The organism is Rhodothermus marinus (genome assembly GCF_009936275.1).
Taxonomy (GTDB): domain Bacteria; phylum Bacteroidota; class Rhodothermia; order Rhodothermales; family Rhodothermaceae; genus Rhodothermus; species Rhodothermus marinus_A.
Genome location: NZ_AP019797.1, coordinates 3,315,707 through 3,371,730, shown reverse-complemented (window position 1 = coordinate 3,371,730; position 56,024 = coordinate 3,315,707). Strand labels below are relative to the sequence as shown.

Here is a 56,024-nt window from a genome sequence, read left to right as displayed (position 1 = left end):
TGCTGCTGACGTAGGTGTCCGGAATGAACGCATCGGCCTCGACGTCCACGCTCGTTTCGGGCGGCTTCGGGGGCGGCGCGCCCAGCACGTCCGCAAACTCTTCCTCGCGCAGTTCGCGGATCGCCTCGTCGAGAATCTGCTGGTAGGTTTCGAAGCCGATCTCTTCGATGAAGCCGCTCTGCTCGGCACCCAGCAGGTTGCCCGCGCCGCGGATGTCCAGGTCGCGCATCGCGATGGAAAAGCCGCTCCCCAGCTCGCTGAACTCCTCGATGGCCTGCAGGCGCTGGCGCGCCTCGCGCGTGAGCCCGTGAATGGAGGGCACGAGCAGGTAGCAGAAGGCCTTGCGGTCGGAGCGCCCGACGCGGCCGCGGAGCTGGTGCAGGTCGGCCAGGCCGAACTGCTCGGCGTGGTTGATAATGATCGTGTTCGCGTTGGGGATGTCCAGGCCGCTTTCGATGATGTTCGTCGAGACGAGCACGTCGTACTTGCGCGCCATGAAGTCGTGCATGACGCGCTCCAGTTCGCGGGGCTTCATCTGGCCGTGTGCCACGGCGATGCGTACGTCCGGCACGATGGCCTGCAGGCGGGCGGCCATCTCGTAGATGGACTGCACGCGGTTGTGGATGAAGAAGACCTGGCCGCCGCGGCTGATCTCGTAGCGGATGGCGTCGCGGATGAGCGTTTCGTCGAACGTGTGGATTTCGGTAACGATGGGCTGTCGGTTGGGCGGCGGCGTGGAGATGATCGACAGATCGCGGGCGCCCATCAGGGCGAACTGGAGCGTACGGGGGATGGGTGTGGCCGTCAGCGTGAGCGTGTCCACCTCGACGCGGAGCTGGCGCAGGCGTTCTTTGGCGGCCACGCCGAAGCGCTGCTCTTCGTCGATGATGAGCAGGCCCAGGTCCTTGAACTGCACGTCTTTCGAGAGCAGCCGGTGCGTGCCGATGATGATGTCCACCTTGCCGGCGGCCAGGTCGCGCAGGACGGCTCGTTGCTGGGCGGGCGAGCGGAAGCGCGAGAGCACCTCGATGCGGACCGGGTAGGGGGCCAGCCGACGCGTGAACGTCTCATAGTGCTGGTCGGCCAGGATCGTGGTGGGTACGAGCACGGCCACCTGCTTGCCGTCCTGCACGGCCTTGAAGGCGGCACGGATGGCGATCTCGGTCTTGCCGAAGCCCACGTCGCCGCACACGAGCCGGTCCATGGGCACGGGCTGCTCCATGTCGCGCTTGACGGCCTCGGCCGCGGCGGCCTGATCGGGAGTGTCTTCGTACTCGAAGGCCGCCTCCATCTCGCGTTGCCAGACCGTGTCGGGTGAGAAAGCGAAGCCGCGGGAGGCCTTGCGTTTCGCGTAGAGCCGGATCAGGTCGCGCGCGATGTCCTTGACCCGCTTTTTCGTGCGGGCCTTGACCTTTTCCCACTGGCCCGAGCCCAGCTTGGTCAGGCGCGGCCGGTGGCCTTCTTTGCCCGTGTAGCGGTGCAGCTTGTGGAGTGCGTTGACGCTCACGTAGAGCACGTCGCCGTCGGCATAATGCAGGCGGACGACTTCCTGCTGCTTGCCCCGGATGGTGATGCGCTGCAGGCCGGCGAACTGACCGATGCCGAAATCGACGTGCACCACGTAGTCGCCGGGCTGGAGGTTCTGCAGGGCGCGGAGCGAGAGGCCGCCCAGCAGGCGACGCCGCCGCCGGGTGGTGGGGCGGTGGTAGCGGCCGAAGATCTGGTGGTCCGTGTAGACGGCCAGACGGGCTTCGGGCACCTCGAAGCCTTCGTGGAGCGATTCGACGAGCAGGCGCACGCCGCCCGCCTCGATTTCTTCCTGAAGCAGATCGTGCAGACGGGCCTCCTGGCTCCGGCTGTCGCACAGGATGACGGTTTCCCAGCCGCGCCGTGCGTTTTCGTGCAGGCGCTCGCGTAGCAGGTTCAGGTTGCCATGGAAGGCAGGCTGGGGGTGGGTGTCCCAGCTCAGCGTCAGCTCGGCCTCGGCCAGCGTGCCGAAAAGCAACGCGGGGTAGCGGTGCAGGTGCGTGGCCAGTTCGGCAGGTGGCAGGTAGCGGGTTTCCGGCCGGGGGTGTTCGTCGGGCGTGCTCAGCCGGGCGTAGGCCTGCTCGGCCTCGGCAAAGCGGGCCTGCACGGCGTCGAAGAGGGCGCCTTCCTCGAAAAGAACGAGCAGCGCGCCGTCGGGCAGGTGTTCAAAGATGGAGCGGGCTGTTTCTTCGGAATCGGCCGCCGACAGGTTCGGAACGATCCGGGCCGAGGTCAGGCGGCTGATGGAGCGTTGCGTGCGCGGATCGAATTCCCGGATCGTGTCGATCTCGTCGCCGAAGAATTCGACGCGGATCGGGTGCGTCCCGGTGAAGGGGTACACGTCGAGGATGCCGCCGCGGAGGGCCACTTCGCCGGGTGCTTCGACGAACTCCACGCGCTCGAAGCCCCGGGCGATGAGGTGGGCCAGGAGTTGGGCGGGATCGATCACCATGCCCGGGGTGAGCACGAGCGTTTCCTGGCGGACCCGGTCGGGTGGGGGGACGCGTTCGGCGATCGCCTCGGCGCTGGCGACGAGCAGGCCGTCGAAGCCTTCCGCCAGGCGGCGCAGCACGTCGGTGCGTTCGATGAGCGGGGCGGAGTCGGGAATCTGCTCCGGATCGTAGGGTTTCTGTCCGGTAGCCGGAAAGCGCAGCAGGCGGTCCGAGACGCCCAGCAGCTGTTCCAGGTCGCTGAAGAGATAGGCGGCCTGCTCTTCGTCGGGCGTCAGGCAGAGGACGGGGCGGCGAAAGTGTCGGCTCAGGTCGTAGAGCACGAACGCGGGCAGCGATCCCGCCAGTCCGCGCAGGTGCAGGCGGGTCGATGCCGACAGGGATTCCAGGTGAGCATGTAGCGGCTCAAAGAAGGCCGCCGATTCCAGGCGGTGCTGCAGATCGGTCAGTTTCACGGAAGGCAGGTGTGCCTCTGGCTCGGTTCCCGTTGTAGCGTTGCGCGCGGTAGAACGAGCAAGCAGGCACAGGGTTCACGCAGCGTTTCACGTGAAACGCTCGGCGCAGGCGACGCTACTGTTTCACGTGAAACATGTCGGGCGCTCGGCTTCTCCGCAGCGTTTCACGTGAAACATCCGGTCGGAGCGGAGGTGCGGCCGTGTTGCAGTGTTTCACGTGAAACATTCAGGCGGGCGGAGGGCCCTCGTTGGCGATGGCGGCGCGCACGAAGCCGTCGGCCCGGGCCAACCGCCGCCGGGCCTCCTCGGCCGAAACGCCGGCCAGCGCCATCACAATGGCCGTCTTGACGTGTCCGCCGGCCGCCTCGAGCAGGCGTGAGGCGGCCTCGTAATCCAGCCCGGTCACGATCATGACGGTGCGCCTGGCACGCTCGCGCAGTTTCTGGTTCGTCATCTGCAGGTCCACCATCATGTTTTCGTAGACCTTGCCGAGCCGGATCATGGCGGCCGTCGAGAGCATGTTGAGCACGAGCTTCTGGGCCGTGCCGCTTTTCATGCGCGTGGAGCCCATGATCACTTCGGGACCGACGACCGGGCAGATCGCCACATCCACCTCCAGGGGAAATTCCTCGCGGGGCGTGCAGGTGATGAAGATCGTGCGACAGCCGAGCTGGCGGGCGTAGCGAATGGCCCCCACCACGTACGGCGTGCGACGGCTGGCGGCCAGCCCGCAGACCACATCGCGCGGCGTGACGCCGGCCCGCTGAAGATCGCGCGCACCGTCCTCCTCCCGGTCTTCGGCGCCTTCCTGGGCCCGGAAGACGGCCTCCGGGCCGCCGGCAATCAGGCCCTGGACCATCTCGGGCGGGGTGCCGAACGTGGGCGGACATTCGGCCGCGTCCAGAATGCCCAGTCGGCCGCTGGTGCCGGCTCCCACGTAAAAGAGACGCCCTCCCTGCTTGAAGGCGTCCACGATCAGATGCACCGCCTGCTCGATGTAGGGAATTTCGCGGCGTACGGCGATGGGTACCAGGTGGTCTTCCGTGTTGATGATTTCCAGGATCTCCCGCACCGGGGCCGTGTCGATGTGCATGGAGTGCGGGTTCCGCTGCTCGGTGGCCAGGGCTTTTAGTTCTTCAAACAGCGAGGGACGCTCCATGGGCACGACGGTGTTTGCGGTAACGAAGCAGTACGCCCAGGCCAACCCCGAGCAGGAGCAGCAGGATCCAGCCCCACGGAAGTAGCGGGTAGGACTTCGGGGTCAGCGGCAGCACCCGAGGCGCGCCGAAGAACGCGGGAGCCGCCCAGTAGAAGGGGCTCTGGAGTTCGAGGGGAGCGTTTTTCAGGAAGTCCAGTCGTGCCTGCTGAAGCGCTCGATCCAGCGGTAGCCCGGCCGCCAAGTATCCGTAAAACCGGTCCATCAATTCGGCCATCGAGCGGTCTTCGACCAGCCAGCGCGTGGCGACCACGCCGCGGGCCCCGGCCGCCAAGATGGCGTACTGCAGCCCTTCGAGGCCCTCGCCGGGCAGCACCGCGCCGTCGGCCGTGTTGCAGCCGCTGAGCACTACCAGGTCGGCCGAGAGCGGATTACGAAGCAGCTCGTGCAGGAATAGCACGCCATCGTCGCCGGGTGACGGGGAGAGCACGATGGCATGAAATGCCGAGCTGGTCGGATGCAGCAGCACGTGCGAGGCCAGATGAAGCACGCGGCTTTCGGTGGCCGCCTGACGAAAGCGCGGCTCGGTGGCCCGGTAGTCCTCCCAGCGCTGCGCGCGGACAAAGCGTCGGGTGATCCGCTCCAGCTCTTCGTGCACGCCGGGCAGGTCTGGCAGCGGGTTCCGGCGAAAGACCACAGGCAGCACCTCGCGCAGGCGTGGGTCGTCGGCAAAGCGCGCGCGCCCCAGGCCACTGACGTCCAGCAGGGCGTCGGTTGCCTGAAGGCTGTCCAGCAGCAATCCCAGCGCGGGCAGGATGCTGATCGGGTAGCGCTCGGTCAGATAGGTGGCGTGATCGTAGGCGTAAGGGCGCTGAAAGTCGAGCACCAGTGCGGCGAACGGCAGTCGGAAGAGCGGCCCGTCGGGGACGATAAAAAGCGGGCTGTCGGGTGGCAGGAACGGGAGCGCCGGAGCGACAAGCAGTTCAAAAAGCCGGTGCAGTGCGCGCAGGTTGAAATGGCGGGCGCCACGTACCGAGCCGGATCCTTCTGAGTCGAAAACCGGACTGACCTGGCGCAAGAGTTGCTCCAGGCTGTCGGGCGTGAGCGTCAGCGGGAAAAAGCGCAGCGTGTCGGCCGTCAGCAGAAAAAGGCCGCTTACCGAGTCAATGAAGTATACCAGTGCAGCGGCCCCGAGTCGAGCCAGACGTTGCTGCAGCGTAGCAGGAGGTGCTTCCGGTTGCTCCGGAGGCAGCGCCAGCAGATTGCGCAACTGAAGTTCGAGCGTTGCCTCCTGGCTTTTCAGCCTCAGGGCTTCGTCGGCGGGTAGGTTTGGGTTGCTCAGACGTGCACGAATCTGGTTGAGCGCATGGACCAGACTGTCTCGGCGCTGCTGTTGCGCAAGTGGCATCTGGCGGGTCCAGGCGTGGTAGCGGCGGAAGGCCTGCAGATTGCGAGCCCGACCGCGCTCCAGCCACTGAAGTGCTTCGGCGTAGTGCTGCTGACGCAGAAGAACGCGGACCAGTCCCCGGTAGGGGTCATACCAGCTGGCGGTCGGCAGGGTCGCCCATTGCGTGGTCTGCAGGCGGATCAGATAGGTCTCGACGTAGGGGATAGCTTGCCGAAAGAACTTTTCGGCCTTGGCCGGCCGACCTTGTTCCTCGTACAATTGAGCCAGTCTGGTCAGAATCAGACGCCGTGTATCATCGTTCAGCGCTTCATTGGCATGGGCCTGGGCCTCCAGGAAAGACCGCTCGGCCTCCTGCAGGCGTCCGGCATACCAAAAGGCCAGCCCCTGCCGGTAAAGAATCTCCACGCGCCAGTGCGGCTCGTTAAGTTGCCGGGCCCGTTGAAGAAGTTCTTCTAGGACTTGGAGTGCCTGCTCCGGACGGCCGGACAGGTAGCGCTGCATGGCTTCTGTAAGGCCCAGTTCTAATTGCATTTGCAGGCGAAGACGACGGGCGATGTTCGCGCGGGGAAGAAGCTGTCTGGCTTCGACAAGCAACCGGCCGGCTTCTGCAAGTCCTGCTTCCCGAGAGCGACCCCCCGCCGTTGGATGGACTACCAGTAAGCTGGCCAGACCATGCAATACGTCCAGACGCGCCCAGAGACGCAATGAGTCGTCGGGAGGAATCTGGTTCCACAGGTAGTAGGCCTGCAGGTAATACTGATAGGCTGTTTCATAATCCTGAATGCGAGAGTAGATGGCCCCGAGATCGCTCAACCGACTGACCCGCGCTCGGATTTCTCGGGCCGGCAGATAACGAAGCGCCTGGTTATAGGCTACGACGGCAGCCGGAAGGTCGCCGAGCAGATAATACTCGTAGCCCCGCCAGCGGTACATCTGGTAAAACATCAGAGAGTCGGGCTGACGGGCGAAGCGGGTCAGGAAGGTATCCACCAGTGCCAGCACGTCCGCGTAGCGATGGAGCGCATGAAGGTAACTGGCTTCCCGGCGGTAGAGCTGCATGAGTTGCTGCCGTGTCAGCCCCGGACACTGGCGGTATCGGCGCAGAGATTGCACGGCCAGCGGATAGAGCTCGGCGGAGGCTTCCCGCGCGTCACGTGGCAACTGGGCCACGACCTGACGCAGGGAATCACAGGGATTCCCTGAAGACAGTAAGGGCTGTAAGTACAGCCACAGGACTAAAAGCCACATGGATGACTCAGTGTGGGGCATTCAGATGAGAAAAAATGTAGCGCTTCTCTTGGAAGATGCAAGAGCAATTTGTAACTTTAGGTAGCAACACATTTCTCAAACCAGTCCATTCGGTCATGATGAGCGTGTGGAACCCTGCACGTCGTTGGATGCAGGAACAAGAGAAGGATCCTCCAGGAGGAGACGGGGGAGATAATCCAACGCATCCAGACGATCCGGAATCAAGGGAAGAACAACAGCAGCAGTAAAGAACGAAACGGCAGGGCAGGCGTACAGGCAACACGTTGAGTTGTTCTGTGCGCCTATGCTGTTGCGATCGCTTCGGGTGCGCAACTTCCGCGCGCACGAAGACACGCGGGTTGCGTTTGCCCCGCGCATCAACCTGATCGGGGGACCCAACGGCGCCGGAAAGACAAACCTGCTGGAGGCCATCCATTACCTGTGCCTCTCGAAAAGCTTTCTGGCGGCGCAGGATACCTATGCGCTCCGGGAGGGGGCGCCTTTTTTTGAGCTGGAGGGTGTCTTTGTCGGGACGCATCGGCCGGAACTGGTGGTGCGGCTCGTCTATGTGCCCGGCGAGGGCAAACGGGTCTTTTTCAACGGGGCGCCGCTGGAACGGCTGGCCGACCTGGTGGGCGAGCTTCCGGTCGTGGTGCTCTCGCCGGCCGATCAGGCGCTGACAGGCGGACCGCCCGAAGAACGTCGGCGCTTTCTCGACAACCTGCTCAGTCAGGCCTATCCGGCCTACCTCCAGGACCTGCTGCAATACCGGCGGGCGCTGCGTCAGCGCAATGAACTCCTGGCCCGGTGGCGCCGCCATCCGGCCTCCGTGCAACCCTCGCTGCTGGAGTCCTGGCAGGAAGAGCTGGTTACGCTCGGCGGTCGTCTGATTCACCGGCGGCTGCGCTTCGTGCAGGAATTCGCCGCCTATCTGGCCGAAGCACATGCCTGCCTGGGACTGACCGCCGAAGTCCCGCGCATCGAATATGTCACGGTGGCACCGCTCGATCCGGAGGCCGATCCGGAGACGATCGCGGCGGCCTTTCGGGCACGTCTGCACCGGCTGGCCACGCGCGAACGCGAACAGGGACGCACGCTCGCCGGACCCCACCGCGATGAACTCATCCTGCGGCTGAACGGCCTCGAAGTGCGGCGCTACGCCTCGCAGGGACAGCACCGCATCATGGGCCTGGCGCTCAAACTGGCCAAGTTTTTCTACCTGCGGGCCCGCCGTGACGAGACGCCGCTGCTACTGCTCGACGATGTGTTCGATGGGCTGGATCGCTACCGCACGCAACGCATTCTGGAACTGCTCCAGCACGGCGAGCAGATCGAACAGAGCTTCGTTACGTCGGCCCGGCTGGATCTGTTGCAGGAACTGCAGACGCTGGCCGCGCCGGAAAATCGTCTCTTCTGGGTAGAAGCCGGTCGGGTGCGTGAGCCTGACCCGTCCCTATCTTTGTCGTAATCAAACGGTACCCATACTTGGAGCAGGTGCCATGCGTGTAAGGACTTATCTTCTTGTATTTTTGATTCTTATCTTCTTCGTGGAAGGATGTGCCGTTTCGACGAACCCGGTCAGCGGACGCCGACGGCTTTACGGCTACTCCTGGGCCGAAGAGCGCCGGATCGGTCAGGAAGCCGACCGCCAGATCGTGGCACAGTACGGCCTTTATGACGATCCAGAACTGGCCGCCTACGTGGACAGTCTGGGGCAGGTCATCCTGGCCCACAGCCACCTGCGCCGCCCGAATACGCCGAAAGAGTTTCGGGAGACGCCCTTCGTTTTTCGGGTGCTTGACAGTCCGGTGGTGAATGCCTTCGCGTTGCCGGGCGGGTACGTGTACGTGACGCGCGGGCTGCTGGCGCACCTGAACAATGAGGCACAACTGGCCGTCGTGCTGGGCCACGAGATCGGCCACGTGGCTGCCCGGCACGCTTCGCAGCGGGCCTTCGAGCTACAGCTCGGACAGGTGGCCCTGCTGGGCGGAGCCGTACTCGGGCAGGAGGTGCTGGGACTTCCCGGCGGCGATGTGCTGCAACTGGGCGGGGCCGTCGCGCAGCTCCTGTTCCTGAAATACAGCCGGGACGACGAGCGCGAGTCGGACCGGCTGGGCGTCGAATATGCCGTCCGGGCCGGTTACGACGCGGCCGAGGCCGCCGCCTTCTTCCGGTCGCTGAAGCGGCTCAGTGAGCAGAGCGGCGCCAGCCTGCCGTCGTTTCTCTCGACGCATCCCGACCCGGGTGAGCGTGAGCAGACCATCCGCGAACTGGCCGCCCGCTGGGCGCAGGAGGTAGGCCCTGCTACGCGGGTGAATCAGGCCGCCTACTACGCCCGCATCGAGGGCATCGTGCTGGGCGAGGATCCGCGGCAGGGCTACGTGGCCGATGGTGCCTTCTATCATCCGACGCTGCGGTTCTGGTTTCCCGTACCGGCCGCCTTCCAGGTGATCAACCAGCCGAGTCAGGTATTGCTGGTCGAAGCGGAGCAGCAGGCCGTGGTGGTGCTGACGCTGGCTTCCGAGTCGTCGGCCGAGGAGGCTGCCCGGGCGTGGGCAGCCCGGGAGGGGCTGACCGTGCTGGATCGGGGCAGCGAACGTGTGAACGGCCTGCCCGCCGTCTACGTGGTGGCCGAGGGGCAGACGTCCGAGGGACAGACCGTGCGCGTGCTCCGGTATTTCATCGAGCACGAAGGGCGGGTCTACAGTCTGGCCGGCTACACATTGGCCGCGCAGTATGCACGTTACCGGCCCGTGTTTCTGCAGGTGATGCGCGGCTTTGCGCCGCTTCGGGATCCGGCGCGGTTGAACGTGCAGCCGGTCGTGCTGGCGATCCGTCCGGCCGAACGCACGGCCCCGTTCCGCGCGCTGCTACCCGCCTTGCCCGAAGCGTTCACGCCGGAGGCGGTCGCGATCATGAATCAGGTGGAGCTGGACGCCGTCGTGCAGGCCGGCACGCCGTTGAAGCTCCCGCAGCGGTAAAACCGGCTTACGGAGCCGTCTCGGGCGAGGGGGGGATCAGCGTAGCCTCGCCGCCCACGGCAATCTTACCGTCCAGGTAGATGTACACCTTCGCCCGGATGTGCCGGTGCTTTTCGATTTTTTCGGCGATTTTGACCTCGACGGTGATTTCCGAATCGACGGGCACCGGGCGCAGAAAACGGCACGAGAGCGCCACGGCGATGCTTCCGTGGCCGGGAAAGTCGCGGCCCAGCACCTTGGAGATAATGCCCAGTAGCAGCACGCCATGCACGATGGGCCGGCCAAATCGGGTACGTTTGGCGTATTCCGGATCGAGATGAATGGGGTTGTCGTCGCCGGTCAGTTCGGCAAACTTGCGCACGTCTTCGGCCGTAATGCGGCGTGTGGCCGTAAAGCGATCGCCTACCTGTAACGTCTCGTAGGTGTACATGGTGCGTTTTGGGCTTTTTGGCGGGAAGAGACTCTGAATAAACGAAGCGGCGGCCAAAAACGAAATGCCTGAAGGCTGCTTCATGCGTTTCACAAGGAACGTGAACATGGGGGGCAGCGTGGGAGAGGTTGTGTAAACGGAAAATGCGATGGCGCAGGAGCTTCAGGAAAAGCAGCGCTGGCCGAAGGTCAGTTGCCTGATGGTGACGGCCGATCGGCCGCATCTGGTGCGGCGGGCCATCCGGTCCTATCTGCAGCAGACCTATCCCAACCGCGAGCTGGTGGTGCTCGACAACGGACGGCAGCCGCTCGACGAGGCGCTGCTCGCCGAAGTCCCTGCCGACGAGTTGGTCTATGCGCGCGTCGAACCCCGGCCCGATCTGGTGATCGGTACGCTCCGCAATCAGGCGCTGGAGCTGGCACGGGGCGACTACGTTGCGCCTCAGTGGGACGACGACGACTGGTCGCATCCCGAGCGGCTGATGCGCCAGATGCAGGTGCTGCTCTCCGGCGACTACGACGCCTGCACGCTGGCCGGTACGCTCATGCACGTCAACCACCCGGCCTACTTTTTCCATCCCTTCATCGGGCTGCTCCGCCATGGCGTGCCACCCACCATCGTGCACCGGCGCAACGCGACGATTCGCTACCCCGACCTGCGGCGCACCAGCGACACGCACTACGTCGAGGCCTGGCGTCGCACCGGCCGCTACGTGATTTTGCCGCCGTCCGAATCCTACCTGTATCTGCGTTATTTCCACGGCGGCAACCTGTGGGAGCAGGAACACTTTCTGCGCCGCATGCGCAACACGCCCCGGGATTTTCTGGCCTATCTCTGGTACCGGTACGTTCGCGGAAACGAGTTTGATCATCCGCGATTCCGGCTGACACCGGCTATGCAGGCAGCCTTCGAGCGCTATCTGCAGGATTCGATCGAGACCGGGGTCTTCGATCTGGAGCGACTTCAGGCGTTGCACCATTGAGCCAGCCGAAGGAGCGGCCGGCCGATCCGAGCGGCCCATTGCACCTGAAGCAGGCGGTCCAGCCATCTGCTCCAGGGAAGTGCCAGAAGCAGCAATTCAATGGCGGCAAAGTGGAAGGAGATCTGCATGGCGGCATAGATGCCGGCATGCATGCCCACCAGTGCCAGCAGTACCGGAAGGCGGAACGGCCGCCACCAGACCGTGAAGGCCAGCAGCTCCAGCAGGAGTGCGCCGGCAAGCAGGACCGTGCTCAGCTCGGGATGCGCCAGAAGCAGTTGCTGCACCGGGTTGGGTGTCCAGGCGCCTGTTCGGGCCATCATGTCGGTGCCCTTTTCCAGAATCCAGAGCGTCAGATGCATGCCGTCGGCCCAGCCCGGACCGGTAGCCACCAGTTTGCTGAGGGCAGCGAGCGTGTAGCTCAGCCCCACGAAGAAGAACGTAAACCCCATAGCCGCGCGACGGCGGTGCAGCGGCGTCCGAAACAGCAATGAGCCCAGCGCCAGGCTCAATAGTGTCAGCCCCAGCAGATGAACGCCGTGAGGCGTCTTGCCCAGCGAAAACCGGCTCACGTACAGCAGATGCAGGCCCAGCAGGGCCAGTAGATAGGCCAGCGGCCAGCGATGCGTCAGGCCCAGCAGCAACAGCACCGTGACGACGGCTGCCACGGCGAGGGCAACGCCGGGCGCCATGAGCAGCGACACGTCCAGGTAGCGCGCCAGCCCGGTCGGGTACAGCGGCGCTTCCAGCCGACCCAGATAAACGGCCCAGTTCCAGGCGTGTCCGCTCAGGGCGAGGACCACGAACAGCTCGAACAGCCAGAAAAACAGCCGCTCGCCTAGCGTTTCCGGGCGCTCGAAGTCGAACAGGTCGCGCAGGGGAGATCTCATGGCTGCTGCAGCGCAGGATGAACCTGAACGGTGTCGGCGGTCAGTACCAGGATCGGGAGGTAGCGAAGCTGCACCCCTTCGCCGCTCGGCATGCCTTGCACCTGCAGCACGAGCAGGCGGCGGCCTTCCAGTTCCGGGCCGAAGAGCCGCTGCAGCGTCTGGCGCCTTCGGGCGTCCCAGGGCTCCGGGCGCGTGACGAAGTTGATCAGGTCGACCGGATCCAGTGCAGTCTGGTTCAGCGGAAACGGCCGACCAGGCAGGGACGCCGGCGCCTGCAGCGTGTCCCAGTGTACGGGCTCGGTGGCTTCAAGCTCGCGCACCACGGCCCGCGTCCAGGGCTGGCCAGCGCGCGAGAACATGGGAAACACGCTCATCGGCCAGAACTCGCCGGCGTGCGTGCCCACCAGGGCGGCATAGAGTACGAGTACGATCGCCAGGGTCCAGCGAGCCCGGCGGTAGGCACCGGCCGCCGCCGGCGTCAGCGGAAGCGGACGGCGGAGCAGGTCTCGGGCGCGGGAAAGAGCGAGGCCGAGCACGACCAGCGCGGCCGCGATGTTGGCCAGCAACTCGGTCAGCGACAGGTCGGACGAAAACGTGACAAGGACGTCGAGGCGACGCAGCGGCGAGCCGAAGAGGTAGAAGGCAAGGCCCAGCAGCGGAATCAGGAGCAGGGCCAGACGAGGCGACAGGCGAAGGCGTGGGGCACGGGCAGCGATACGGTCCCAGTTCAGAAAAGCGGCATAAACGATCAGGTTCTGCACGAAGGTGATGTTGAAAAACAGGGCGGTGCCCAGGTGAAACAGCACCATCAGGCTCAGAAACACACGAAACAGACCGGGCACGAAGGCGGCCGGCAGGAAGCCGATCTCCAGCAGCACGGTGCCCCAGTCCATCAGCTCCCAGAGGCCGGCAGGGAGCGGCGCGGTGGCCAGATCGGCCAGCAGGTCCTGGCGACCGACCACGAAGTACTGCTTGAGCCAGTGGCCGCGCGTGGCCTGTGTGGCGGGATCGAGCCAGCCGCCCAGCAGCTTCGTGAAGCCGGCCGTGAACATGGCAAAGCCGGTCAGCAGGGCCAGCAGCGCCAGCGGCCAGCCCTCGACGGTGGGGCGGGCGCGACCCAGGCGGGCGTCCAGCGACCAGGCGGCGCCCCAGTTGCTGAAGCTCATCACCCAGGGCAGCAGCACGAACAGGATCACGTGGTTGATCTTACCCGCCGAAAACAGAAACCCGAAGCCGATCAGAAACAGCAGACCGGTCATCCAGGAGGCCAGCCGGGTCCGGTAGCCGAAAAGCAGCGCCACCAGACTCAGATCGAGCAGCAGGTGCAGTCCGGCGAAGAACCAGCGCGGCGGGAAGCCCGAGAAAAGCTGCATTGGACCGGGCAGCGGCAGGAAGAAGCTGTCGGGCAGTTCGGCGAGCGGGTGGAAGTTGAAGTACGGGCTGTGGCCCGGATCGATCAGGAGCAGCACGAACAGCGCGTAGGCGATCCGGTAGGCGGCCAGTCCGCGGGCCGTCGGGCGGAACGAATCGAACAGCCAGCGATCGAGGCGGTCGGCGTTCATGGCCGTTGCAGGGTGAGCGTGTCGAGCGGTTGCGCCTGTAGGGTGCCCGTTTTCGGATCGATACGGAGCGCTTCCCAGACGATGTCCACCTGCACGGGCGTGCTTCTCGTCAGCGTCTGAAGCCGATCCCACAGCCAGCGCCTGGCGTCCGGCCGGCGGATGCGTTCGGTCTCCGGCGTACCGCTGAGCGAGGCTGGCCGGAAGAATGCCTCGAGCATGGCGCGGTGGTGGGAGTAGGGCAGCACGGCCAGCACCGTGTCGGCCGGAAGGTGCCGGATCGAGCCGTCGGGCCGGTGGACGACGAACGTCACCCGCTGCGAAAGCAGCGGCATACCTTCGTGCCAGGTGGCCTTGAAGCCCGGCATGACCAGCAGGGGCCAGGGCTCGCGGCCGCCACCGAGCTGCACAAGTCCCACCAGCGCGTACTGCAGTGGGAGCAGCACGGCCAGCGCCCGGAAAAGCCGGCGAATGCGGGTGCGATTCATCGGGATCGGCGTGCCGCGTCGTACACGGCTTCGGTGTCGCGCACCATGCGCGTCAGGCTATACAGTTGTTCGACGGCCGCCCGTCCGGTCCGGCTCAGCCGCTCCACCAGCGCCGGCGTTTCGATCAGCCGTGTCACGGTGGCGGCCAGCGCTTTGGCGTCCCGCTCCGGCACCAGCAGGCCGGTTTTTTCATGGACGACCAGTTCCGGAATACCGGCGTGCCGGGTGGCCACCACGGGGATACCGGCGGCCAGCCCTTCGATGATCACGTTGGGCAGGCCTTCCTGGTCGCCGTCGGCCGCCGTCTGGCTCGGTACGAGCAGCACGTCGTGTGTGTAGTACGTCTGGCAGGCCACCTCGTTTGTTACAGCCCCGTGAAAAGCCACGCAGGCGGCAATGCCCAGCCGGTGCGCTTCGGCCTGAAGCGCACCGCGGAGCGGGCCGTCGCCGTAGCAGTGCAGTTCGACGGCGTAGCCGGCCGCCCGCAGACGCGCCACCGCTTCGAGCGCCGTACGATGGCCCTTTTTTTCCACCAATCGCCCGATCATAAGCAGGCGCAGGCCGGCCCGCGTGCGTGGCTGAAAGGGAAAGGCGCTCAGGTCGAGGCCGAAGCGAACCACATCAATTTTTTCCTCCGGAAAGCCCAGCGCGATGAGTTGTCGCTTCATGAAGTCGGTGGCCGCGATGAAGCGCGTGCCCCCGCGGGCCAGGTGCCGGTAGCGTCGGCGCCAGCCCGGCTCGTCCGGCAGCCGCGACACGTCGTGCCCGTAAAAGCTGACCACGAGCGGCCGGCGGGTGCGACGGGTCAGGCCCAGCAGCCGGTAGCCGTCCAGGCCGAAATGGGCGTGCAGCACAGCAGGCTGTTCCCGACGGCATACCGCGAAAAGAAACCGGGGCGTTCGGTTGAGCTGCTGCAGCAGGCGGTCGCGCCAGGCCGCCGGGCCGCGCGGCGCGTAAACCGGCAGGCCGTCCAGATAGTGGCGGGGGTGCAGGGTGCCCACCACCGGCCGGTAGCGCTCGTGGTGCCGCACGAGCCGATCGATGAAGGTTTCGGAAAGGTTGAGATAGACCGATTTGAAATGCAACACAACCGGCTGCATGTGTATTTTCCCGCAATTGTCTGAACCGTTCACGGCTGTTTTCGAGCATCAACCTGCTTGTTTATGCGGAAGGTCCTGATCGTTCTGTTGCTGGCTGGTCTGAGCGCATCGTTGGGTAAGGCTCAGGCGCCTTCATCTCTCCAGCTGGAAAGCGAACTGGGCGTGCGGGCGGCGACGGCGGGTCGGTTGCCGTTCTGGCTGGCCGCCAACCAGTGGGGGCGGTTCGATCCGAAGTCGGCCAACGGCTATGTCCTGCTGAATGGCCGATGGGAGCGACGGCCGCGCTCCTGGCTTTCCTACGGCGTGGGCGGTGAGCTGCTGCTGCGGCAGGCGCACGATCCGTCCGCGCATTTTGTCGAAGCCTACGGCCGGGTGCGGGTGGGTTTTCTGGAAGCCTATGTGGGACGCCGACGCGAGACGATCGGCACGGTTGATACGCTGCTTTCGTCCGGCTCGCCAGACGTCAGCCCGAACGCCACGCCCATTCCGAAAATCGTGGTGCGCACGCCTCGCTACACGTCGGTGCCCGGCACACGCGGCTGGGTGCAATTTCACGGCTACTGGGCGCACGGCTGGATGAAGGACGTGCGGCAGGTCGAAGACACCTACCTGCACCAGAAGTATCTCTACCTCCGCTTCGGGCCGGGCAGCTGGCGCATCTATGCCGGGCTCGTGCATCAGGCCTTCTGGGGCGGCATCTCGCGCAATCCCTCTATCGGTCGCCTACCGCAGGGGTTGGATGATTATTTCAGAACATTTTTCGCGCTCAATGCCGGAGAAGGTGCGCCCCGGGGCGAGCAGATCTACATCCAGGGAGATCACTTCGGGACGTACGATTTCGGCTTTTCGCTGGAAGGGCGGCGCTTCGGGCTGCTGGTCTACCGACACTTCTTCTACGAAGATCGGGACGGGCTCAAGTTCAAAAATCCTCAGGATGGGCTGCTGGGGCTGTCGCTTCGAGATCGGGAAGGCCGGCTGATTGAACGCGTCGTTTACGAGTTTCTCTACACGAAGCGTCAGAGCGGACCGATCGGCCCCGGACCGGGACGCGGGGGGCCGGGCGGCCGCGACAACTACTACAACCACTACATCTACCGCACGGGCTGGACGCACTACGGCCGCACGGTCGGCTCGCCGCTGATGTTCGCCTTCGAGGATCGGGCAAAGCGGTTGACCGGCGGCGTGGAAAACAACCGCGTCATGGCGCATCATCTGGGACTGGCCGGGCGTCTGGCGGCGGCGCTGCGCTACCGATTGCTGGCCACCTACTCGCGCAACTACGGCACCTACAACGGACGCGACGTGCTCCAGCAGCCGGGCGCCACCTACCGCTTCGAGCCGCCGCCCGAGCAGCTTTCGGTGCTGGTGGCGCTGGACTGGCAGCCCGAAGGACGACCGCTGGCCGTGCAGGTGGCCCTGGCCGGAGACGTCGGCCAGCTCTACCCCGACAACCTGGGCGTAGCGCTGGGCGTACGCTATCGTCCGATGCCATAAAGGCTTCCGCGAAAAGTTCGCGGGCCGGTCGGCAACACGAGCCCGGCCGCCGCCGTTAGCACGTGCGATTCGAACAGCCAGAGCCGACGCGCGGCATGTCGCTCAAAATCAGGGTGCAGCAGGTGCGATCGTGGTTGCAGACGCCCGTCGGGCGCCGGATCCAGCGCTACGGGCGGCTGCTGTTTGTGGGCGGCGTGGTGGGGTGGCTGCTGTACCGCCTGACGCAGATCGGCTGGCGGGAAGTGTACGAGGGGCTGCCGCGTACGCCCTGGTTCTATGTGCTCTGGCTGGGCCTGTACTTTCTGCTGCCGGCCACCGAGGCGTTCATCTACCGGGCACTCTGGAAGATTCGCTGGCGGCGCGTGTTTCCGGTGCTCGTGCGCAAGCGCGTACTGAACACCGACGTGCTGGGCTATTCGGGCGAGGTGTACCTGTACCTGTGGGCGCGCCGCCACACCGACCGGCCGGATGGGCACCTGCTGCGCACGATCAAGGACAACACGATCCTGTCGTCGGTGGCCTCGACGGTGGCCGTGGTGCTGCTGGTGGCCGGGGCCGTGCTGAGCGGCCAGTTTGCGCTGGTGGATCTGCTGGGCCAGGCGGCCGATCCGGTCTATGTTGCGGCAGGTGGGCTGGCGCTTAGCGTGCTGGGTGCGCTGGCCGTGCGGTTCCGCAAAGCCATTTTTTACGTGCCGGGGCGGACGGCCGCGGTGCTACTGGGCGTGCACGTGCTCCGGTTCTTTGCCATGTATGCGCTGCAGGTGCTCCAGTGGTGGGTGGTGCTGCCCGAAGCGCCGCTGCGCGTGTGGGCCACGATTCTGGTGGTGGGCACCGTCACGAACCGGATTCCGTTCCTGCCCGCCACCGATCTGCTGGCGCTGGGGGCCGTGCTGGGTATGACGCACCTGCTGGAGGCCTCGGCGGCCGTGCTGGCCGGCATGCTTGTTGTCCGAAGCGTGCTGGATCGCACAGCCAACGCCGTGCTCTTTGTGGTGACGAGCTGGCTGGAGCGTCGGCAGCCTGCCGCTTCGGTAGCCCCGGTCCCCTCGGCCGACGCCGAACAGCCCCTGACAACCCCGACCGAATGACATGCTACGCCGTCTGACTTTACTGCTGTGCATCGGCCTGCTGTTGCAGGGGCTGGCGCCCGGATCGGCGCCGGACCCGCAACGCGTGCGCGTCGAGGACTTCGAGGCCTATCCGGCTGGCTCCTATCCGTCGCGCTGGAAGTTTCTTACCAGCAAGCGGGAGTTCCGGCCGCTGGAGGAGTTCATGAACGAGCGCGAGGAGTGCCGGGTGCAGGTCGAGGCGGGCAACAAGTTTCTGCGCTGCATCACGCGGGCCGAAGCCCAGCGCATCACGCTGGCCAACCGGGAAGACTTCGGGCTGGACTGGGATCTGCGCGCGCATCCCCGCCTCGGCTGGCGCTGGCGGGCCATCCACCTGCCGGCCGGTGCCCGTGAGGACAACCGCCGCTGGAACGACAGCGGGGGGGCCGTTTACGTGACGTTCGGTACGGACTGGCTGGGCCGTCCGATCAGCATCAAGTACACCTACAGCTCGTTGTTGCCCCGTGAGACCGTGGTGGACTACGGGCCCTTGAAGGTGATCGTGGTTTCGTCCGGCCGGGAAGGTTTCGGTCGCTGGGTCACGGTCGAACGCGACGTGGTGGCCGACTATCGGCGCGTGTTCGGCAAGGAGCCGCCCGCGCGTCCGCTATCGATTACGATCTGGAGCGACTCGGACAACACGAAAGACTACGCCGTGGTCGATTTCGACGACTTTGAACTCTTACCCGCCGCCGCTGCGGTTCGATAATCATGATGGAGCAGGTGTTTCAACGATTGCGTCCGATCATTCGCTGGGCCGTTCGTCGGCCCGGAACGGTCCTGGCGCTGGCGCTGACGCTTTCGGTGCTCGGCGTCGCGCTTGCCATGCGGCTGCGCATCGACACGGATTTCTCCAAGCTGATCCCGAAATCTTACCCCAGCGTGCAGGCGCTTGAGCGGCTGCGCGAGATGGTCGGCGGCGAGAGCACGGTCGACGTGGCCATCGTCAGCCCGTCGTTCGAGGCCAACCGGCGCTTTGCCGAGGACCTGATTCCGAAAGCGCTGGCGCTCAAAGGAGAAGGCTACGACGAACCCTACCTGGGGCGCGTCGAGTACCGCCGCGAAACGGAGTTCCTGCGCAAAAATGCGCTCTACTTTGCCACCGACGAGGAGCTGGATCGCCTGGAGCAGTTTCTGCAGGAAAAAATCGAAGAGGCGCGTCTGAAGGCCAATCCGTTCTTCTTCGAGCTGGAGGAAGAAGAGGAGGCCGAAGAGGACACGACGGTCGAGGCGCTGCAGGTCGTCTACGAGGAGCTGATCGGCAAGGAGTATCCGATCTCGGACGACAGCACGACGCTGGTCGTGCGCTTCTATCCGACGAACTCTCAGACGAACATCGGCTACATCGCGGACCTGTACCGGGACCTGCAGCGGCTGGTGGACGAGATGCAGCCGCACCGCTATCATCCGGAGATGCAGGTGATTCTGGCCGGACGGCTGTTGCGCCAGCTCGTCGAGGTGCGGGCCATTACCGACGACGTGTTCAGCTCGTTCGGGGCAGGCGTGACGGCCGTACTGCTGCTGGTGGTGCTCTACTTCACCTACAAGTCGTACCGGGCGCGGGCCGGACGCCGCTTCGACCGACGCGTGTTGTTGGCCGAGCTGGGCCGCATGCCCGTGATGGCCGTGCTGATCGGGGTGCCGCTGCTGATGAGCCTGTCGTGGTCGTTCGGGCTGGCCTACGTGGCTTTCAAGACGCTGAACCTGATGACCTCGACGCTCGGGCTGGTGCTTTTCGGCCTGGGCATCGACTACGGCATTCACTTCTACGCGCGCTATGCCGAGGAGCGGGCCGAGGGACGCGACGTGGCCGAAGCGGCCGAGATCACGTTTCTGAGCACGGGCCAGGCCATCACGATCGGGGCGCTGACGACGGCCGTCTCGCTCTACGTGCTGATGATCGCGGACTTCAGGGGGTTCAGCGAGTTCGGCTTTATCGCGGGGAGCGGGATTCTGTTCGCGCTGGTGGCCATGCTCGTGGTGATGCCGGCGTTGCTTTCGCTGGCCGAGCGCTTCCGGCTGCTGAACCTGGAGGCCGGCCATGCGGCCCCCGTGCACCAGGTGGGGCGTGGACGCTTTCCGGCGGCGCGTGGCGTGGTGCTCGCCAGCGTGGCGGCCGTCGTGCTGGCGTTACTGTTCCTGCCGCGCGTGTCGTTCGAGTGGGATTTCGGCAAACTGGAGCCCCGTTACGAAGACTACGAAGCGCGTCAGGATTACGTGGAGCGGGTCTATCAGACGCACGGCCGGCGCAATCCGGCCTACATCGTGGTGGACGACCCCGCGGAGGTGCCGGCCGTGGTGGCCGCCCTGAAGGAACGCGCGGCAAAAGACACGCTCTCGCCCACGATCCTCGACGTGGAAAGCCTGCAGGATCGCTTTCCGATGACGCCCGAGGCCCAGCAGGCCAAACTGGCCCGCATCGAACGCATCCGAGAACTGCTCAACGATCCGTTCCTGCGGGCCGATACGTCGGTCTGGATGCAGCGCCTGCGCGAGGCGGCCCAGACCAGGCGACCGATCTCGATCGACGAAGTACCGGACTTTCTGAAAGCCCGCTTCACGTCAAAGACCGGCGAGATCGGTAACTTCGTGCTGATCTATCCCTCGGTGCGTCTGGCCGACGGCCGCAACTCGATGGCCTTTGCCGAGGACGTCGGGCGTGTAGAGGTGAATGGCAAGGTATACTACGCGGGCTCCACGTCGCTGGTGGCGGCCGACATGCTCCGGCTCATGCTCAAAGAGGCGCCCTGGATGGTGCTGCTGACGTTCGTGGCCGTCACGCTGCTCATGTGGCTGAACTTCCGCACGCCGCGCTGGACGATGCTGGCGCTGCTTCCACTGGTGGTGGGCGTGCTCTGGATGCTGCTGGTGATGGAGCTGCTCGGCATGAAGCTCAACTTCTACAACATGGTGGTCCTGCCGGCCGTGCTGGGCATCGGCAACGATGCAGGCGCGCACCTGGTGCACCGCTACCGCGAGCGAGGGCCGGGGAGCATTCTGCAGGTGCTGCGCTCGACGGGCGAGCACGTGACGATAGCCTCGCTGACTACCATGATGGGCTTTGCAGGGCTGCTGCTCAGCTTTCATCCGGGCTTGCGCTCGATCGGCGAGCTGGCCGTCGTGGGAATCGGGACCACGCTGCTGGCCGCGCTGGTCTTTCTGCCCGCGCTCATTCAGTGGCTGGAGGATCGGGAGAAGCGTCCGGCGCCCGAGCCGGAGGCGGCGCCGACTACGTCGCTGAGCAAATAACCCGGAGCGTCTGCACGTAGCGGTCGGCCACCACCTCCCAGCTGAAGTGCGCGCGCACGTAGGCGGCGGCACGCTCCGAGAGCGTCTGAAGCGCCGTGCGGTCCCGATCGTAGTGCAGGATCCAGCGCACGAAGCCGTCCGCGTCGCCGCTTTCGATGAGGTGGCCGTTTTCGCCTTCGGCCACCACGTCCTGAATGCCTTCCAGGCGGGCGGCAAGCACGGGTGCGCCGCACAGAGCCGCTTCGAGCATGACCACGCCGAAGCCTTCCATGTCGCCGGGCACGGGACGGTTGGGCATGATGAACAGATCGGCGGCCCGGTAGAGCTGGTGCAGCACGTCGTCGGGCACGCGGCCCAGTCGGCGCACGCGTTCCTGAAGCCGGTGACGTTTGATGGCGGCTTCGATGGCGGAAGCGTCGGGTCCGTCGCCGGCCAGCCAGTAGTGGACGTGGGCGGGCAGGCGGGGCATGACGGCGTCCACGAACCAGGCGAAGCCTTTGCGGGGGACCTGTCGGCCCACGCTGCAGAGCAGCAGGGCGTCGTCGGGAAGCGGCAGGCCGAGCGTCCGGCTCAGCTCGTGACGGGCGGCCCGGCGGTCGAGCGGCCGGGCAAAACGGGCCGGATCGATCCCGTTCGGGATCACATGCAGGCGTTCCGGGGGAAGACCGCGCTGCAGGCAGGCTTCGCCGGTGGCCCGACTGACGGCCAGCACGGCGTCGAGGTGCGCAAATACGTGAGGCAGGAAACGCTGGTAGGGGGCCACCGGCAGCGTCACGTCGCGTCCGTGCGCAATGGCTACCAGACGCGTGCCGTTCAGTTTGCGGCGCAGCAGCGGAGCCAGCGGAGCCGTCACCATGGACGAAAACAGCACCACGTTGATTCCGTGGCGGGCCACCACACGGGGAATCTGAAGCACCAGCCGGAGGAGGAAAGGCACCACGCGCACGTGCGTCCAGCGCCAGGAGGTCCGCAGTACCAGATGGTGATAGGCGAGGTCCGAGTGGCGGGCCAGCGCGGCGTCAAGCTCGGTCGCTACGCGCTGCATGCCGCCGATGTTGGCCAGCGGGCGGCCGGGCGGTGGAAACGAGTGCGAGACGAACAGGAGCCGGAGCGGCGAGGCCATGCCGGGACGTTCAGGCAGCCGTGGCCGTCAGTTCGGGCAGTTCGGTGGCGACGCCGTCGCCCGTCGGCAGCAGGGCCGGGGCGAGCACGTCCAGATAGTAGCCGTAGAGGCGGTTCAGTACGGCCTCCCAGTCGAAATGCCGGGCGCGCTCCAGTGCGTGGCGGCTCATGGTGCGGCGCAGTTCGGCGTCGAGAATCAGCCGCCGGAGGTAGCCGGCGAATTCTTCGACGCGGCCCGGTGTGGCCAGAAAGCCCGTGCGGCCATGTTCGATGAGCATGTTGCTGCCCGGCGCGTCGGCGCAGACGGCCGGCAGGCCCGAAGCCATCGCTTCGAGCGTGACGTTGCCGAACGTTTCCGTCTCGCTCGGGAAGAAAAACACGTCGGCCGAGGCGTAGGCCCGGGCCAGCTCGCGTCCTTCCAGATAGCCGGTGAAGATCGCTTCCGGAAGCCGCGCTTCCAGTTCACGCCGGGCCGGCCCTTCGCCCACGATCAGGCAACGATGGGGCACCTGCTCCTGCTTGAGCCGGTTGATCGTGGCGGCCAGCACGTCCAGCCCTTTTTCCCAGACCAGCCGTCCCACGTAGGCCACCACCACTTCGTCGTCGGCCACGCCCAGCACGTTGCGCCGCCAGACGGACGAGCGCTGCGCCGGATTGAACAGGCCGGTATCGACACCCCGTTCCCAGAGATAGAGGTTCTGATCGATGCCGTGCGCCTGCAGAATCTCGATCATGGAGGTGGAGGGCACGTAGATCTGCCGGCACTGCCGGTAGAACCAGCGCAGGTAGGCCCAGAGCATGCGCTCGGACCACTGCAGGTGGTAGTATTTCAGATAGGCGCTGAAGTGCGTGTGGTAAGAGGCCACCACGGGAATGCCCCGGCGGCGGGCCAGAAGGAGTGCCTGCAGCCCCAGAAAGTCCGGCGTGGCGATGTGGATCAGGTCGGGCTCGAAAGCAGCCAGCAGCTTGCGATGGCGGCGTGTGAGCCCCAGGCTGATGCGGTATTCCGAACGTCCGGGCACCGGGATCGACGGCACCGGCACCAGCGTGCCTTCGTGCCGAACGGGCGGATTGGGAATCGTGGGCGCAAAGACGAGCACCGAGGCCCCGCGTCGCTCCAGGTAGCCCACCAGACGGTTCAACGTGCGCGAGACGCCGTCGGCAATGTGATTGTAGGCGCCGGTGAACAGCGCGATGCGCGGCGCCCGTGGCAGGGCATGGATCGGGGCCTCCTTGCGTTCGGTCGTTACGGGTGTATACATGCCGGGCGTCCGGCTTTGGTTTGCGGGGGCATCGGGCCCGGACGAATCGCACAACGCCGGCACAAACGGATCCGCCCGTCCCTTAGATTCGCCGGCGGCGGCATTCCTTTCAGAAACCCCGATAAATTCACCGGAACGTCACGGGGCTCTTCCGCCTCCGGCCTGTAAAAAGCCGCCGCAGCCGGGCGGAAAGTAACAGGCTATGGAAGCTTCCCGAGATATTCAGGCAACACGCCGGCCAACTGAAGCAAGGTGCACTGCTGCATTAGCAATGCATACTGCAAGGAATGGAGCTGAAGCCGAGCCTGGGCCAGCCGGACTTCCGCCTCTAACAACTCCATGATGGTTGCCGTACCATTTCGGTAATGCGTGCGAGCAAAATCGACGGCCAACTGCGCGTGTTCCAGTTGCAGGCGGGCTTCCTGAAGCTGGGCGTTGAGAGCCTGTAGTTCGGTGTACTGCTGGCGTAGTCTGGTTGCCAGCGTCTGGCGGGTCTCCTGCTGGCGCGTCCGGATCTGGTTCAGCCGGGTGCGTGCTTCTTCCAGGCGCAGCGCACGGGCGCCGCCATCGAAGAGGGGCAGCTGCAGCTGTAGCTGCAGGGCTGTGTTGAAATGCGGCTTATTCAGATCCAGCGGATAGCCATTTCGAATGCCCGCCGTAGCGCCTACATGCAGCAGAGGGCGATACTGGGCCTGAAGGTACTGAATCTGAAATTGTACGCCTGCCTCCGCCGCGGCTAATTCCTGAAGGGCAGGGTGGCGCTGATACGTCCAGCTTAGAAGTTGCTCCAGCGACGGGAAGGTATCGAGGGGCACAATGGTGGCCTGCAGTGCCAGCGTAGTGTCTGGCACAAGCTGGAGCAGCTGGCGGATAGCCAGGATTTGTTGGTGTTTTTCGCTGCGCAGCTGAATATACCGGCTGGTGGCCTCGGCCAGGCGCGTTTCGGCCAGGCGCACGTCCAGTTCCGTGGCGGTGCCGGCCGCCTGACGCGCTTGCGCCATCCGCCGGGCTGTTTGTAGCGCAGCGATAGTCTGCTCCTGTACCTGCAGCTGTTCGTCCAACAATCGGATGCGGTACAGATGGGCAAGTGTCTGCAGCATCAGAGTCTGACGCTGCGTTTCGAGCGCGGCCTCCTGCTGCTGGACCTGCGTCTGGGCCAGGTGTTCCTGGGCCGCACGCCGGCCAAAATCGAGCAGCACGTAGCTGGCTTCCAGTCCCCCGTTGTAGAGATTGTGAGGCTGAACGGCAAAGCGCTCGGTACCCAGCGGGAATTCAGGCACAGGGTCCTGACGCACATACGTGCCGCTTAATTGCAGGCTGGGCCAGTAGCCTGTACGCGCTTCTTCTACCTGCAGCCAGGCAATCTGCAATGCCTGTCGGCTTGCCTCCAGCGAAGGATATACCTGCAACACCCGTTGAACAGCCAGCTGAGGCGTCCACAAGGTGTCGGCCGCTCCATGCAGCAGACAACTCAGAAGTATTACAAGCATCATGGCCTTGGTAATTATTCAAGAATCAAATGGGATTCCGATACACTCGGGCGCAAACGAGGCAGCAGGAGTAAAAGCGGAATGCATAGCAGAAAGAACAATCCTGCGTAGAAGAATGCATCGTTATAAGTCATAACCAGGGCCTGGCGGATAAGTGTTTGGTTGAGCAGCCCATAGGCGCTCTGCTGGGCCGTGGTCAGGTCCATCCCCTGTTGCACCAGCCCGTGCTGTACTGTTTGCAGAAATTGCCGAGTAGATGCTGAAAAGGGGGTCAGATGCATGCTGAGTTCATGGCGATGGAAGGCCAGGTCTCGTTCGATGAACGTGGAGATGGCCGCCAGGCCAAAGGAGCCGCCCAGCTGTCGCAACATGTTGGTCAGACCGGTCGCCTGCGCCACCTCGGCGCCCTGCAAACCCGATAGCGCTACGGTGGTCAGGGGAACAAAGAGAAAGCCCATGGCAAAGCCGCGGATGATGAGCGGCCAGAAGAAATCTTCCGGGCCCGATTGGAGCGTCTCGTTCGATAGCTCCCATGCGAACACGAAAAAGCTGACAAAGCCAATCAGCGTCAGCAGTTTGGGAGAGACGCCGCGTCGCAGCGCCAGCCCGGTAAGAGGCAGCACGGCCATCGTGGTCAGACCGCCCGGTAGCAGCGAAAGCCCGGTTTGATAGGCCGAAAAACCCAGCAAATTCTGCACAAAGACCGGGTAGATGAAAACCGAGGCGTAGAGTCCAAAGCCCAGGATGAAGATGAATAGCGTACCAATGGCCGTATTGCGATGCCGTAGAACCCGCAGGTTGACGACCGGCGTGTCGGTATGCAATTCCCACCAGACAAAAAGCAGCAGGCCTAAGACGGCAACGACGGTCAGGGTAACGATCAGCGAGCTTTCAAACCAGTCTTCATCCTGGCCGCGTTCGAGCAGCGTCTGCAGCGCGCCCACACCGATGGTAAGGAGCAAAATGCCGGGCCAGTCGACGCGACGAGAACGCGTTGGGCTTTGTTCATCTTCGATAAAGAGCAGCGTTAACAAGATGGCAACGATCCCCACCGGAATATTGACATAAAAAATCCAGGGCCAGGAATAATTGTCCGTAAGCCAGCCGCCCAGCAACGGCCCGATGGTAGGACCTACAACCGCGCCGATGCCAAACAAAGCGTTGGCCAATCCCAACTGCTCCGGCGGATAGGCCTCGACCAGAATCGCCTGCGAGGTGGCCAGCAGGGCTCCGCCACCAACGCCCTGAATGATTCGAAAGAAGATCAACTCCCAGATTGTGCTGGCCTGTCCGCACAGGGCCGAGGCCAGCGTAAACAGCGCGATCGACCCCAGGTAGTAATTGCGCCGGCCCAGGGTGGCGCTGAGCCAGCCGGTCATGGGCACCACGATTGCATTGGCAACGGCGTACCCGGCAACAATCCAGGTGGCTTCGCTCAGCGTGGCGCCCAGATTGCCCTGGATAACCGGGATGGCTACGTTGACAATGGTGGTATCGATCAATTGCAGGAGCGCCACGCTGACCACCGTGATGGTGATCATAATGCGTCGAAACAAAGGAGCCGCCATGATCTTCAGCGGGTTTGGATATGCACTACTACATTCATCCCGGGTCGTAGCGGATAGGCCGGATCCAGCGGCGTTTCAAATCGGATTTTAACCGGCACCTTCTGGGTGACTTTAACAAAGTTCCCCACAGCGTTGTCTGGCGGTATCAGGGCGAATTTGACTCCGGCCGCCCCGGCAATCGACGCGACCACCCCTCGGAAGGGATGGTCCGGATACGCATCGACCTCAATATCGACAGGTTGACCGGGCCGGACCTCGGCCAGGTCGGTTTCTTTCAGATTGGCCACTACCCATACTTCGGCATCACCAACCACGGTCATCAACGGCTGGCCGGGTTGCACGAACTGGCCGGGCTCTACCGATTTTTTGGCGACCTGGCCGCTGATAGGGGCTCGCACCTGGGTATAGCTGAGTTGTTGTTGAGCCTGGGCCAGTGCAGCTTCCATTTGATGGACGTGCGCTTCGGCCTGAGCAATCTGTGCCTGCGCGTTGTGCAGCTGCGCTTCGGCCAACTGGTAGCGCGCCCGCGCTTCCTCTAAAGCGGCCAGCGTGCGATCGACCTGCTGCTGCGTGACAGCCCCATCGGCCTGCAAACGTCGGACACGCGCCGCTTCCTGCTCGGCCAGATGGAGCGCAACCGCCGCCTGGTCACGTTGCGCACGGGCGACCGCCAGTGCCGTCCGTGCGCTTTCCAGGCCGGCGCGCGCGACCGCCAGTGCAGCTTCGGCCTGGCGGACCTGCAGCACGTAGTCGGTCGAGTCGATCACGACCAGCAACTGACCGGCTGTTACCGGCTGGTCGTCTTCGACCAGTACCGCCTGCACGTATCCCCCCACTCGCGGGGCAACCCGTACCAGATGTCCTTCGATCTGCGCATTATCTGTGCTGACATGACTGCGGTTGTACTGGTACCAGCGAATGCCCCAGAAGAGCAACACACCCAGTATCAGCAGGCCCGTCAGGCTTAGCAACACAAGCCGAAGCTGCAAGCGACGAGGCCGGGCTGCCTGCGCATTGGGGCGCACATCCACCTCCTGAAGTGTCTCCATCATGGTCGCGATTGGCTGGTTGGGCAAGACGGAGCGTTCTAACGAATATTCAGTCTATAAGATTTTCAGTCGATGTGATGATTTGGTGAGAAAAAAATCAGACCAGCCGTTCCAGCAGTGCGCGAAGGGTTACGCGTTCTTCCGGCGAAAGACGACGCAGGAAGTGGTTTTCGGCGGCTTCAAGAAGCGGACGGGCCTGCTGAAGGAGGCGGAGTCCCTCGGACGTGATCGTCACGGCATGCGCGCGGCGATCTTCAGGATCCGGGGCGCGTCGCACCAGGCCGCGTTGTTCCAGATCATCTACCAAACGCATGATGGTGGTGCGATCCAGACGCATGGCTTCGCTCAGCGCCACCTGCCGCATGGGGCCTCGCGCGCGCAACAACCAGAGTACTCCCAGATGCCGGGGTTCAACCCCAAGAGGTGACAGATACTGATTGAAGATATCCAGAAGCTCCTGCAGGGCTTTTTTAAGCATAAAGCCAATCCAGCCCTTCAATTCATCCGGTAAAGGCGGGCGTGGGGTACTGGTTGTTGTGGGTTTTTCTGGAAACTCCATCGCCGATTTTACGAAGTTGGCGTGGGGATGCGCAGCCGATCGGTAAACTGCTGGCGGAGTTTGGCCAGCTTGGGGGCGATGACCACCCGGCAGTAGGGCTGCCAGGGATGGCGCTGGTAGTAGCGGTGATGGTAGGGTTCGGCCGGGTAGAAAGCTTTCAAAGGCACCACTTCCGTCACGATGGGCGCATCGTACACGCCGGACGCCTCCAGCTCGCGGATGACGGCTTCGGCCGTCCGTTGCTGCTGCTCGTCGTGATACAGGATGATCGAGCGGTACTGCGGCCCCACGTCGTTGCCCTGGCGGTCAGGCGTGGTGGGATCGTGAATGGCAAAGAAGACCTCGAGCAGATCCCGATACGAAATGACGGAGGGGTCAAAGGTGATCTGCACCGCCTCGGCATGGCCGGTCGTGCCCGTGCAAACCTGCTCGTAGGTAGGATCGGGCACATGCCCGCCGGCATATCCGGGCACGACGTCGGTCACGCCGCGCAGCTCGAGGAAAGCCGCCTCCAGGCACCAGAAGCAGCCGCCGCCGAGGGTTGCCTTTTCCCGAAAAGGAGCCATCGTTGAATATGCTCTGACTTTTTCTTTTTATACCTGGTAGGAATCCAGGGGCTCCTGTACAACGATGAACTGGCTGGAAGATCTGGACGCGGCACTGGCCGAAGCGCGACGGACGCGCCGCCCCGTGTGGCTGATGTTCGTGCGCGAAGGGTGCGCCGGATGTGCCCGAATGGAAGCGGTCACCTATCGCGATCCACGGGTGCAGGTTGAGTTGCGCGAGGCTTTTGTACTGCTTCGTCAGGATATCCGGCGCGACCGGATCGTGCGTGCCCGCTACGCGGCGGTATGGACGCCCTCGTTCTACGTGCTTGATGCGCGCGGCATGGCGCATCACGTCGAGCTGGGCTACCTACCGCCCGACGATCTGCGCCTGGTGCTCCGACTGGGACGCGCCAAGGAACTGGTGCCGCGCGGGCAGTACACCGAGGCCATTGCCCTGCTGGAAGAAGCGCTGGCGCTGTTTCCAGATCATCCAATGGCGGCACAGGTCATGCTCTGGTGGGCCATGGCCCGTTACCTGAAGTCCGGGGGCGACAGCCGTCAGTTTCGGGAAGACATGATCGAGCTGCTTCGCCGCTACCCGGACAGCCCCGAAGCGCGCCGTTGGCCCTGGAGCGAACCGCCGCCGATCGCGTAAGAGCGGCACAGACCGCCCGGTGGAAAAATGGTCGGTACCGACGCCCTGACGCTCGAGCAGCTCCGCACCCGCCTGCAACAGATCGGCCCGTGTTTTCCGGCACTTCAGGCCGTTTATCTGTTCGGGTCCGTCGCCGAAGGGCGGGCACGGCCCGACAGCGACATCGACCTGGCGCTGGTCGGACCGGCCGGGGCGCTTCGCGCGCAGTACCTTGCGCTGCTGCAAGCCCTGGTGGAAGCCGGTCTGGAACGCGCCGATCCGGTGTTGCTCGAAGAAGCCGACATGGTGCTGACGCTCGAAGCCCTGCGGCCCAACTGTCTGCTCTACGCCCGTCCGGACTTCGACGCCGGGAGCTATTTTTCCCGCACAATCCGCCGCTGCTGGGACGAATTGAAGTATTTGAAGCCGTTTCGCCGCAATTTACAGCAATATTTTCTGAGATCCGGGTCGGATGGTACGCCCTGAGCGTGCCGGTTGCGGCGTGCGGCGCGGCGGTCGATTGTTCAGAGCACTTCGCGCAGGAAGCGGCCCGTGTGGCTTTCCGGGTGGGCGGCGATCTCTTCGGGCGTGCCCTCGGCCACGATGAAGCCGCCGCGGTGGCCGCCCTCGGGGCCCAGGTCGATCACCCAGTCGGCGCACTTGATCACGTCCAGGTTGTGCTCGACGACGATCACCGAGTGGCCGGCATCGACCAGTCGGTTGAGCGCGTCGATGAGTTTGCGCACGTCGTCGAAGTGCAGTCCGGTGGTGGGCTCGTCCAGAATGTAGAGCACGCGCTCGCGGTTGTTGCTGTTCAGGTGGGCCGCCAGCTTGATGCGCTGCGCCTCGCCGCCTGAGAGCGTGGTGGATGGCTGGCCCAGCTTCAGGTAGCCGAGGCCGATCTCCTGCAGCACGCGCAGCCGGTCGACGATGGCGGGCACGTCCGCGAAGAATTCCAGCGCCTCGTCCACCGTCATGTTCAGGATCTCGTGCACGTTCTTGCCGCGGTAGCGGATCTCCAGCACGTCCTGCTTGTAGCGCGTGCCGTGGCAGGCCTCGCACTCCAGGTACAGATCGGCCAGAAACTGCATCTCCACGCGCACGAACCCCTCGCCCTGGCAGACCTCGCAGCGGCCGCCGGGCACGTTGAACGAGAAGTAGCCAGGCTTGAGACCGCGCACGCGGGCCTGGGGCGTCGCGGCCAGCAGCTCCCGGATCGGGTCGAAGACCTTCGTGTAAGTGGCAGGGTTAGAGCGCGGCGAGCGGCCGATCGGACTCTGATCGACCATTTCCACGCGATCGATCAGGTGGTGGCCATGAATGGCATCGTGCGCGCCGACCTTCGCCTCGCCGTCGTAGGTGCCCTTGAGGCGGGCCAGCCCCAGGTACAGCGTGTCGTGCACGAGCGTCGACTTGCCCGAGCCGGAAACGCCCGTCACGCACACCAGCACACCCAGCGGGAAGCGCACGGTCAGCCACTTCAGGTTGTGCTGGCGGGCGTTTTCCACCACGATCATGTCTTCTTCGTTGATGGGGCGGCGACGGCGGGGCACCTCGATCCGTCGGCGGCCGCTCAGGTAGGCGCCCGTCAGCGAGCGCTCGTCCCGGAGCAGTTCTTCGTAGGTGCCCTGGAAGACGACCTCGCCGCCATGCTGGCCGCTACCCGGTCCGAGGTCCACGATGTGGTCGGCGCGGCGGATCGTCTCGGCGTCGTGCTCGACGACGATCACCGTGTTGCCCAGATCGCGCAGCCGCTCCAGAATGCGGATCAGCCGGTCCGTGTCGCGCGGATGCAGGCCGATCGACGGCTCGTCGAGCACATAGAGCGCGCCCACCAGCGCCGAGCCCAGCGACGTGGCCAGATGGATGCGTTGCGCCTCGCCGCCCGAGAGCGTGTGGCTGAGCCGGTCGAGCGTCAGGTAGTCGAGTCCGACTTCGTCCAGGTAGCGCAGCCGGCGCCGGATTTCCTCCAGCAGTTCGCCCGCCACCTGCTGCTCGTAAGGAGTGAGTTCCAGCGTGTCGAAAAACTCACGGGCGGCCCGAATGGTCAGTTCGCACACTTCGCCGATATGCAGGCCGCCCACCTTCACGTAAAGCGCCTCTTTGCGGAGCCGGTAGCCGTCGCAATCCGGGCACCGCGTGTAGCCGCGGAAGCGGGCGTGGAAGATCCGGTAGTGGGGCTTGTAGCTATGCTTTTCCAGAAAGCGGAAGAAGCCGTAGATGCCGATATAGTCGCCCTTACCTTCCCAGATCAGGCGCTTTTCGCGTTCGGAAAGCAGGCGATAGGGTTTGTCGATGTCGATGCGCTCTTCGAGGGCGAGCCGCAGGAGCTGGCGGTAGTGCTGGCTCCACTTCTCGGTGCGGAACGGCGCGATGGCACCCTGGCGGATCGACAGGTCCGGGTTCGGGATGATCAGGTCCGGGTCGAGGCCGGGCACGCGACCGAAGCCCTGGCAGGTGGGGCAGGCGCCGACCGGGCTGTTGAACGAGAACAGCAGCGGCGTGGGCTCCTCGAAGACCATCCCGTCGCGCTCGAAGTGCTCGCTGAAGAAGAGCAGGTCGGCCTTCGGGTCGAAGCGTTCGTCGCGGCGTGGCACGCGCACGACCACGCAGCGACCGCCCCCTTCCCGGAAAGCCTGCTCCACCGAATCGGCGATGCGGGAACGGTTGGCCTCGTCGCCCGGACGCACCACCAGGCGATCGACCAGCACCAGCAGTCGGTCGCGGGCCACCCGGACCGAAGCCGGATCGCGCTCGCTCAGGTCCAGCACCTCGGGAGCAGCCCCGTTGGCGGCCTGTTTTTCGGTGGGGAGCACCACCAATCGCGAAAAACCGCGCTGGCGCAGCGCGGCCAGTTCGTCCTGCAGCGTGCGCTTTTTGTGGGAAGGGCAGAAAAAGCACAGGTAGCAGCGCGTGCCGTCCGGCAGGCGTTCGTGCAGCGCCTGGGCCACGGTGGTGGGCGAGTCGCGCCGCACCTCTTCGCCGCTGATGGGCGAGTAGGTGCGACCGATGCGGGCATAGAGCAGCCGCAGGTAGTCGTAGATCTCGGTCTGGGTGGCGACCGTCGAACGCGGGTTGCGGGAGCCAGACTTCTGCTCGATGGCGATGGCGGGCGCCAGCCCCGTGATCAGATCGGCATCGGGCCGGTCCATGCGCTCCAGAAACTGGCGGGCGTAGGCCGAAAGACTCTCCACGTAGCGCCGCTGGCCTTCGGCATAGATCGTGTCGAAGGCCAGGCTCGACTTGCCCGATCCACTTGGCCCCGTGATGACGATCAGCTTTCGCTTGGGCAGGTCCAGGTCGATGTTTTTCAGGTTGTGCTGGCGCACGCCGCGCAGCACGATGTGCGTGCGCGCCTTCCGGCGCAATTCGTCGGATACGGCCAGTGCGGCTACCGGGGTAACGGACTCCATGAACCCTTCAGCACGTTTGCGATGCGTTTTCCGTTAACGCGCAGCCGGCCCGATAGATGCGTTGCGTCGGCGGTCGGTGCATCCGATCTTGGACGCAAAAACACGGGAGGCGACGATGGACGACGTTCAGGTAAGCACCTGGAAGGCGTTGCCGGTTGCCGAGCCGGCGCCCGGCATGACGCGTCGGCTGATGAGCGGCGCGCAGGCGATGCTGGCCTGGTTCGAGTTCGAGCCGGGCGCCCGCGTGCCCTGGCACCGGCATGAGAATGAGCAGTTCACCTATGTGCTGCAGGGCCGCCTGCGGCTCCGGATCGGTGAAGCGCCTGCGCGCGAGATAGTGCTGACCGCGGGCGACGTGGTCTGCATTCCCGCCAACGTTCCGCACGAAGCCGAAGCGCTCGAAGCGACCATCTCGCTCGACGTTTTCAGTCCACCACGGCAGGACTGGTTGCCATAAAAAAGCCGGCTCATTGGAGCCGGCTTTTTTGTGAAACGGATGCGCCTGTCTCAGGCCGCTTCCGCCTGCTTGGGTTGTTCGGCATAGGTTTCGGCGATGACCCAGGCGGCGCCGCCCAGCGCCGTGTCTTTCAGGAAGTTCGTCAGCCCGGCCATGACGCCCTGGTTGATCATGGCCGGCAGGTGGATGGTCAGCGCAAAGATGAACAGCAGAATACCGAGCAGTTGGCAGGCCAGCCGCGCCTGCTTGCCCGTCAGGATGGCGATGGCCGCCGCCAGCATGGCCAGCCCCGTCAGGTACACCCAGAATACCCCGCCGGGAATCGGCACGATGCCGCTCAACATGGAGGCGTTGATAAAATGATTCAGGCCGAAAATGATGAACGTGAGCCCGTAGAGAATCCGGCCGATTTTGAGCGTCGAGAATTTCATGGCGCTTAAGGGGTTTGGTGGGGGAGGTTGCGAACTGTTTAAACATAAATTCGTTAATTTTTTAAATCAAGAGTTGGTGAAACAAAAAGCAAATTGCGCTCGCGATCCGATATGCTGAAGCGTGGACGCTGGCTGCTGATGCTCCTGGCGCTGGCCGGATGTCAGCTGGTAGGTTCGGAAAGAGGGACGGTGCTCATCGAGTCCGGACCTGCGCAGATCGTGGTGGAAAACCGGATGGGTGTGGCGCTCTGTGTGTGGATGATCGATGAGCGCACACTGGTTCTGGCCGACATTGCCCTTGAACCCTGTCTGGAGCCCAATCTGGAGGCCGGTCAGACGAAGATCTTCCCGGTGCAGGTACCTCAAGGCGAAGTGGGTATCACCATGGTGGTTTTCTGGGCCACATTTCTGCAGAACGACTGGCGCTGGCAGCGCGTCTGGGTGCCGGCGAGCACGACCGCGTCAGTGCGACGTTTCGGAAAGTAGCACGTCGGCCAGGACGGGCAGGTGGTCCGAGGCGAAGCGGCCCTGTTCGTCGAGGTCCACCAGGATGGCATGTCGCAGCACGCGCACGTCGGGTGTGACGAAGATGAAGTCGATGCGGCGGCCGGGTACGAGGCGCTCGAAGCCGTTCCAGGTGGTGCGGGGCCCGTAGTGTCCGTTTTCGGCCTGACAGAGCGCATCGCGTAGCAGGCCGTCGGCGGTTAGGGCCCGGTAGGGGGGCGTGTCTTCGGTCGTGTTGAAGTCCCCGGTGAGGAGGACCGGCGCTGTGCGGGCGCGTTCGGCGATCACGCGATGCAGGAGTCGGGCGCTTTCGAGGCGGGCCTGTGCGCCTTCGTGGTCGAAGTGCGTGTTGAAGACGAAGAATGTTCGGCCGGTGCGGCGGTCGCGGAAGCGGGCCCAGGTGCAGATGCGTTCATGGGCGGCGTCCCAGCCGCGGCTGCCGGGCACCTCCGGCGTGGGCGAAAGCCAGAACGTGTGGCTTTCCAGCAGAACCGATCCGTGCGGTAAAAGATGGCACTGAACTCGCCGCCGTCGCGGCCGTCGGTGCGTCCGACACCCACCCAGCGGTAGTCCGGCAGGCGGGCCTGCAGGCTGTCGAGCATGGCGCGGAGGGCTTCCTGCACGCCGAGCACGTCGGGCTCGAAGAAGCGCACGAAGGCCGCGATGCGGTCGATGCGGTGTGGCCAGGCGTTGGGTCCGTCGGCCGGATTGTCGAAGCGCAGGTTGTAGCTGACCACGCGCAGCGCGGCGGTGTCGGGCGCTTCCGGTCGGGCATCGGTCGGCTCGGCCGCCGTCGTCTGCCAGGTGTCGAGCAGAAAGGCTTCGAGCCGGTTGGTCGCCGCGTTGAACCCCTGGCCTACGATGTAGCGGCCGTTTGGCGAGATGGCCTGCGCCGTGCGCAGGTAAGATCCGACCGGCGTGAGCAGATCGGCATAGACCGCGCTCAGATCTTCCAGGCCGACTCCGTCGGTCCAGCGAAAAGCCCGACGCTCACCGTTTTCGTTGAACATCACGCCGACCACCATCGAGCCGTCGGCCGTCACGTCGTAGGCCTGCGTCTGCGGGTATGCGGTCGGCCCGGCCAGCTCGCTGAGCACCCCGTTGTCCACGCGAAAGGCAACCAGCACGTCGTTGCCGGGCACGTGGGCCCAGCCAACGACCACGCTACCATCGTCCGAGACGGCTGTGGCGGTGCTGGAGTCATAGAGCACGTACATCAGCGTTCCGAGCGGCTGCATGCCATCGGCCGCCGTCCAGCGAAACGCGTGGTATTTCCCGAACTGGTTCTGCGCGCTGCCCACGACGATCGCTCCGTCGGCCGAGACGTTTTCGGCCAGACTTGCCTCGCCGCCCAGCGTGCCGAGCAGTTGCAGGCCGTCGGTCTCCGTCCAGCGAAAGGCTTCGCGGGGAGAAGGGCCTTCCAGGAGCGACCAGTTGTAAACGACGCCCACGATAACGCCACCGTCGGCCGAGACGGCCCAGGCCTCGCCGGAATTGTAGCCGGGCGTCTCCAGCGGAAGCACGTCCGGCTGGCCGTTCTGATCCTGGTCCGGATTGTCCGGGTGCCACCGGAACGCCTGCGTGAGCGTCAGGAAGGCCGATCCCACGAACGTAGCGCCGTCGTGCGAGAGTCCCCGGCACGACCGGTGCGATCGGGCAGGATGGCGGTCTCCATGCCGTCGCTTTTCGTCCACCGGAACAGCCGGGTGTTTTGCACCGTGAGCCCTTCGACCTGCTGATAGTAGCCGACCACGATGTGGCCGAAGGCCGAGACGTCGTAGGCAATGCTCCAGTTGCCGTCGGCCGTGCCGAGCCAGGTCAGGCGCGGACCGGGCGTGCCGATCTGTGCCCGTGCATCGGGCATGCCACTGATCAGCAGGAGGCTCAGCAGGATGGACCAGAAGGCGGGGCGGCCATGCATGCTCATGACAGGTCGTTTTGGTGAAAGAAAACCCGGCGCGGAGGGGCGCAAAAGGAAAAAGGTTCCGTTTCGAAAACGTTATCCGGCTATGGACGACTTATATCGGGAGGGTAGGTTTTTCCGCACAGAAAAGCAAGGCCGCATCATCAGTGGGGTGTTGGTCGTGGGGTGGCATGGAATTAGAAAGCAAGAAAACCTGCATGCAGGGAGGTTGTGTGACAGGGAGTTTTTAAGTTTCACCGGGATTAAGCGATACTTTCTGGCGCGAAACCGTTTACAGTCTGGCACCCCGATGACTCCGACCGCACTCACTCCTTCAGAGCATATCCCGACGCTGACCGACCTGGAGCTGGAGTGTCCCCCGCTTCCGCAGACGCTGCTGGAAGCCATTCTGCTCATGGAACGACCGGAGCCGCCCGAGCCTGAGGAGGTCGAAGCCATGCTGCAGCACGATCCGGCAGCGGTAGCCCGCCTGCTGCGCGTGGCCAACTCGGCCTATTACGGACTCCGGGGACGCATCGGCGACGTGCGCCATGCGATCGTCGTGCTGGGGCCGCCCGCCGTAGTCGGGATGGTCATGAGCATGGGCATGCTCTCGATGAAGAGCGCCTTCGATGCCCGGACGGCCGCGCCGTTTCTGAATCTGGTGCGCCATTGCGCGGCCACCGCCTACCTGGCCCGTTTGCTCATTCAGCGCGCACCCCGGCCGGGCGACTGGCGGCCGGAGTCGGCCTACACGGCCGGACTGCTGCACGACTTTGCCAAACTTCTGCTGCTTTACAACAAGCCCGACGCGGCACTGGCCGCCTTCCAGCCGGGCGCCGGTCCACGTACGCCCGAAGAACAGGAGGCCGTCTTTGGCTACAGCCTGGAGGTGATCACCCAGGCGCTGGCACTGCACATGAAACTACCCGAGCCGCTCTTCCGGGCGCTGATGGACCTGTACGGCGAAGGACGCGGCGACGGCGTGGCCGCCACCCCGGGCGCACTGCTGCGGGTGGCCAGCCTGGGCGCTACCTGGCTGGACTATGGCTTCGACGAACCGCTCCGCAGGGAAGAAGAACCGCTGGACGCCGACTGAGAACTGACCGCACAGCTCTTCGGCTATCCGGATGCCGATTCCGTCTGGCAGACCGTAGAAGCGGCCCGCGAAATCCTGCAGAACTACGTCGACGCGCACTTCTGAGCGATAACCGGCACGTCCTATCTTTCGACTCCGGACGGAAAGGCCTGGCGTCGAAACGATGGATATTCTCAACGTCCTGCCCGAAGCGACGTTTGCCGCGCTGGACGATCTGCTGACGTTCATCAGCATCTACGACGATCGAGCGCGCACGCGCGCCTACCTGCGACTGCTGCGGGCGCACCGCCGCGCCATCGCCGGGGCCGTATGCGTCGATGCGGGCTGTGGAATGGGATACTTTAGCGAGGAACTGGTGCGCCTGGGCGCCCGACGAGTCTATGCGGTCGAGGCCAACCCCCACCTGTACGCGCTGGCTTCGGAACGACTGGCCGCCTACTCGGAGGTGGTCTGCGTTCATCAGGAAATCCAGCAGTTCGAGCCGGACGAGCCCGTCGATGTGCTCGTCCACGAATTCTTCGGGCCGCTGCTCTACGACGAAGACCTGCACGTGCTCGAAGCGCTCCGTTTTCGTCCCCGCCTCGTGTTGCCGGATCGAGCCGTGCTGATGGGCGGGTTGACCTGGATCGAGCAGGTGGCCGACGAAACCGTTACGCCGGCTGTCGTGCGCCGCCTCGAAGGAGCGCTGGTGTCGGGGCTTTTCGACGAAGGGGATCTGCCGCTGCAGTTTCCGGTCGCCCGCTGGGCGTTCGGACAGGCCGAGCGCGAGGTCGTGTGTGATCTGAGCGGCCGAGAGGGCGACCTGCTGTACCTGGGGCTTCAGATCTACCACGGCGACCGGCTGATCTGCCAGGCCGGGCGTTGTCCGAACTGGCCCTATGTGTGGACGCCGCGCATGGGCAATCGCTTCCGGCTGCGCTTCGTGCCTGCCGAGCGCGGCGCCGAGGTGCATTTCGCCTGGCTGTAAGCGGAACGTAAGCCGCAGGCTGCGGTTCGGTGCCTCGAGGTACGACGTGGCAGGGTAGCCCATGACGTTTTTGAACCCGCTGGCGCTGCTGGCCCTGGCGGCGGCCGCCATTCCGATTCTGGTGCATCTGTTTCACTTTCGGCGGCCGCAGCGTGTGGCCTTCAGTTCGCTGGCTTTTCTGAAGGAACTGCAGCAGACGGCCCTGCAGCGGCTGCGCATTCGCCAGTGGCTCCTGTTGCTGCTGCGCACGCTGGCGCTGGTGTGCCTGGTGCTGGCGTTTGCCCGACCGGTCGTTCGTGGACCGCTGGCGTCCTGGGCCGGAGGCGGAACGCCCCCGGTCGTGGGACTGGTGGTGGACAATTCGCCCTCGATGGCCGTGCGGGATGCCGGCGGCGCCTATTTTGCGCAGGCCCGGACCATTGCCGCCGGCATTCTGGCGCAGCTCGATCCCGACGCCCGCGTCTGTCTGGTGCCGGTGGCCGGTGCGGCGATGACGCCGGAGCCGGTGCCGCGCGACGTGGCCGAAGAACAGCTGCGTCTGCTGACGGTTCAGCACGGTGCCCGGACGTTTGCGGCCGCGTTGCGCGAGGCCTACGCTTGCGTGCAACAGGTGCAGGCGCCGGCCGTGTTGTATGCGATCGGCGACCTGCAGGCTTCAACGCTGGTCGATTCGCTGGCCCAACCCGTTGCGGAGCCGCTGCCCGCGCTGCTGATTCCCGTCGGTGGCCAGACGCCCGCCAACCTGGCCATCACGGCCGTTCGAATCGTCAGCCGCATCATCGAACAGGGGCAGCCTGTCCGAATTGAAGTCACACTGGCGAATTTCGGAACGGCCGCCGCCGAGGGCGTAGTGGCGACGCTTTCGCTGGAGGAGCAGCGGGTGGCGCAGGCTTCGGTCGATCTACCGCCCGGCGGCACTGCCCGCGTCACGTTGACCACCACGCCGGCCCGTCGGGGCTGGCTGCCCGGCGTGGTGGAACTGCTCCAGCCCGATGCCCTGCTCGAAGACAACACGCGTTACCTGGTGCTGCACGTACCGGAAGTGCGGCGGCTGTTGCTGGTGGCCGGTGCGCAGGCCCGCACCGACTATCTGGAGCTGGCGCTTTCGCCGGAGATTCGTCAGGAGCGCGTGCGCTTCGAGATCACCCGGATCCCGGAGGAGGCGCTGCCGGCCACCGCGCTCGATGGCTACGATGTGGTGGGGCTGGTCGGCCTGCACGACCTTTCGAGTGGCGAGGTGGCGACGCTGGCCCGCTATGTGGCCGAGGGCGGCGGGCTGCTGTTTTTCCCGGGCGCCGACGGGCGACTGGAAGACTACCGGCGGCTGTTGGAGGCGCTGGAGGCCGGACAGGTGCGCGGGTTTGTTGGCAACTGGAACGGCACGATGCCGATCGCGACGTTCGATCGCATGGACCTGGCCCATCCGCTTTTTGAAGGGCTGTTCGTGCGACTGCCCGGCCAGCGCGCGATCCGGACCGAGCGCCCGGCCGTGTACTTCGCGTTGAACTATGCGCCCGGTAGCGGCCTGGAGCAGACGCTGATCCGGCTCAGCAACGGACTCCCTCTGCTGCAGGAGGTGCGGCACGTCGCAGGACGCGTGCTGCTCTGGACGACGGCCCCCGATCCGGCCTGGAGCGAGCTTCCGCTGCGCGGGCTGTTCGTGCCGTTGCTTTACCGATCGGTGTTCTACCTGGCGGGGAGCGAAGAAGAGGCGCAGGACGCGCTGACGGCCGGCATGCCCGCCCGCATCCGGCTCCAGACGTTTCCGACCGACGCCGTCCCGGAGCTGGTCGGGCCGGACGGACAGGTGTATCGGGCCGAGCCGGAGCGGCAGGGTGGGGCACGCTGGGCGCGCTTCGAGCCGGGTCCGGCGCAGCCGGGTATCTACGAGCTGCGGGCGGGCAACCAGGTGGTGCGACGTGTGGCGGTCAACCCGGCGGTGGCCGAATCGGACCTGCGGCCGGAAGCGCCCGAGGCGGCCGTGCGTCGCCTGCAGGAGCAGACTGGCCTGTCGGTGACGCTGCTGGAGGTGCCGGAGGCTTCGCCGCAGGCCGTCGCGGCGGCGCTTCGCCAGGCGCAGGTCGGCGTGGAACTCTGGAACGTCTTGCTGGGGCTGGCGTTGGGCCTTCTGGTACTGGAAATGCTGGTGGCACTCCGCACGCGAATCGAAACCGTAACTGCCGGCAACGCGTAGTTTTCCCTACCTGCGCGTGCCCCGATTGCAGGCAGCACCATGAATGCGATGGCCGAATTTCTTCGCACGCTGCACGGCGTCCTGCCGGTCTGCTTTTTCGGGGTCACGCTGCTTTTTTTCGTCGTTACGCTCTTTCATTACTGGCAGATACGGGAGGTGCACCTGCGCTGGCTTCGCCGGTGGCCGCTGTTGCCTACCGGCTTTCTGCTGCTCGTCGTTGCGCTGGGTGCCTATGCCGCGCTGAGCGAGCAGCCTGTTCCGATTTTGCGCCTGAGCCTCTACTTTGCCGGCGGACTTTTCTGGCTGGGTGCAGCGCTGGTGTCGGAGCAGGTGTTGATCACGAATTGCGGCATCATCGACGGGCTGAGCCGGCACGATCGCTACGTGGGCTGGGGGCAGATCCTGGACTATTTTCCCTGGCAGGATCCAAACGGCCGCGTGCGCGGCTTTGCGTTTCTGTTTGTCGATGCGCGAAACAGACGGCGGCGGCTCAACCTGGCCGTTCCGCCCGCACGGCAACCGGCCTTCCGGCGCGTATTGGCTCGTTATCTGGATACCCGCTTCGAAATGACCGTGCAGCAGTGCTACGGGAAAACGCTCGAAGGATAGGCCGGCACTTTGCCGTCCGGGCAACGTTGAACTTTCCGGAAGTGAAAAGAAAACAGTAACCAGACCGATTCTGCATACGGCGTTGTACACGGCCACAGCACCTCGTCCGGAAACCGCGATTCTGGTGGGCGTCGTAACGCCCGAGACGACGCGCTGGGATGTCGAGGATTCGCTGGAAGAACTGGCGCAGCTGGCCCGCACGGCGGGCGCCGAAGTGACCGATCGCGTGCTGCAGGTGCTCCGGCGCGTCCATGCCGCCACCTACGTCGGCCGCGGGAAGGTCGAAGAACTCAAACGCCTGGTGGCCGCGCGCAAGAGCGATCTGGTCATCTTCGACGACGACCTCTCGCCCGCGCAGATGCGCAACCTGGAACGGGCGCTGGGCTGTAAGCTGCTCGACCGCACCGGTCTGATCCTGGACATTTTCGCCCGGCGGGCCCGTACGGCCGTGGCCAAAACGCAGGTCGAGCTGGCCCAGCTCGAGTACATGCGCACGCGCCTGACGCGCCAGTGGACGCACCTGTCGCGCCAGAAAGGCGGGATCGGCACGAAAGGGCCGGGCGAAACCCAGATCGAAACGGACCGGCGGCTGATCGCCCGGCGTATCGCCGTGCTCCGGGAGCGTCTGGAACGGATCGACCGGCAGCGGACCACCCAGCGCAAAAAGCGCCAGCGCTATACCCGCGTGTCGCTGGTCGGCTACACAAACGCCGGAAAATCGACGCTGATGAACGTGCTGGCCGGCACCAATGTGCTGGCTGAGGACCGGCTCTTTGCCACGCTGGATGCCACTACCCGGCTGGTTCATCTGGAGCCGGGCAAGCCGGTGCTTCTGTCCGACACGGTCGGGTTCATTCGCAAGTTGCCGCACCGGCTCATCGAAAGCTTCAAGAGCACGCTCGACGAGGTGCGCGAAAGCGATGTGCTGCTCCACCTGGTGGATGCCACCCATCCGCGCTTCGAGGATCACATCCAGGTGGTGCACGAGACGCTGGCCGAGCTGGGCGCTGCCGACAAACCGATGCTTCTTGTGTTCAACAAAATAGACAGACTGGCCGATCTGGGGTTGCTGCAGGCGTTGCGGGCAGAATATCCCGAGGCCGTCTTCATCTCGGCGCTGCGCGGGATCGGCCTCGAAGAACTCAAGCGGCGGCTGCAGGAGCGCATCGAAGCCGAAGCGCTGGAGCTGGACGTCTGCGTGCCGCTGACCGAGGGGCGCACGCTTTCCTATCTCTACCAGGTGGCCGATGTGCTGGAAGAAACCTATCTCTACGCCCGCAACGGCCACGATGAGACGCCGCTACCGGCCGCACGGCTCCGGTTGCGCGTGCCGGTGCACCGACAGGCGGCCGTCGAACGCCTGCTGATGCGCTTCCGTTCGTTGCAACCGCTGCCGGATATGGCGTCGTAGGCGTCGAAGGCATGCGCCAGAAGTGGCTGCTATGGGGACTAAAAAATCCCTTGCATTCAACCGATGCTTACTGTAAATCTTGGGTGAAGCGCCGGCCTGCAACGAAGCGGTAAGTTGTGGCTCGGGGCGGCCAGCGCGGGGAAACGGTACAGGGGTTGCCCGGTATTCCGGAAGAGGAGCCGGGCCCTACGAAGTGGGAGGTACTGCCATGCGGATTGCGCAACTGATTCAAGAAGGGTTGCAGCCCCTGAGCCCCGGTGACACCGTGCATCGGGCCCGGGAGCAGATGGCCGCGCAGCGGATACGGCACCTGCCGGTGGTCGACGAGGCGGGCGAACTGCTGGGCGTGGTCTCGGACGAACAGCTGCGTCTGGTGGACGACCCGAACCTGCCGGTGGCGATGCTGGTACGTGGTACGCCCGTTAGCGTTACGCCCGACCTGCACGTGTTCGACGCCGCCCGGGTGGTGCTGCAGCACGGGCTGACCGTACTCCCGGTCGCGGAGTCGAATCACCACTACCGGGGCGCCGTGCCGGCTCAGCATCTGCTGGAGCAGCTCATCCGGATGCTCTCGCTGCACGAGCCCGGGGCCATCCTGGAGCTGGAGATCGACGCCCGCGACTATGCACTCTCCAACCTGCTCTACTGCGTGGAGCAGTGCGATGCGCGCGTGCGGGCGCTGGTCGTCGAGCCGCTCGACGCTTCCGAGAGCCGCTTCCGCGTCACGCTCAAACTGAACGTGCAGGACACGGCCCGCATCCGCCATGTGCTGGAGCACCGCGGCTTCCACGTGGCGGCCGCCTACAACGAAGAGGACGACGAAGAACTCCGCCAGCGCATCGAAGCCTTCATGCGCTACCTGGAGGTCTGAACGATCCCGGGCTGTGAATAAGAAAAGGAAGGGGCCGAAAGGCCCCTTTTTGCGTTGAAAACGGGCGATGCCGTTATCGTACGGGCTGTGGGACGGGCTGGCCGTTCTGCTTGTAGATGACGCCCGCCTTCATCACGAACGACACGTTCTGCAACGCCGCAATGTCTTCCAGCGGATTGCGCGTGACAGCGATCACGTCGGCCCATTTGCCGGGCTCGAGCGTGCCGAGGTTGTCGAGCTGGCCCAGCAGGTCGGCGGCATTGTAGGTGGCCGCCTTGATGGCCTCGATGGGCGGCATCCCGGCCTCGACCATGTAGACGAACTCCAGCGCGTTGCGGCCGTGGCGGAAGACGCCCGCGTCGGTCCCGAACGCGATGGGCACGCCGGCCCGATAGGCTCGGGCGAACGTCTCCTGAATGACCGGTCCGATCCGCTGCGCCTTTTCGGCCACCACCGGCACGTAGTAACCGGGGATTTTGGCGGAGTCGGCCACGCTACGGCCCGCCGTGATCGTCGGCACCAGGTAGACGCCGTACTCCTTCATCATCTGCATGGTCTGGTCGCTCATGAACGTGCCGTGTTCAATGGAGGCCACGCCGGCCCGGATGGCGCGCTGCATGCCTTCGTCGCCGTGCGCGTGGGCGGCCACTTTCAGCCCGAAGTCGCGGGCCACTTCGACGATCGCCCGGATCTCGTCTTCAAAGAACTGCGGCGAGGAGCCGTCCCGGGCGATCGAGAGCACGCCCCCGGTGGCCGTGATCTTGATCACGTCGGCGCCGCGCTTGATGGCCAGCCGGGCACCCCGGCGGGCGCTGGCCACGCCATTGACCACCCCTTCGGCTTCGGTCGGAATGCCCAGAATGTCCTCGCGGAAGCCGTTCGTGGGATCGGCGTGCCCGCCCATGATGGCCAGGCTTTTGCCCGCTACGAACATACGGGGACCGACGATCCAGCCCTGGCTGATCGCATCCCGGAGCGCCAGATCGATCCCTTCGTTACCGCCCACGTCGCGTACCGTGGTGAAGCCCGCCATCAGCGTACGCCGGGCATAGACCGAAGCCCGGAGCGCCTGCAGCGCGGGCGACATCTGAAACCGATCCAGGTAGCCCCCTTTCCGGCTTTCCATCGACAGGTGCGTGTGCATGTCGATCAGGCCGGGCAGGCAGTAAGCCCGGCGTAGATCGACCACCTGATCGCCTTCCTGCGGCGTGACAAAGCCGGACTGCACCGCTTCGATACGTTCACCACGCACGATGATGGTGCGCTCGGATATGGGTTCCGGGGAGACGCCGGGGTCGATGACCGTGCCGCAATGCACGAGCAGACGGCCGGAAGCGGGCTGCGCCTGCACGCCGGCGGCCAGTCCGAGTAGCAGCAGGAAAATGCACCAGCGCATGGCTGCAACGGGTTGGTGGTTCGCGGATGCCTTCAGCATACGACATTTCGCACACAGAAGGAACACCCTCCGGCGGCGCGCATAGGCTTGCGCTGCCATGCACGAGGAACCCATGGAAAAAGCGCCGACAGGGCGTCCCGGCCTGCTCGAAGCGTTCTGGCTGCTGAGCGCACTGCGCGTGGCGGTCCGGACGGCCGTCGCCGTACGCGCCCGACGCGAAGCACTACCGCTTCGGGTACGGCTGCGTCGGGAAGTGCGCCGACTGCGGCGGTTGCTCGACCGCCTGCAACTGGCGCTGCTCTACGCGGACGTCGTCGGAGACCAGACGCTCGATGCCGCGCTGCTGCGGCGCTTCGATCTGCTACTCACCGCCCGGGAGGTGGCCGACGCCTGGCGCACGCTCCATCAGGATCTGCTGCAATGGTACCCCGAGGTCCCGGCCTCGCTCGTGGAGGCGGTGCGGCGGGCGGCGCGCCGATTCGACCGCCTGGACGCCGAGTCGCCCGCCATCCGGTGGCAGGCGGCCCTGCACTTCGGAAACCGCGTGTTACGGGCCGTTCGGCACATGCTGCGCCGGAAGCGCTGAGAACTTCGACAGGGGCCGGGCGTACCACATCTGCTTGGTATTTGTCGAAAAAATCCGGTTTTTGCCGGTTATCAGGGAGTGGCAACTTCTATGCGTACGCGTCCTGCTGAGGCTTCGAACTACGTTGCTTCCAATATCCAGATTCTCGAAGGGCTCGAAGCGGTTCGCAAACGGCCCGCCATGTACATCGGGGATGTGGGCATTCGTGGCCTGCATCACCTGGTTTACGAGGTGGTGGACAACGCGATCGACGAGGCGATGGCGGGCTATTGCGACCGCATCGCCGTGACGATCAACGAAGACGGTTCCATCACGGTCGAAGACAACGGTCGCGGTATTCCTGTCGACGAGCACCCGACCGAGAAGCGGTCGGCGCTCGAGGTGGTGATGACCACGCTGCACGCCGGCGGCAAGTTCGACAAGAGCACCTACAAGGTGTCGGGCGGACTGCACGGCGTGGGCGTCTCCTGCGTGAACGCGCTCTCCCGCAAGCTGATTGCGACGGTAAAGCGCGACGGGTACGTCTGGCGTCAGACCTATGCCTACGGCAAGCCGACTTCGCCTGTCGAGCGCGTGCGCCCGATGCGCGAGGACGAAGAGACGGGCACGATCGTCCAGTTCTGGCCGGACCCGACCATCTTCAAGACGGTCGAATTCCGGTTCGACACGCTGGCCGAGCGGCTGCGTGAGCTGGCCTACCTGAACCGCGGCGTGCGTATTTCCATCGAGGACCGGCGCGAGGAGGACGAATCGCTCCGCTACGAAGAGTACTACTTCGAGGGCGGGCTCGTCGAGTTCGTCCAGTACCTCGACGAAACGCGCACGCCCATCCACGACGAGGTCATCTACATCGCGGGTGAGGCCGACGACGTGGTCGTCGAGGTGGCGCTGCGCTACAACGACGGCTACGCGGAAAACGTGCTCTCGTTCGTGAACAACATCAACACGCACGAGGGCGGTACGCACGTGGCCGGCTTCCGCACGGCGCTCACGCGCACGCTCAAGGCCTACGCCGAAAAGAACAACCTGCTGAAGAATTTCAAGGGCGAGCTTTCGGGCGAGGATTTCCGCGAGGGGCTGACGGCTGTCATCTCGGTCAAGGTGCCCGAGCCCCAGTTCGAGGGCCAGACCAAGACGAAGCTGGGCAACTCGGAGGTGCAGGGCATCGTGGCCGGGATCGTCTCGGAGCACCTGAGCCGCTGGCTGGAAGACCATCCCCGCGAAGCCCGGCGTATCCTCGACAAGGTGATCCTGGCGGCCCAGGCCCGCGTGGCCGCCCGCAAGGCGCGGGAGCTGGTCCAGCGCAAAAACGCGCTCAACGGCTCCAGTCTGCCCGGCAAGCTGGCCGACTGCGCCTCGCGTGATCCTTCGAAGTGCGAGCTGTTTCTGGTGGAGGGCGACTCGGCCGGCGGGAGCGCCAAGCAGGCCCGCAATCGGGAGTTTCAGGCCATCCTCCCACTGCGTGGAAAGATCCTGAACGTCGAGAAAGCCCGGCTCGACAAGATCCTGGAAAACGAAGAGATTCGAAACATCGTCACGGCGCTGGGGACCGGACTGGCCACCACCGAGGAGGACTTCGACCTGAGCAAGCTTCGCTACCACCGCATCATCATTATGACGGATGCGGACGTGGACGGCGCCCACATCCGGACGCTGCTCCTGACCTTCTTCTACCGCCAGCTCCGGCCGCTCGTCGAAGGCGGCTACATCTACATCGCGCTGCCGCCGCTCTATCGCGTGAAAGTGGGCAAGACGGAGCGTTACGCCTGGAGCGACGAGGAGCTGCGTCAGATTGTGGAGGAGCTGACCGACGGCCAGCCGCAACGGGCCGTCATCCAGCGCTACAAGGGGCTCGGTGAGATGAATCCGGAGCAGCTCTGGGAGACCACCATGAACCCGGAGACGCGCATCCTGCAGCAGGTGACCGTCGAGGATGCGGCGGCCGCCGACCGGATCTTCTCGATCCTGATGGGCGATGCCGTCGAGCCCCGCCGGAAGTTCATCGAACGGAATGCGCGCTACGCGACGCTTGACGTCTGAGGCGCCGGGCTGCTTCCATGACGCCCGATCTGAGCATCGTCGTCCCGGTCTACGACGAGGCCGCTTCGCTTCCGGAGCTGGCCGAGGAGATCCGCGCCGTCTGCGAGACGCATGGCTATAGCTTCGAAGTGTGGTTCGTGGACGACGGCTCGCGGGACGGCTCCTGGGAGGTCATCGAACGGCTGCACGCCGAAGATCCCCGCTTTGCCGGCGTGCGCCTGCGGCGTAACTACGGCAAAAGCGCGGCGCTGGCGGTGGGCTTCGAGCGGGCTCGCGGCCGCTATGTGGTCACGCTCGACGCCGATCTGCAGGACGACCCGGCCGAAATCCCGGCGCTGATCGAACTGCTGGAATCGGGCTACGACCTGGTCAGCGGCTGGAAGAAACGCCGTCAGGATCCACCCAGTAAGACGATCCCGAGCCGCTTTTTCAACTTCGTCACGCGGAAGCTCTCGGGCATTCCGCTGCACGACTTCAACTGCGGGTTGAAAGCCTACCGGCGCGAGGTGGTGAAGGCGGTGCGCGTCTACGGCGAATTGCACCGCTACATTCCGCTGCTGGCCTACTGGGAGGGCTTCACGCGGATCACGGAAAAGCCGGTGCGCCACCGGCCCCGCAAATACGGCCGCACGAAGTTCGGGCTGGAACGCTTCATCCGGGGCTTCCTGGACCTGATCACGGTGCTGTTCCTGACCCGGTTCATGTCGCGGCCCATGCACTTTTTCGGCACGTTCGGCGTGCTGGCGTTTCTGGCAGGGTTTGTCATCAGCCTGTGGCTTTCGCTGGAAAAACTCATCTGGAATCAGCCGCTCACGAACCGGCCGCTGCTACTGCTGGGTGTGCTGATGATCATGGTGGGCGTGCAGATGTTCACGACGGGGCTGCTCGGCGAGCTGATCATCCGGGAGCGGATGGAGCGGACACCCACTTACCAGGTGGTCGAGGAGCGTCCGCCGGAAGTCGTGCGAACCGTCTGACAACCATGGCCCGTCTGACGCTGGTCGGTCCGGTGGCGCCTTACCGCGGCGGTATCGCCCATTTCACCGAAGCGCTGGGGCAGGCGTTGCAGGCGCGTGGTCATCAGGTATCGGCGCTGAGCTTCCGGCGTCAGTATCCCCGGTGGCTTTTCCCTGGCCGCACTCAGACCGAGCCGGAGCCGGTCCCGTCGTCGATGCCGGCCGCCTACGTGCTCGATCCGCTGCGGCCCTGGACCTGGCTACAGGCCGCCCGCTGGCTCAGGGAGCAGCGGCCGGAGCTGGTCGTGTTCCAGTACTGGATGCCGTTCTTTGCGCCGGCCTACGGGACGATCGCCGGACGCCTGCGTCGGTGGGAAGTGCCTACCGTGGTGCTCGTGCACAACGCGCTGCCGCACGAACGCCACGTGCTCGATGCCACGCTCAGCCGCTGGTTTCTGCGTCGGTGTCGGGCGCGGATCGTACTTTCGGAAACGGTAGCCCGCCAGCTTGCGACGCTGGGCCTGCCAGCCGACGTGCAGCTCGTGCATCCCGTCGATCCCCGCTATGGCCCGGTGCGTCCCCGTCTGGAGGCGCGCAGGCGGCTGGGCCTGCCGCCCGATGCGCCGGTGCTGTTGTTCTTCGGATTTGTGCGTCGCTACAAGGGACTGGACGTGCTGCTGGAGGCGATGCCGGCGATTCGGGCGACGCTACCGGACGTACAGCTCCTGGTGGCGGGCGAGTTCTACGAACAGGCGGACCGCTACCGGGCACGCATCCGGGAGCTGGGCCTGAGCTCCTGCGTGCACGTGCACGACCGCTACATTCCCGAATCGGAGGTGGTCTGGTATTTTTCGGCGGCGGATCTGGTCGTGCAGCCCTATCTTTCGGCCACCCAGAGCGGCGTTGTGCCCATGGCCTTTCACTTTGAGCGGCCGGTGGTGGTGACGGCCGTGGGAGGCCTTCCCGAGGTGGTGCCGCACGAGGTGGCCGGCTTTGTCGTGCCGCCGGGCGATCCCGGTGCGCTGGCCGAGGCCGTTGTGCGTTTTTTCCGGGAGGAGTGGGCCAAGCGCCTGACCGAGGGCGTGCGTCGCCTGCGCGGACGCTACGGCTGGGAGCCGCTCTGTGAAACGCTGGAACGAATGCTTGCCGACTGATGCGCTACGATCCGGTCAAAGATCGGCTGGGATGGATCTTCGGACGCCACCCGCTGCTGCAGCGGCTGTTTTTTGCGCTGCTGCACCTGATTTTTCTGCGAAGCTGGTACGTACGGCGGGCGCTGCGTCGGATCTTCGAAGGCTGGCCGGCCGACCGGCCGGTGCGCGTGCTCGATGCCGGGACGGGCTTCGGCCAGTACGCCTACTACATCGCCCGCCGGTGGCCCCATGCCGAGGTCGTCGGTGTCGATCTCAAAACCGACTATCTGGAACAGGCCCGGCGCTTCGTGGCGCGTGCGCCCGTGGCCGGTCGCGTGCATTTTGTGCAGGACGACCTGACGCGCCTGCAGACCGAAGGGCCGTTCGACCTGATCCTGTCGGTGGACGTGCTGGAGCATATCGAAGACGATCGGGCCGTGCTGCGCAACTTTGCGCGCGTGCTGCGGCCCGGCGGCTATGTGATCATCAACACGCCGTCGGACCAGGGCGGCTCCGACGTGCAGGCGCCCGGCCAGCAGAGCTTCATCGAAGAGCATGTGCGCGAGGGCTACAGCCGCGAGCTGCTGGAAGCGCGTCTCCGCGAGGCTGGCCTGGAACCCGTCGAAAGCCACTACAGCTACGGCCCGTTCGGATCGCTGGCCTGGCGGCTGCTTATCAAGTATCCCATGCTGGCGCTCAACCGGACGGCGCTGGCCTACCTGCTGCTTCCCGTGTACTACCTGGTCGTGTTGCCCGTGGGACTGGTGCTGAACGCGCTGGATCTGGTGCGGGAAAACCGGACGGGCACCGGGCTGATCGTGGTGGCCCGCAAGCCGGAAGGCTAACGCCGGCGTCGGTAAAGGCGGACAATATGTCGCGGTAGTCTGGATTGTGCATCAAAGGCGGGCGTTTCGGCATCACGTTGTCGGAGCGACCAGGCCTCGACGGTCAGCGGCCAGACCAGCGCGATGCGCTCGGCCGGCGTCAGGTCCCGCACGGCTTCTTCGTAATCTTCAGCTTCCGCGCGCGTCAGGCGGCGGAGGGTAATTGTTCGGCGACGCATTGCCAGACGCATGATTTTGCATCTTCCTACCTGTTATCGTCAGCAGAGTTGCACGGGGAGGGGGCGCTTTCCCGGCGCTCTACGTCTCCTTGGCGGAGAATCCACGGCGGCGGTTGATCCCTTCGGGCATTTCGGCGTATCTTGGTAGGGCCTGTCTGAAGCCGTCGGGACCCCGCCGCAATCCGCAAAGCAGCCCACCGCACGCTTATGCCGAGCAAGTACATTTTCGTTACCGGAGGTGTTACGTCATCGCTGGGAAAGGGAATCGTCTGCGCTTCGCTGGGCCGCCTGCTCGAAGCGCGTGGCCTGCGCGTGACGATCCAGAAGCTCGACCCGTACATCAACGTCGATCCCGGCACGATGAACCCCTATGAACACGGGGAGGTGTACGTGACCGAGGACGGCGCCGAGACCGACCTGGACCTGGGACACTACGAACGCTTCCTGGGGCGGCCCACCAGCCAGGCCAACAACGTCACGACCGGCCGGATCTACCTGGAGGTCATCACGAAGGAGCGGGCCGGGGCCTATCTTGGCAAGACCGTCCAGGTAGTGCCGCACATCATCGACGAGATCAAGCGCTGGATGCTCAAGCTCGGCGAGACGGGCCAGTACGATGTGGTGATCACGGAGATCGGCGGTACGGTGGGCGACATCGAAAGCCAGCCCTATCTGGAGGCGATCCGCCAGCTCCGCTACGAACTCGGCCAGCGCAACACGCTCATCATTCATCTGACGCTGGTCCCCTACCTGGAGGCGGCGGGCGAGCTCAAGACCAAGCCAACCCAGCACTCGGTCAAGACGCTGCTCTCGCACGGATTGCAGCCCGACGTGCTCGTCTGTCGCTCCGAGTATCCGCTCGATACCGAGCTGCGGCGCAAGATCGCGCTTTTCTGTAACGTCGAGCCGCGGGCCGTCATCGCCGCGCTCGATGCCGAGTCGATCTACGAGGTGCCGCTGCTGCTCCGGGAGGAAGGGCTCGATGCCATTGTGATCGAGCGGCTGTTCGACGAGCAGGAGCGCCAGGCGCTGCACGAGCCGGATCTGGACGACTGGATCGATTTTCTCCGGCGCCTGAAAAGCCCGAAAGCCACCGTGCGCGTGGCCCTTGTGGGCAAGTACGTGACGCACCAGGACGCCTACAAGTCGATCATGGAGAGCTTCGTGCTGGCCGGGGCCGAGCACGGCGTGCAGGTGGAGGTCAAGCAGGTGCTCTCCGACGAGATCACGCGCGAGAACGTGGCCGAGCTGCTGGGTGACGTGTCGGGCATTCTCGTGGCGCCGGGCTTCGGCGAGCGCGGCATCGAGGGCAAGATCGAGGCGGTGCGCTTTGCCCGGGAGCAGAACATCCCGTTCTTCGGAATCTGTCTGGGCATGCAGTGCGCCGTGATCGAATTTGCCCGGAACGTGTGTGGCTGGCACGACGCCAACTCGACCGAATTCGACCCGGACACGCCGCATCCGGTCATTGATCTGATGGCCGAGCAGAAGAAGATCACCGACAAAGGCGGTACGATGCGGCTGGGCGCCTACGACTGTCACCTGGTGGAGGGCTCCCGCGTGCGCGCCATCTACGGCACTTCGGACGTGCGCGAGCGGCACCGCCATCGCTACGAAGTCAACAACGTGCTCCGCTACAAGCTGCTCGAGCACGGCATGCAGTTCACCGGACTGAACCTGGAGCGCGATCTGGTGGAGATCATCGAATTGCCCGAGCACCGCTGGTTCATCGGCGTGCAGTTCCACCCCGAGTACAAATCGACGGTGGGGCGGCCGCATCCACTCTTTTCGGCGTTCGTGGCGGCCTGCGTCGAGTACGCCCGTGAAAAAGGCCAATTGCAGACGCCCCGGCCGCGCCGGCGCCAGAAGACGCTGCGGCTGGCTTCGGCCCGCATGTGATCAGGCTCCCAGCTCGAAGGCGTAGTAGAGGCTCAGCAGGATGGCCAGCACGTAGAGGATCGGGTGCACGGCACGTGCCCGGCCGCTGAGTACCTGCAGCAGCACGTAGGCGATCAGCCCGAAGGCGATCCCGTTGGCGATGGAGTAGGTGAAGGGCATGAGCGTGATCGTCAGGAAGGCCGGGATCGCTTCGTCGTACTTGCGCCAGTTCAGTTCGGTCAGCCCCTGCATCATGAAGACGCCCACCAGAATCAGCGCCGGGGCGGTAGCGGCGGCCGGTACGGCCGTAAAGAGCGGTGCCAGAAAGAGCGAAAGCAGAAAGAGCAGGGCCACCACCACGGCGGTCAGGCCGGTGCGTCCCCCTTCTTCGATGCCGGTGGCCGATTCGATGTAGGTGGTGACCGTGCTGGTGCCCAGCAGCGCACCGAGCGTGGTGCCCACGGCGTCGGCCGAGAAGGCTTCGCGGGCGCGCTCCAGTTCGCCGCGCGCATTGAGAAAACCGCCCAGTCGCCCGATGCCCATCAGCGTACCGGCCGTGTCGAAAAAGTCCACGAACAGAAACGCCAGCACCACGGTCACCAGCTTGGCGTGCAGCAGCGTGCCGAAGTCGAAGGAGACGAGCGTTTCGCGGGGGAGTCCGGGAAGCTGCACCCAGCGTTCGGGCAGCGGCGCCAGTCCGGTCAGCCAGGCCACGAGCGTGCCGGCCAGGATGCCCAGCAGCAGCGCGCCCGGGACGCGGCGCACCAGGAGCAGCGCCATGAGCACGAGCGTGCCGAGCGCCAGCAGGGTCGTCGGATGGGTCGGCGTGCCGAGCGTGACCAGCGTGGCCGGGCTGTCGACCACCAGCCCGGCATGCTGAAAGCCGATGATTGCCAGAAACAGGCCGATGCCACCGGAGGTGGCCACCTTCAGCGCGTCGGGGATGGCCCGGAGGACGGCCCCGCGTACGCCGCTGAGCGCCAGCGCCAGAAACAGCAGCCCTTCCACGAAGACGGCCGCGAGCGCGACGTGGTAACTGACGCCCATTCCCTGCACGACGCCGTAGGTGAAGTAGGCGTTCAGCCCCATGCCGGGCGCCAGCGCGAACGGATAGTGGGCCCACAGGCCCATGAGCAGCGTGGCGGCCGCCGAAGCCAGTGCCGTGGCCCGTGCCACGTCGTCGGGGGGCATGCCGGCATCGGCCAGGATCTGGGGATTGACCAGCAGGATGTAGGCCATGGTCAGGAAGGTGGCCACGCCGGCCCGTAGCTCGGTCAGGACCGTCGTGCCCCGTTCCGAGAGGCGAAAGTATCGATCCAGCACGGCGACGAAGGTGCAACTTTGGTCGGGACCCGCCGGAATATGCAAAAAGCCCGCGCCTCAGGCAAGCCAGGCTTTATGGAAGGCGTCGGAAGACGGCCCGGATGCGACCGACGACGTAGCAGCCCGGGTCGTCCGGAGGGAAGACCTCCTCCAGGTAGGTCCGGTTGGCCGGCTGGAGGTGGATCCGGTTGTTGGCGAAGACGAAGCGGCGGGCCAGTAGCAATTCGCCCACCAGACAGGCGACCAGCTCGCGGTTGTTCAGCGTGCGCCAGGGCACTTCTTCGATCAGGAGCAGATCGCCTTTGAAAATACCTTCGCCGCTCATGCCGTCGTCGCCGGCGCGGCCGATCAGGCAGGCATCGGGGTCGAGGCCCCGGGGCAGAAAGAACGGATCGACCGAGAGGAAGCCGGCCGGTCGGGCGCGGAGGCGTTCGGGCTCGTGGCTGGCCGTGCGGCTGATGACCGGCAGGCTGGGCACCTCGTCGGTCAGCGCGAACGGATCGTCGCTGTCGAGCAGGTGCAGGCCGCGGGCGGCGCCGGGGTCCCGGCGGAGATAGCCTTTCTTTTCAAGCGCCCGGAGCAGCTTGAAGACGCCGTTGGTGGAGCGGATGCCCAGCGCCTCGCCGATCTCCTGGAGGGTGGGGGGTTTGTGGTGGCGGCGCTGGTAGGTGCGGATGAACTCGTAGGCTTCGTTCTGTCGCGCGGTCAGGCGGCCCTTCATGGGAAAGCCGGGATGGGTTGACAGCGTGTCGAGCCCAAAGATAAGCAGGTGAAAAGATTTTTACCAGTCTGAATGATATGGTGAAAAAAATTTCACCTCACTTCCCGAAATGGCTTTGTTGTAGCAGAACGATTGTTTTTGGTGCTTCTGGTGCGGCAAAGAAAAATGCTTTCTTTATATGAGAAAACTTGACTTTTTGAAAAAAAGATGTACCTTGTGGGGGTGGTGGGGAAAAGTGGGGAATTTTCCCACGACCCTGGTTTAATGCGAGGACCCTGCACGGGGAAGCGCAATGGCGGGCTTCAAGGGACAGGCCGAGTACTCCGTGGACGAGAAAGGCCGGGTGGCCATTCCGGCCAAAATGCGGGCCGTCCTGAAGCCCGAGGCCAAGGGGACCTTCACGGCCACGCGCGGCTTCGAGCAGTGCATCTTCCTGTATCCGCTCGATCGCTGGGAGGAGATCGAAGAGCAGATGATGTCGCTCAACTTGTATCAGCGCGAGGCGCGCAACTTCGTGCGCCAGCTGCTGCGCTGGGCCGAGGAGGTCACGCTGGACCGGCAGGGGCGCATCGTGCTGCCCAAGCCGCTGATGGAGTTTGCGGGCATCAAGGATCGGGCGCTGATCATCGGGGCGCTCGATCACATTGAGATCTGGGATCCGGCCACGTTCGATCAGTTCGTGAACAGGGAAATGGAGAGCTACGAGACGCTGGCCGAAAGGGTGATGGCGGCGTGATGAGCGAGCGGTCGGCGCATACAGATACCGGAGCGGCGGGGCCTTATGGCTCGCCGTATCACGTACCGGTTCTTTGGAAGGCTGTCGTCGAAGGGTTGGTCACCGATCCGGCGGGCTGCTACGTGGACGCCACGATCGGCGGTGGCGGGCACGCGGCCGCCCTGCTCGATGCGCTGGCGCCCGAAGGGCGTGTTATCGGCATCGACCGGGACCCGGAGGCCCTGGAGGCGGTGCGCCGCCGGCTGAGCGACGCCATCGAGGCCGGACGTCTCCAGCTCGTGCAGGGCAATTTTGCCGACCTGGAGGCGATCCTGGACCGGCTCGGGGTGGCACAGATCGACGGGTTGCTGCTGGACCTGGGCGTCTCCTCGCACCAGCTCGACGAAGCGCTGCGCGGGTTCAGCTTCCAGGCCGAAGGGCCGCTCGACATGCGCATGGACCCGACGAGTCCGGGTCCGACGGCCGCACAGCTCCTGGAGCGCTGGAGCGAATACGAGCTGGCCGAGGTGCTGCGGCGCTATGGCGAGGAGCCACGTGCACGCAAACTGGCCCGCGCCATCTGTCGGGCCCGGCCGATCCGCACCACCGCCGAACTGGCCGAGGTCGTGCGGCGCGAGGTGCCGCCAAAGGAGGCGACCAAGACACTGGCGCGCGTCTTCCAGGCGCTGCGCATTGCCGTCAACGACGAATTGCAGGCGCTGGAACGGGCACTGGAAGCCGCCACGCGCCGGGTGCGTCCGGGCGGACGGCTGGCCGTGCTCAGCTACCATTCGCTGGAGGACCGGCGCGTGAAGCGCTTTCTGCGCTATGGCAACCTGAAAGGCGAGCCCGTGCGTGACTTCTACGGGCGCCTGATCGCGCCCTGGCGGCCGCTGACCCGCCGGGCGATCCGACCCTCCGACGACGAAGTGGCCGCCAACCCGCGGGCCCGAAGCGCCCGGCTACGCATTGCTGAACGGGTAGCGGAAACGGAAAACGCATGATCGGAACACGCACAAAAACAGACCGAAGTGGTCGTGCCGGCCGTCCGAGACGGCCGACGGCGCGTACGACGACACGCTGGCCGTCGTGGCGCGAG

The 56,024-nt window shown here is 65.0% G+C and carries 49 protein-coding genes and 1 pseudogene (2 of these 50 running past the window's edge); 26 read left to right on the top strand and 24 right to left on the bottom strand.

Annotated elements, in window-relative coordinates:
• The 3 genes from mfd to GYH26_RS14750 form a co-directional block, all read right to left on the bottom strand.
• On the bottom strand, positions 1-2,932 hold the 5' portion of the coding sequence (gene mfd, locus GYH26_RS14760; RefSeq protein ID WP_161542300.1) for a transcription-repair coupling factor. It extends 407 nt beyond the left edge of the window; only the first 2,932 of its 3,339 coding nucleotides appear in the window; it begins with the start codon at positions 2,930-2,932; its stop codon lies beyond the left edge, outside the window.
• A 226-nt stretch (positions 2,933-3,158) separates the two neighbouring features.
• Positions 3,159-4,091, bottom strand: coding sequence for an N-acetylmuramic acid 6-phosphate etherase (murQ, locus tag GYH26_RS14755; RefSeq protein WP_161542299.1), 933 nt, complete (start codon positions 4,089-4,091; stop codon positions 3,159-3,161).
• Positions 4,069-6,666: a CHAT domain-containing protein gene (locus tag GYH26_RS14750; protein WP_242006491.1), complete on the bottom strand. Its 2,598-nt coding sequence runs from the start codon at positions 6,664-6,666 to the stop codon at positions 4,069-4,071. Before GYH26_RS14750 ends, murQ begins: the two co-directional genes overlap by 23 nt.
• A 382-nt stretch (positions 6,667-7,048) precedes the next feature.
• On the opposite strand from GYH26_RS14750, the gene recF reads away from it, so the two are divergent.
• Positions 7,049-8,212 carry a DNA replication/repair protein RecF gene (gene recF / locus GYH26_RS14745; protein ID WP_161542297.1) on the top strand — a complete coding sequence of 388 codons (1,164 nt, stop codon included), beginning with the start codon at positions 7,049-7,051 and terminating at the stop codon, positions 8,210-8,212.
• A 31-nt stretch (positions 8,213-8,243) separates the two neighbouring features.
• Positions 8,244-9,725 carry a M48 family metalloprotease gene (locus GYH26_RS14740; RefSeq protein ID WP_161542296.1) on the top strand — a complete coding sequence of 494 codons (1,482 nt, stop codon included), beginning with the start codon at positions 8,244-8,246 and terminating at the stop codon, positions 9,723-9,725.
• 7 nt (positions 9,726-9,732) lie between these two features.
• On the opposite strand, the gene GYH26_RS14735 is transcribed toward GYH26_RS14740, so the two are convergent.
• On the bottom strand, positions 9,733-10,155 hold the full coding sequence (locus tag GYH26_RS14735) for a MaoC family dehydratase (RefSeq protein WP_161542295.1): 423 nt from the start codon (positions 10,153-10,155) through the stop codon (positions 9,733-9,735).
• Between the two features lie 148 nt (positions 10,156-10,303).
• On the opposite strand from GYH26_RS14735, the gene GYH26_RS14730 reads away from it, so the two are divergent.
• The gene (locus GYH26_RS14730) at positions 10,304-11,137 is read left to right on the top strand and encodes a glycosyltransferase family A protein (protein WP_161542294.1); all 834 of its coding nucleotides are present in this window, start codon (positions 10,304-10,306) and stop codon (positions 11,135-11,137) included.
• Here the strand turns inward: GYH26_RS14730 and GYH26_RS14725 are convergent.
• The 4 genes from GYH26_RS14725 to GYH26_RS14710 are packed head-to-tail and all read right to left on the bottom strand — an operon-like array spanning position 11,119 to position 15,171.
• Entirely contained in the window at positions 11,119-12,024 is a 906-nt protein-coding gene (locus GYH26_RS14725; protein ID WP_161542293.1) for a hypothetical protein, read from the bottom strand. The two genes, GYH26_RS14730 and GYH26_RS14725, sit on opposite strands and share 19 nt — an antisense overlap.
• Positions 12,021-13,586, bottom strand: coding sequence for an HTTM domain-containing protein (locus GYH26_RS14720; RefSeq protein WP_161542292.1), 1,566 nt, complete (start codon positions 13,584-13,586; stop codon positions 12,021-12,023). The genes GYH26_RS14725 and GYH26_RS14720 overlap by 4 nt, the downstream gene beginning before the upstream one ends.
• Positions 13,583-14,071, bottom strand: a complete 489-nt coding sequence (locus tag GYH26_RS14715; protein WP_161542291.1) for a hypothetical protein — start codon at positions 14,069-14,071, stop codon at positions 13,583-13,585. Before GYH26_RS14715 ends, GYH26_RS14720 begins: the two co-directional genes overlap by 4 nt.
• Positions 14,068-15,171 carry a glycosyltransferase gene (locus GYH26_RS14710; RefSeq protein ID WP_161542290.1) on the bottom strand — a complete coding sequence of 368 codons (1,104 nt, stop codon included), beginning with the start codon at positions 15,169-15,171 and terminating at the stop codon, positions 14,068-14,070. The genes GYH26_RS14715 and GYH26_RS14710 overlap by 4 nt, the downstream gene beginning before the upstream one ends.
• Before the next feature lie 63 nt (positions 15,172-15,234).
• On the opposite strand from GYH26_RS14710, the gene GYH26_RS14705 reads away from it, so the two are divergent.
• The 4 genes from GYH26_RS14705 to GYH26_RS14690 all read left to right on the top strand — a co-directional run bounded on the left by GYH26_RS14705 (position 15,235) and on the right by GYH26_RS14690 (position 21,023).
• Positions 15,235-16,665 (top strand): capsule assembly Wzi family protein, encoded by a 1,431-nt coding sequence (locus GYH26_RS14705; RefSeq protein ID WP_161542289.1) that lies wholly within the window; start codon positions 15,235-15,237, stop codon positions 16,663-16,665.
• Between the two features lie 95 nt (positions 16,666-16,760).
• Positions 16,761-17,753 (top strand): hypothetical protein, encoded by a 993-nt coding sequence (locus tag GYH26_RS14700; protein ID WP_242006490.1) that lies wholly within the window; start codon positions 16,761-16,763, stop codon positions 17,751-17,753.
• A 1-nt stretch (position 17,754) separates the two neighbouring features.
• The gene (locus GYH26_RS14695; RefSeq protein WP_161542288.1) at positions 17,755-18,483 is read left to right on the top strand and encodes a DUF3047 domain-containing protein; all 729 of its coding nucleotides are present in this window, start codon (positions 17,755-17,757) and stop codon (positions 18,481-18,483) included.
• Positions 18,484-18,485: 2 nt separating this feature from the next.
• On the top strand, positions 18,486-21,023 hold the full coding sequence (locus tag GYH26_RS14690; RefSeq protein WP_242006489.1) for an efflux RND transporter permease subunit: 2,538 nt from the start codon (positions 18,486-18,488) through the stop codon (positions 21,021-21,023).
• Here the strand turns inward: GYH26_RS14690 and GYH26_RS14685 are convergent.
• From GYH26_RS14685 to msrA, 7 genes are all read right to left on the bottom strand, one after another.
• Positions 21,004-22,146: a glycosyltransferase family 4 protein gene (locus tag GYH26_RS14685; RefSeq protein WP_161542287.1), complete on the bottom strand. Its 1,143-nt coding sequence runs from the start codon at positions 22,144-22,146 to the stop codon at positions 21,004-21,006. The two genes, GYH26_RS14690 and GYH26_RS14685, sit on opposite strands and share 20 nt — an antisense overlap.
• Before the next feature lie 10 nt (positions 22,147-22,156).
• Complete coding sequence (locus GYH26_RS14680; protein ID WP_161542286.1) at positions 22,157-23,407, bottom strand: glycosyltransferase family 4 protein; 1,251 nt, start codon at positions 23,405-23,407, stop codon at positions 22,157-22,159.
• Between the two features lie 200 nt (positions 23,408-23,607).
• Positions 23,608-24,900 (bottom strand): TolC family protein, encoded by a 1,293-nt coding sequence (locus tag GYH26_RS14675; RefSeq protein ID WP_161542285.1) that lies wholly within the window; start codon positions 24,898-24,900, stop codon positions 23,608-23,610.
• A gap of 11 nt (positions 24,901-24,911) precedes the next feature.
• Positions 24,912-26,465 (bottom strand): DHA2 family efflux MFS transporter permease subunit, encoded by a 1,554-nt coding sequence (locus GYH26_RS14670; protein WP_242006488.1) that lies wholly within the window; start codon positions 26,463-26,465, stop codon positions 24,912-24,914.
• A gap of 5 nt (positions 26,466-26,470) precedes the next feature.
• Positions 26,471-27,517 (bottom strand): HlyD family secretion protein, encoded by a 1,047-nt coding sequence (locus GYH26_RS14665; RefSeq protein WP_161542284.1) that lies wholly within the window; start codon positions 27,515-27,517, stop codon positions 26,471-26,473.
• Positions 27,518-27,611: 94 nt separating this feature from the next.
• The gene (locus GYH26_RS14660) at positions 27,612-27,992 is read right to left on the bottom strand and encodes a MarR family winged helix-turn-helix transcriptional regulator (protein WP_161542283.1); all 381 of its coding nucleotides are present in this window, start codon (positions 27,990-27,992) and stop codon (positions 27,612-27,614) included.
• A gap of 89 nt (positions 27,993-28,081) precedes the next feature.
• Complete coding sequence (msrA, locus tag GYH26_RS14655; RefSeq protein WP_161542282.1) at positions 28,082-28,639, bottom strand: peptide-methionine (S)-S-oxide reductase MsrA; 558 nt, start codon at positions 28,637-28,639, stop codon at positions 28,082-28,084.
• Between the two features lie 64 nt (positions 28,640-28,703).
• On the opposite strand from msrA, the gene GYH26_RS14650 reads away from it, so the two are divergent.
• Both GYH26_RS14650 and mntA read left to right on the top strand, forming a co-directional pair.
• On the top strand, positions 28,704-29,276 hold the full coding sequence (locus GYH26_RS14650; protein ID WP_161542281.1) for a thioredoxin family protein: 573 nt from the start codon (positions 28,704-28,706) through the stop codon (positions 29,274-29,276).
• Positions 29,277-29,303: 27 nt separating this feature from the next.
• Positions 29,304-29,741 (top strand): type VII toxin-antitoxin system MntA family adenylyltransferase antitoxin, encoded by a 438-nt coding sequence (mntA, locus tag GYH26_RS14645; protein WP_054683344.1) that lies wholly within the window; start codon positions 29,304-29,306, stop codon positions 29,739-29,741.
• A 38-nt stretch (positions 29,742-29,779) separates the two neighbouring features.
• Here the strand turns inward: mntA and uvrA are convergent, their stop codons facing one another.
• Positions 29,780-32,668 carry an excinuclease ABC subunit UvrA gene (gene uvrA, locus GYH26_RS14640; RefSeq protein WP_161542280.1) on the bottom strand — a complete coding sequence of 963 codons (2,889 nt, stop codon included), beginning with the start codon at positions 32,666-32,668 and terminating at the stop codon, positions 29,780-29,782.
• Between the two features lie 115 nt (positions 32,669-32,783).
• On the opposite strand from uvrA, the gene GYH26_RS14635 reads away from it, so the two are divergent.
• Positions 32,784-33,125: a cupin domain-containing protein gene (locus GYH26_RS14635; protein WP_161542279.1), complete on the top strand. Its 342-nt coding sequence runs from the start codon at positions 32,784-32,786 to the stop codon at positions 33,123-33,125.
• A 50-nt stretch (positions 33,126-33,175) separates the two neighbouring features.
• Here GYH26_RS14635 and GYH26_RS14630 read toward each other — a convergent pair whose 3' ends face one another.
• Positions 33,176-33,556, bottom strand: a complete 381-nt coding sequence (locus GYH26_RS14630) for a DoxX family membrane protein (RefSeq protein WP_161542278.1) — start codon at positions 33,554-33,556, stop codon at positions 33,176-33,178.
• A gap of 111 nt (positions 33,557-33,667) precedes the next feature.
• On the opposite strand from GYH26_RS14630, the gene GYH26_RS14625 reads away from it, so the two are divergent.
• Positions 33,668-34,042, top strand: coding sequence for a hypothetical protein (locus tag GYH26_RS14625; RefSeq protein WP_161542277.1), 375 nt, complete (start codon positions 33,668-33,670; stop codon positions 34,040-34,042).
• Here the strand turns inward: GYH26_RS14625 and GYH26_RS15400 are convergent.
• The 3 genes and pseudogenes from GYH26_RS15400 to GYH26_RS14610 form a co-directional block, all read right to left on the bottom strand.
• Entirely contained in the window at positions 34,019-34,507 is a 489-nt protein-coding gene (locus GYH26_RS15400; RefSeq protein WP_161542276.1) for an endonuclease/exonuclease/phosphatase family protein, read from the bottom strand. The genes GYH26_RS14625 and GYH26_RS15400 overlap by 24 nt on opposite strands.
• Before the next feature lie 2 nt (positions 34,508-34,509).
• Positions 34,510-35,511: pseudogene (locus tag GYH26_RS15395) on the bottom strand (endonuclease/exonuclease/phosphatase family protein); the annotation flags it as partial.
• A 137-nt stretch (positions 35,512-35,648) separates the two neighbouring features.
• Complete coding sequence (locus tag GYH26_RS14610) at positions 35,649-35,987, bottom strand: hypothetical protein (protein ID WP_161542274.1); 339 nt, start codon at positions 35,985-35,987, stop codon at positions 35,649-35,651.
• Positions 35,988-36,273: 286 nt separating this feature from the next.
• Here GYH26_RS14610 and GYH26_RS14605 point away from each other — a divergent pair, with 286 nt between their 5' ends.
• From GYH26_RS14605 to GYH26_RS14580, 6 genes are all read left to right on the top strand, one after another.
• Positions 36,274-37,062, top strand: a complete 789-nt coding sequence (locus tag GYH26_RS14605) for an HDOD domain-containing protein (RefSeq protein ID WP_242006480.1) — start codon at positions 36,274-36,276, stop codon at positions 37,060-37,062.
• Between the two features lie 163 nt (positions 37,063-37,225).
• On the top strand, positions 37,226-38,029 hold the full coding sequence (locus GYH26_RS14600) for a methyltransferase domain-containing protein (RefSeq protein WP_161542273.1): 804 nt from the start codon (positions 37,226-37,228) through the stop codon (positions 38,027-38,029).
• 61 nt (positions 38,030-38,090) lie between these two features.
• Positions 38,091-40,223, top strand: coding sequence for a BatA domain-containing protein (locus GYH26_RS14595; protein ID WP_161542272.1), 2,133 nt, complete (start codon positions 38,091-38,093; stop codon positions 40,221-40,223).
• 48 nt (positions 40,224-40,271) lie between these two features.
• Positions 40,272-40,832 (top strand): hypothetical protein, encoded by a 561-nt coding sequence (locus tag GYH26_RS14590; protein ID WP_242006477.1) that lies wholly within the window; start codon positions 40,272-40,274, stop codon positions 40,830-40,832.
• 82 nt (positions 40,833-40,914) lie between these two features.
• Positions 40,915-42,243: a GTPase HflX gene (gene hflX, locus GYH26_RS14585; protein ID WP_161542270.1), complete on the top strand. Its 1,329-nt coding sequence runs from the start codon at positions 40,915-40,917 to the stop codon at positions 42,241-42,243.
• A 208-nt stretch (positions 42,244-42,451) separates the two neighbouring features.
• Complete coding sequence (locus GYH26_RS14580) at positions 42,452-43,114, top strand: CBS domain-containing protein (protein ID WP_161542269.1); 663 nt, start codon at positions 42,452-42,454, stop codon at positions 43,112-43,114.
• Between the two features lie 73 nt (positions 43,115-43,187).
• On the opposite strand, the gene GYH26_RS14575 is transcribed toward GYH26_RS14580, so the two are convergent.
• Positions 43,188-44,510 carry a metal-dependent hydrolase family protein gene (locus GYH26_RS14575; RefSeq protein WP_161542268.1) on the bottom strand — a complete coding sequence of 441 codons (1,323 nt, stop codon included), beginning with the start codon at positions 44,508-44,510 and terminating at the stop codon, positions 43,188-43,190.
• 97 nt (positions 44,511-44,607) lie between these two features.
• Between GYH26_RS14575 and GYH26_RS14570 the strand changes: the two genes are divergently transcribed.
• The 5 genes from GYH26_RS14570 (at position 44,608) to GYH26_RS14550 (ending at position 50,070) form a co-directional block, all read left to right on the top strand.
• Complete coding sequence (locus tag GYH26_RS14570; protein ID WP_161542267.1) at positions 44,608-45,096, top strand: hypothetical protein; 489 nt, start codon at positions 44,608-44,610, stop codon at positions 45,094-45,096.
• Between the two features lie 90 nt (positions 45,097-45,186).
• On the top strand, positions 45,187-47,136 hold the full coding sequence (gene gyrB, locus GYH26_RS14565; protein WP_161542266.1) for a DNA topoisomerase (ATP-hydrolyzing) subunit B: 1,950 nt from the start codon (positions 45,187-45,189) through the stop codon (positions 47,134-47,136).
• A 17-nt stretch (positions 47,137-47,153) separates the two neighbouring features.
• A complete protein-coding gene (locus GYH26_RS14560; RefSeq protein WP_161542265.1) occupies positions 47,154-48,113 on the top strand; it encodes a glycosyltransferase family 2 protein in 960 nt (319 codons plus the stop codon).
• A 5-nt stretch (positions 48,114-48,118) separates the two neighbouring features.
• Complete coding sequence (locus GYH26_RS14555; protein ID WP_161542264.1) at positions 48,119-49,246, top strand: glycosyltransferase; 1,128 nt, start codon at positions 48,119-48,121, stop codon at positions 49,244-49,246.
• Entirely contained in the window at positions 49,246-50,070 is an 825-nt protein-coding gene (locus GYH26_RS14550) for a class I SAM-dependent methyltransferase (RefSeq protein ID WP_161542263.1), read from the top strand. The genes GYH26_RS14555 and GYH26_RS14550 overlap by 1 nt, the downstream gene beginning before the upstream one ends.
• On the opposite strand, the gene GYH26_RS14545 is transcribed toward GYH26_RS14550, so the two are convergent.
• The gene (locus tag GYH26_RS14545; protein ID WP_242006475.1) at positions 50,067-50,288 is read right to left on the bottom strand and encodes a hypothetical protein; all 222 of its coding nucleotides are present in this window, start codon (positions 50,286-50,288) and stop codon (positions 50,067-50,069) included. The two genes, GYH26_RS14550 and GYH26_RS14545, sit on opposite strands and share 4 nt — an antisense overlap.
• A 207-nt stretch (positions 50,289-50,495) precedes the next feature.
• Here GYH26_RS14545 and GYH26_RS14540 point away from each other — a divergent pair, with 207 nt between their 5' ends.
• A complete protein-coding gene (locus GYH26_RS14540; RefSeq protein ID WP_161542262.1) occupies positions 50,496-52,187 on the top strand; it encodes a CTP synthase in 1,692 nt (563 codons plus the stop codon).
• Here GYH26_RS14540 and GYH26_RS14535 read toward each other — a convergent pair whose 3' ends face one another.
• Together GYH26_RS14535 and GYH26_RS14530 are read right to left on the bottom strand one after the other, a co-directional pair.
• A complete protein-coding gene (locus GYH26_RS14535; protein WP_242006473.1) occupies positions 52,188-53,489 on the bottom strand; it encodes an NCS2 family permease in 1,302 nt (433 codons plus the stop codon).
• Positions 53,490-53,562: 73 nt separating this feature from the next.
• Positions 53,563-54,210 carry a LexA family protein gene (locus GYH26_RS14530; protein ID WP_012845191.1) on the bottom strand — a complete coding sequence of 216 codons (648 nt, stop codon included), beginning with the start codon at positions 54,208-54,210 and terminating at the stop codon, positions 53,563-53,565.
• 292 nt (positions 54,211-54,502) lie between these two features.
• On the opposite strand from GYH26_RS14530, the gene mraZ reads away from it, so the two are divergent.
• The 3 genes in view from mraZ to GYH26_RS14515 are tightly spaced (each overlapping or abutting the next) and all read left to right on the top strand, a layout consistent with a single transcriptional unit that may run on beyond the window.
• A complete protein-coding gene (gene mraZ / locus GYH26_RS14525; RefSeq protein ID WP_012845190.1) occupies positions 54,503-54,946 on the top strand; it encodes a division/cell wall cluster transcriptional repressor MraZ in 444 nt (147 codons plus the stop codon).
• A complete protein-coding gene (rsmH, locus tag GYH26_RS14520) occupies positions 54,946-55,929 on the top strand; it encodes a 16S rRNA (cytosine(1402)-N(4))-methyltransferase RsmH (protein WP_161542260.1) in 984 nt (327 codons plus the stop codon). Before mraZ ends, rsmH begins: the two co-directional genes overlap by 1 nt.
• Positions 55,926-56,024, top strand: partial view of a hypothetical protein gene (locus GYH26_RS14515; RefSeq protein ID WP_161542259.1) — the start only. It continues 315 nt past the right edge of the window; the window shows 99 of its 414 coding nt (coding positions 1-99); the start codon lies at positions 55,926-55,928; its stop codon lies off the right edge, out of view. The genes rsmH and GYH26_RS14515 overlap by 4 nt, the downstream gene beginning before the upstream one ends.

What these genes read in the sequence shown, in the direction of transcription:
- murQ (WP_161542299.1), bottom strand. Translation starts at nt 4,091, where the DNA reads ATGGAGCGTCCCTCGCTGTTTGAAGAACTAAAAGCCCTGGCCACCGAG.
- recF (WP_161542297.1), top strand. Translation starts at nt 7,049, where the DNA reads ATGCTGTTGCGATCGCTTCGGGTGCGCAACTTCCGCGCGCACGAAGAC.
- GYH26_RS14740 (WP_161542296.1), top strand. Translation starts at nt 8,244, where the DNA reads ATGCGTGTAAGGACTTATCTTCTTGTATTTTTGATTCTTATCTTCTTC.
- GYH26_RS14735 (WP_161542295.1), bottom strand. Translation starts at nt 10,155, where the DNA reads ATGTACACCTACGAGACGTTACAGGTAGGCGATCGCTTTACGGCCACA.
- GYH26_RS14730 (WP_161542294.1), top strand. Translation starts at nt 10,304, where the DNA reads ATGGCGCAGGAGCTTCAGGAAAAGCAGCGCTGGCCGAAGGTCAGTTGC.
- GYH26_RS14725 (WP_161542293.1), bottom strand. Translation starts at nt 12,024, where the DNA reads ATGAGATCTCCCCTGCGCGACCTGTTCGACTTCGAGCGCCCGGAAACG.
- GYH26_RS14720 (WP_161542292.1), bottom strand. Translation starts at nt 13,586, where the DNA reads ATGAACGCCGACCGCCTCGATCGCTGGCTGTTCGATTCGTTCCGCCCG.
- GYH26_RS14715 (WP_161542291.1), bottom strand. Translation starts at nt 14,071, where the DNA reads ATGAATCGCACCCGCATTCGCCGGCTTTTCCGGGCGCTGGCCGTGCTG.
- GYH26_RS14710 (WP_161542290.1), bottom strand. Translation starts at nt 15,171, where the DNA reads ATGCAGCCGGTTGTGTTGCATTTCAAATCGGTCTATCTCAACCTTTCC.
- GYH26_RS14705 (WP_161542289.1), top strand. Translation starts at nt 15,235, where the DNA reads ATGCGGAAGGTCCTGATCGTTCTGTTGCTGGCTGGTCTGAGCGCATCG.
- GYH26_RS14700 (WP_242006490.1), top strand. Translation starts at nt 16,761, where the DNA reads ATGTCGCTCAAAATCAGGGTGCAGCAGGTGCGATCGTGGTTGCAGACG.
- GYH26_RS14695 (WP_161542288.1), top strand. Translation starts at nt 17,755, where the DNA reads ATGCTACGCCGTCTGACTTTACTGCTGTGCATCGGCCTGCTGTTGCAG.
- GYH26_RS14690 (WP_242006489.1), top strand. Translation starts at nt 18,486, where the DNA reads ATGATGGAGCAGGTGTTTCAACGATTGCGTCCGATCATTCGCTGGGCC.
- GYH26_RS14685 (WP_161542287.1), bottom strand. Translation starts at nt 22,146, where the DNA reads ATGGCCTCGCCGCTCCGGCTCCTGTTCGTCTCGCACTCGTTTCCACCG.
- GYH26_RS14680 (WP_161542286.1), bottom strand. Translation starts at nt 23,407, where the DNA reads ATGTATACACCCGTAACGACCGAACGCAAGGAGGCCCCGATCCATGCC.
- GYH26_RS14675 (WP_161542285.1), bottom strand. Translation starts at nt 24,900, where the DNA reads ATGATGCTTGTAATACTTCTGAGTTGTCTGCTGCATGGAGCGGCCGAC.
- GYH26_RS14670 (WP_242006488.1), bottom strand. Translation starts at nt 26,465, where the DNA reads ATGGCGGCTCCTTTGTTTCGACGCATTATGATCACCATCACGGTGGTC.
- GYH26_RS14665 (WP_161542284.1), bottom strand. Translation starts at nt 27,517, where the DNA reads ATGATGGAGACACTTCAGGAGGTGGATGTGCGCCCCAATGCGCAGGCA.
- GYH26_RS14660 (WP_161542283.1), bottom strand. Translation starts at nt 27,992, where the DNA reads ATGCTTAAAAAAGCCCTGCAGGAGCTTCTGGATATCTTCAATCAGTAT.
- msrA (WP_161542282.1), bottom strand. Translation starts at nt 28,639, where the DNA reads ATGGCTCCTTTTCGGGAAAAGGCAACCCTCGGCGGCGGCTGCTTCTGG.
- GYH26_RS14650 (WP_161542281.1), top strand. Translation starts at nt 28,704, where the DNA reads ATGAACTGGCTGGAAGATCTGGACGCGGCACTGGCCGAAGCGCGACGG.
- mntA (WP_054683344.1), top strand. Translation starts at nt 29,304, where the DNA reads ATGGTCGGTACCGACGCCCTGACGCTCGAGCAGCTCCGCACCCGCCTG.
- uvrA (WP_161542280.1), bottom strand. Translation starts at nt 32,668, where the DNA reads ATGGAGTCCGTTACCCCGGTAGCCGCACTGGCCGTATCCGACGAATTG.
- GYH26_RS14635 (WP_161542279.1), top strand. Translation starts at nt 32,784, where the DNA reads ATGGACGACGTTCAGGTAAGCACCTGGAAGGCGTTGCCGGTTGCCGAG.
- GYH26_RS14630 (WP_161542278.1), bottom strand. Translation starts at nt 33,556, where the DNA reads ATGAAATTCTCGACGCTCAAAATCGGCCGGATTCTCTACGGGCTCACG.
- GYH26_RS14625 (WP_161542277.1), top strand. Translation starts at nt 33,668, where the DNA reads ATGCTGAAGCGTGGACGCTGGCTGCTGATGCTCCTGGCGCTGGCCGGA.
- GYH26_RS14610 (WP_161542274.1), bottom strand. Translation starts at nt 35,987, where the DNA reads ATGAGCATGCATGGCCGCCCCGCCTTCTGGTCCATCCTGCTGAGCCTC.
- GYH26_RS14605 (WP_242006480.1), top strand. Translation starts at nt 36,274, where the DNA reads ATGACTCCGACCGCACTCACTCCTTCAGAGCATATCCCGACGCTGACC.
- GYH26_RS14600 (WP_161542273.1), top strand. Translation starts at nt 37,226, where the DNA reads ATGGATATTCTCAACGTCCTGCCCGAAGCGACGTTTGCCGCGCTGGAC.
- GYH26_RS14595 (WP_161542272.1), top strand. Translation starts at nt 38,091, where the DNA reads ATGACGTTTTTGAACCCGCTGGCGCTGCTGGCCCTGGCGGCGGCCGCC.
- GYH26_RS14590 (WP_242006477.1), top strand. Translation starts at nt 40,272, where the DNA reads ATGGCCGAATTTCTTCGCACGCTGCACGGCGTCCTGCCGGTCTGCTTT.
- GYH26_RS14580 (WP_161542269.1), top strand. Translation starts at nt 42,452, where the DNA reads ATGCGGATTGCGCAACTGATTCAAGAAGGGTTGCAGCCCCTGAGCCCC.
- GYH26_RS14575 (WP_161542268.1), bottom strand. Translation starts at nt 44,510, where the DNA reads ATGCGCTGGTGCATTTTCCTGCTGCTACTCGGACTGGCCGCCGGCGTG.
- GYH26_RS14570 (WP_161542267.1), top strand. Translation starts at nt 44,608, where the DNA reads ATGCACGAGGAACCCATGGAAAAAGCGCCGACAGGGCGTCCCGGCCTG.
- gyrB (WP_161542266.1), top strand. Translation starts at nt 45,187, where the DNA reads ATGCGTACGCGTCCTGCTGAGGCTTCGAACTACGTTGCTTCCAATATC.
- GYH26_RS14560 (WP_161542265.1), top strand. Translation starts at nt 47,154, where the DNA reads ATGACGCCCGATCTGAGCATCGTCGTCCCGGTCTACGACGAGGCCGCT.
- GYH26_RS14555 (WP_161542264.1), top strand. Translation starts at nt 48,119, where the DNA reads ATGGCCCGTCTGACGCTGGTCGGTCCGGTGGCGCCTTACCGCGGCGGT.
- GYH26_RS14550 (WP_161542263.1), top strand. Translation starts at nt 49,246, where the DNA reads ATGCGCTACGATCCGGTCAAAGATCGGCTGGGATGGATCTTCGGACGC.
- GYH26_RS14545 (WP_242006475.1), bottom strand. Translation starts at nt 50,288, where the DNA reads ATGCGTCGCCGAACAATTACCCTCCGCCGCCTGACGCGCGCGGAAGCT.
- GYH26_RS14540 (WP_161542262.1), top strand. Translation starts at nt 50,496, where the DNA reads ATGCCGAGCAAGTACATTTTCGTTACCGGAGGTGTTACGTCATCGCTG.
- GYH26_RS14530 (WP_012845191.1), bottom strand. Translation starts at nt 54,210, where the DNA reads ATGAAGGGCCGCCTGACCGCGCGACAGAACGAAGCCTACGAGTTCATC.
- mraZ (WP_012845190.1), top strand. Translation starts at nt 54,503, where the DNA reads ATGGCGGGCTTCAAGGGACAGGCCGAGTACTCCGTGGACGAGAAAGGC.
- rsmH (WP_161542260.1), top strand. Translation starts at nt 54,946, where the DNA reads ATGAGCGAGCGGTCGGCGCATACAGATACCGGAGCGGCGGGGCCTTAT.